The sequence below is a fragment of the Pseudomonas sp. PB120 genome (assembly GCF_009761815.1).
Taxonomy (GTDB): domain Bacteria; phylum Pseudomonadota; class Gammaproteobacteria; order Pseudomonadales; family Pseudomonadaceae; genus Aquipseudomonas.
Genome location: NZ_RWIN01000033.1, coordinates 1 through 57671 on the forward strand (window position 1 = coordinate 1; position 57671 = coordinate 57671).

Sequence of the window (57671 nt, forward strand, 5' to 3'; positions counted from 1 at the left end):
CTCGCTTTGCTTTTGATCGAGGCGCCACGTTGACCACGATGGCCGAACGCAGGCATTGCTCCGTGGGGAAACCGGCAGGACGCCGGTTTAGCCGCGCTGGGCCAGGGATGGCCCATCGCGGCGACCCACGGAGCAATGCCGGAGTGAGGGCATGCCGAGCCTAGGCGAGGTACCAAGTGGTGGGGCAAGAGCATTTGGTTACTTTGTGCCGGGCCGCGCAGGCTTTTCAAAGTGACGCGCTGTAAAAGCGAAACCATTACCCGCCATCACACAAAAAACGGATATGCCCCCAACTCAACCCAACCCAACCAAAAACAAAAAAGCCCGTCATCAAGACGGGCTTTAAACAAACTACCGAGCGCTTACAGAGGCTTACCCCGATTACCATGCTGGCTAACAAAAGCCTGCACCGCTTTCAGGTCATTCGGCAACACCGTGCAACGCTCATCGCGCTTAAACAGGTCAGCCAGGTGCACAGGCAATTCCAGCGCCTTGCCCACACCCGCCTTCTCCACCGCATCCGGGAATTTGACCGGATGGGCAGTCCCGAGGATCACCATCGGAATATCAAGGCTGCGACGGCATTCCCGCGCAGCCTTGACGCCAATGGCCGTGTGCGGGTCCAGCAACTCGCCGGTCTGCTCATAGACTTCAGCGATGGTCTCGCAGGTTTGCGCATCATCCACAGCCAACGAATCGAACAGCTTGCGAGCTTCCGTCCAACGCTCCTGTTCAACGCTGAAACCGCCGCCCTGCTTGAACGAGTCCATCAAACCGGCAATCGCCGCGCCATTGCGACCGTGCAGGTCGAACAGCAGGCGTTCGAAGTTGGACGAAACCATGATGTCCATCGACGGCGACAACGTCGCGTGCAGGGTTTCCTTGACGTACTGATTGCCGCTCATGAAGCGGTGCAGGATGTCGTTGCGGTTGGTGGCGACGATCAACTGGTTGATCGGCAGGCCCATGTTGCGTGCCAGGTAACCGGCGAAGATGTCGCCGAAGTTGCCGGTTGGCACCGAGAACGACACCGAACGCGCCGGACCGCCCAACTGCAGGGCTGCGTGGAAGTAGTAGACGATCTGGGCCATGATCCGCGCCCAGTTGATCGAGTTCACTGCGACCAGGCGAGTGCCCTTGAGGAAGCTCTGGTCGGCGAAGCTCGCCTTGACCATCTCCTGGCAGTCGTCGAAGTTGCCTTCGATGGCGATGTTGTGGATGTTCTCGCCGAAGATGGTGGTCATCTGGCGACGCTGCACTTCAGACACGCGGTTGTGCGGGTGCAGGATGAAGATGTCGACGTTTTCGCAGTGCTTGCAGCCTTCGATGGCGGCCGAACCGGTATCACCGGAGGTGGCACCGACAATGACAACGCGCTCACCGCGCTTTTCCAGCACGTAATCGAGCAGGCGACCGAGCAGTTGCAGGGCGAAGTCCTTGAACGCCAGAGTCGGGCCGTGAAACAGCTCCAGCACCCATTCGTTGCCATTGAGCTGACGCAACGGCGCAACGGCGTTGTGCGAGAACACGCCGTAGGTTTCTTCCAGGATCTTCTTGAAATCGGCATCAGGGATGCTGCCGGTCACGAACGGGCGCATCACCCGGAAGGCCAGCTCGTGATACGGCAGGCCGGCCCAGGAAGCGATTTCTTCCTGGGTGAAACGTGGCAGGTTTTCCGGGACGTACAGACCGCCGTCAGTGGCCAGACCGGCCAGCAGGACGTCTTCGAAATTCAGGGCCGGTGCCTGGCCGCGGGTACTGATATAACGCATGACTGGCTCCAATAGACAGTGTTCGCAAACCCGGGCCCGCTCGCGAGCCCGGTGAACGATAACGGCTTAGTTCAGGTGCTCGACGCGGATCCGTACAACCGGACCGACCACGCCAGCCAACGCTTCGAGGGCGGCGATCGCGTCGTTCATGTGCTGTTCCAGCACACGGTGGGTCAGCAGGATCATCGGTACCAGACCGTCATGCTCTTCGACTTCTTTCTGCATGATCGATTCGATGTTGATGCCGCGCTCCGACAGGATGCTCGCCACCTGGGCCAACACGCCCGGATGGTCCTTGGCCTGAATGCGCAGGTAGTAGGAGCTTTCGCAGGCTTCGATCGGCAGGATCGGGTGCGCCGACAGCGAATCCGGCTGGAAGGCCAGGTGCGGCACGCGGTTTTCCGGGTCCGAGGTCATGGCGCGAACCACGTCCACCAGGTCGGCGATCACCGACGAAGCGGTCGGCTCCATGCCGGCGCCAGCGCCGTAGAACAAGGTCGAACCGGCAGCGTCGCCATTGACCATCACCGCGTTCATCACGCCATTGACATTGGCGATCAAGCGATCGGCCGGGATCAGTGTCGGGTGCACGCGCAACTCGATACCGGCCGCCGTGCTGCGAGCCACGCCGAGGTGCTTGATGCGATAGCCCAGCGCTTCGGCGTAGTTCACGTCAGCGGTGGTCAGCTTGGTGATGCCTTCGGTGTAAGCCTTGTCGAACTGCAGCGGGATACCGAACGCGATGGACGCCAGGATGGTCAGCTTGTGGGCCGCGTCGATGCCTTCGACGTCGAAGGTCGGATCGGCTTCGGCGTAACCCAGGGCTTGCGCCTCGGCCAGCACGTCTTCGAAGGTGCGACCCTTCTCGCGCATTTCGGTCAGGATGAAGTTGCCGGTGCCGTTGATGATGCCGGCAACCCAGTTGATGCGGTTGGCGGACAGGCCTTCACGGATCGCCTTGATCACCGGAATGCCACCGGCCACGGCCGCTTCGAACGCCACGATCACGCCTTTCTCGCGAGCCTTGGCGAAAATTTCATTACCGTGAACGGCGATCAACGCCTTGTTCGCGGTTACCACATGTTTTCCGTTCTCGATCGCTTTGAGTACCAGCTCGCGGGCAACGGTGTAGCCGCCCACCAACTCTATGACGATGTCGATCTCAGGGTTCGTGGCCACTTCGAAGACATCGTTGGTAATCGCAATACCGGTCGTCTGGAACTGAGGCTTTGGCGTGCGCGTGGCAATTTGTGCCACTTCGATTCCACGCCCGGCACGACGAGCAATTTCCTCGGCGTTGCGCTGAAGTACGTTGAAGGTACCGCCACCGACGGTCCCTAACCCACAGATGCCTACTTTGACCGGTTTCACTGTGAACTCCCCATAAAACGGCCGACTCGAGGCCGGCCGTGAAAACAGCCGCATGCTCGCGGCTCTCTATTAATGACCCGGCCAATGTTGCCGCCGGACCATGATCGTCAAAGGCTGACCGTGACGATACGAATTTATTTCGCGCTCAGCGCCAGTTTGGCGACTTGTGGCGCAGGCTGGTAGCCCGGAATGACCTGACCGTCGGCCAAAACGATGGCCGGCGTGCCGTTCACGCCAATCGACTGACCCAGGGCGAACTGCTTGGAAACCGGGTTATCGCATTTGGCGGCCTTGATTTCCTTGCCGTCGACCATTTTGTCCATGGCCGCTTTCTTGTCCTTGGAGCACCAGACCGCCTGCAGCTGTTCGTCACCCGGCGAGCCCAGGCCCTGGCGCGGGAACGCGACGTAACGCACTTCAATGCCGCGCTTGTTCAGCTCAGGCACTTCGGCGTGCAGCTTGTGGCAATACGGGCAGGTGGTGTCGGTGAACACGGTGATGTGCGACTTGGTTTCGCCGATGGCCGGGTAAACCACGGTTTCCGCGACCGGAATGTCATTGATCAGTTTGGAAACGCCCAGGCGCTCGGTCTTCTCGGTCAGGTTGACCGGTTTACCATCCTTGAGCTGGAACAGGTAACCCTGAACGATGTACTGGCCATCGGCGCTGGCGTAGAGCACGCGGCTGCCTTTGAGTTTGACTTCGTACATGCCCGGCAGCGGGCTGGCACTGATGCTTTCGACCGGCACCTCGAGCTCGAGGTTTTCCAGGCTTTTACGAATGGCTTTGTCGGCCGCGTCATCGGCGATGGCAAAGGTGCTGGCCAACGCAATGGCAGCGGCGGCGAAAATCTGGATCAGACGCATGAGAACTCCTGAAGGCTGACAAATGGGACGCTCAGAACGCCCGTGCCGAAACACCGGGTCATAAACGCCCATCGTGCAAACCGGCAAAGCCTACCACATAAGGGCTGTGTGGCCGAATGCGCCAGACGCAAGACATTGGCGACAGGTTTTCTGTAGGAGCGAGCATGCTCGCGATGGTCGTTAACGATAACGCGGGGAATCTGATTCCCCCGCGGTGTTCCTGAGTCCATCGCGAGCATGCTCGCTCCTACAGAGGCTTGCGGTCAGCCGCGCGGGTGGTGTTTGGCGTGCAAGTCCTGCAACCGTGCTCGGGCGACATGGGTGTAAATCTGGGTGGTGGACAGATCGCTGTGACCGAGCAGCATTTGCACCACGCGCAGATCGGCGCCGTGGTTGAGCAAGTGCGTGGCAAAGGCGTGACGCAGGGTGTGCGGCGACAGCGACTTGCCGATGCCGGCGACCTTGGCCTGGTGCTTGATGCGATGCCAGAACGTCTGGCGGGTCATCTGCTCGCCACGCTGACTGGGAAACAGCACATCACTGGGGCGCCCGCCGAGCAGTTCGCCACGGGCGTCGCGCATGTAACGCTCGACCCAGACAATCGCCTCCTCCCCCATCGGCACCAGCCGTTCCTTGCTGCCCTTGCCCATCACCCGAAGCACGCCCTGGCGCAGGTTGACCTGCTCCAGCGTCAGGCTGATCAACTCCGTGACCCGCAGGCCACAGGCATAGAGCACTTCGAGCATGGCGCGGTCCCGCTGGCCGATGGCTTCGCTCAAGTCCGGCGCTTTCAGCAGCGCCTCCACGTCAGCTTCCGACAAGGACTTAGGCAATGGTCTACCGAGCTGAGGCATGTCGACGCGCAATGTCGGATCAACCGCGATCAGTTTTTCCCGCAGCAAATAGCGATAGAACCCACGCACGCCAGACAGAAATCGCGCAGTTGAACGGGGTTTGTAGTTTTGCTCCAGACGCCAGGCCAGGTGATCGAGGATCAATTCACGGCCGGCGCTGATCAGTTCCAGGCCCTTGTCCTGCAACCAGCCATTGAACAGGGCAAGGTCGCTGCGGTAGGCGTCGCGCGTGTTATCCGACAATCCTTTTTCCAGCCACAGGGCGTCGAGAAACTGGTCTATCAAGGGGTGATCAATGGCAGGCATGGGCACTCGAAACACGCTGACTTGAGACAGCGCGCGAAAAAAAGGTGAACGGTAAAAATGACCGCTAGTCTTTCATAGCGCGCAATTTCAAGGAACAGGGAGCTTCAATGAGCGAGCAGCAGATTCTGTTGGCGTTTGGCGGCATCGGTGCTGCGGCCTTGGGGTGTCAGTGGCTGGCCTGGCGCCTGAAGCTGCCGGCGATCCTGTTTCTGTTGCTGACCGGCATTCTGGTGGGCCCGGTGCTGGGCTGGCTCGACCCGCAGGAAATGTTCGGGCCGCTGCTGATGCCACTGGTTTCACTGGCCGTAGCGCTGATCCTGTTTGAAGGCAGCCTGACGCTGCACCTGTCGGAATGGCGCGAAATCGGCAGCGTCGTACATCGACTGGTGACGATTGGCGCGCTGTCGACCTGGGTTGTCATTGCCGTCGCCACCCATTGGCTGCTCGGTTTCGACTGGCTGCTCGCCGTCCTCTTCGGCAGCTTGACGCTGGTGACCGGCCCGACCGTTATCGTGCCGATGCTGCGCGTGGTGCGGCCGAAAGCCTCGATTGCCAACATCCTGCGCTGGGAAGGCATTGTCATTGACCCCATCGGCGCCCTGCTTGCGGTCGTGGTCTACAGCTTCATCATCGCCCGTTCTTCGGTTGACGGCTTGAGCCAGGGCCTGTTGACGTTCGGCGGCGTGATTGCATGTGGCTGCGCGTTCGGGATCGCCGGTGGCTGGGTCCTCGGGACCATCATCCGGCGCCAGTGGCTGCCGGAATACCTGCACAACCTGGCGGCGCTCGCGGCGGTACTGGGCATTTTTATCGCAGCCAATACGGTGATGCATGAATCCGGACTGCTGGCGGTCACGTTGATGGGCCTGTGGCTGGCGAATATGAAGGACGTGGATGTGCGGGACATCCTGCACTTCAAGGAAAACCTCAGCGTGCTGCTGATTTCCGGGTTGTTCATTTTGCTGGCGGCGCGGCTGGACTTGAACGCGTTGATCGGCCTCGGTCCGCTGGTGGTGATCTTGCTGCTGATCATTCAATTCATTGCCCGACCTTTGAACGTAATGCTCTGCACGGCAGGGTCGAGCTTGAGCTGGCGCGAGCGCGCACTGCTGTCGTGGATCGCACCTCGTGGAATCGTGGCTGCCGCAGTGTCGGCGATATTCGCCATTCGCCTGGATGAAGCCGGGCATGAGGGCGCGTTGCTGCTGGTGCCGTTGACGTTTGCGGTGATCATCGGCACCGTGGTGCTGCAAAGCGCCACGGCGCGGCCACTGGCCCGCCTGTTGAAAGTCGCCGAGCCGGCGCCCAGCGGCTTTCTGATCGTCGGCGCCAACACCCCGGCACGCACATTGGGCAAGGCCTTGCAGCAGTTGGGCAGTCGCGTGCTGCTGACCGATTCGAGCTGGGAGAATATCCGGGCGGCGCGCATGGACGGTTTGCCGACCTACTTCGGAAACCCCGCCTCCCAGCATGCCGACGCACACCTGGACCTGGTTGGCTTGGGGCATTTGCTGGCGCTGTCACCATCCGGCGAGCTCAACACCCTGGCGTCGATGCGCTTTCGCCACGACTTTGGCCATCAACGGCTGTTTGGCCTGGCCAGCGGTCAGGAAAGCCGCCGCACCGACAAACACCGCGCCAGTCTTCAACATCGCGGGCGGTTACTCGGTAACGAGGAATTGACCTACACCCGCTTGGCCAACCTGCTGCACCAGGGATCCGAGCTCTACAGCACGCATCTGACGGAGGGGTTTGACTGGGAAGACTACCAGGCGCTACACGGAGATCGCGCAACACTGCTGTTCGTTCGCGATGACAGCGGCTGGGTGCATGTGGTGACATCCGACAGTGCGCTGAAGCCGTCGGTGGGGTGGACGGTGCTGGCGTTGATTCAACCTGAGGCCAGCGGGGCCACATGACCGATTCGCAGGCAACAAAAAAGCAGCCCGTAGGCTGCTTTTTTCTGCATCGGAAGCTGGACTTAAGCCAGTTTTTCCTTGATGCGAGCTGCTTTACCGGACAGGTCACGCAGGTAGTACAGCTTGGCTTTACGTACGTCACCGCGACGTTTAACGGCCATGCTGTCGATTTGCGGGCTGTAGGTCTGGAAAGTACGCTCTACGCCAACACCGTTGGAGATTTTACGAACGGTGAAAGCACTGTTTACGCCGCGGTTACGCTTGGCGATAACAACACCTTCGAACGCTTGCAGACGCGAACGGTCGCCTTCCTTCACTTTCACCTGAACGACAATGGTGTCGCCCGGGGCAAAGGTAGGGATCTCTTTGGTCATCTGCTCTGCTTCGAGTGCAAGGATGATTTTGTTAGTCATGCTGTGCTCCTAAGGTAAATCAACGGACTTACCATCGATACGTTGTTAACTATCGTCCCGCTCGCGGATGTATTCCTCGAGCAGCTTCTTCTCTTCTCCAGAAAGCGAGCGGCTTTCCAGAAGATCGGCGCGTCGTTCAAAGGTCCTACCAAGGGACTGCTGTAAACGCCAACGCCGGATATGCGCGTGATTGCCACTTAGCAACACGTCGGGAACACGCTGATCCGCATACACCTCCGGTCGGGTGTAGTGCGGGCAATCCAGCAGACCGTCCGTAAAGGAATCTTCCTCGGCGGAGTCCGCATGCCCTAAAGCTCCAGGCAGCAGTCGTGTAACCGCATCAATCAGGACCATCGCCGGCAGCTCGCCGCCAGACAGTACATAGTCGCCAATCGACCACTCTTCATCGACATGAGCATCAATAAAACGCTCGTCAATGCCTTCGTAGCGGCCGGCAATCAGGATCAATGCATCCAGATTCGCCAACTCGCGTACCGCCGACTGAGTCAGTTGACGGCCTTGGGGGGACAGGTAAATTACCTTCGCCGCCTCCCCGGCTGCTGCCTTGGCCTGAACCAGAGCATCTTCCAGGGGTTTGATCTTCATCACCATGCCCGGACCACCGCCAAATGGGCGATCATCCACAGTGTGATGTCGATCCGTCGTGTAGTCTCGCGGATTCCAACAGGTGAGCTGCAAGAGCCCCTGTTTCACCGCCCGACTGGTGATGCCGTACTCGCTGATGGCGGAGAACATCTCGGGAAACAAACTGATCACTTCTACGCGCAAATTAGCCACGTTTAGAAGTCCGCGTCCCAATCCACCTTCATCTCGCCTGCTGCGAGGTCGACGGCCAACACGCATTGCTCCGTATAGGGCAACAGGCGTTCGCGATCATCCAGGCTGCCCGCGCAAGGCTTGACCACCATTACATCATTGGCGCCGGTTTCCAGAAGATGATCGATCTTCCCGAGCAGTTGCCCGAGTTGGTCAATGACCTTCAGACCTTCCAGCTGGTACCAGTAGTACTCGCCGTCGGTCAATTCAGGGAACAGGTTGCGCGGCACGCAGATCTCATAACCGGCCAGAAGACGAGCTTCTTCGCGATCATCAAGACCCTTGAGCTTTGCGACCAGGAACTTATCGCTCCCTCGTCCGCTGACCAGCTCAACCTGCTTCACATTGCCCTCGCGCTTGAGCGTCCAGGTTTTGTACTGCAACAGGTTTTCAGTCGGATCAGTAAAGGAATAAACCTTCACTTCGCCGCGAACGCCATGAACAGAATAAATTTTGCCGATAACGATCAAATCATCAGCAACAGTTGGCGTCGCGTTCATATTGCTCAGGCCGCAGCCTTAGCCGCGTCCTTCAACAACTGAGCAACACGCTCAGAAGGTTGTGCACCAACGCTCAGCCAGTAGGCTACGCGCTCTTGGTTCACGGACAGACGGACTTCTTGACCACGAGCAACTGGGTTGAAGAAACCAACCTGTTCCTTGTGCGAACCGTCGCGCGGGTTGCGGCTGTCGGTTACGGTCAAGTGGTAAAACGGGCGCTTTTTGGAGCCGCCAAGGGCAAGACGGATTGTTAGCATGTGAACATCGTTCCTGTAGTCGGTGCTGCAAATCTAAAGGCACAGCGGGCATAGGTGCCCGAAAGGCCGCATATTCTAAGGAATATCCGGACTTTTGCAAATGTCTTTTTCCGGCTGCCTATCGGCCGCCATCCAGATTTGCTATAGAGCCGTCGTTGAAAACGGCCAGTCAGCTCCCGCCAAGTGCGGGTTTGCTGGAGATCCCGCTTCCTTGCGGGTCTGCGCCGGTGCGATGACCGGCGCGGATTCTTTACATTCTCGGCATGCCGCCGCCGGGCAACATACCGCCCATGCCGCGCATCATTTTGGCCATTCCGCCTTTTGCGGAGAATTTCTTCATCATCTTCTGCATCTGCTTGTGCTGCTTGATCAAGCGACCGATGTCCTGCACCTGCGTGCCGGAGCCCATGGCGATGCGGCGTTTGCGCGAACCGCTGATCAGGTCAGGGTCACGGCGCTCGGCCGGGGTCATGGAGTTGATGATGGCTTCCATCTGCTTGAATTGCTTCTCTGCCGCGCCCTGGGCATTGCCCATTTGCGCCAGATTCACGCCGCCCATGTTCGGCAGCTTGTCCATGAGGCCGCCGAGGCCACCCATGTTCTTCATCTGTTGCAGCTGATCGCGGAAGTCTTCGAGGTCGAAGCCCTTGCCCTTTTTCAGCTTCTTGGCCAGTTTATCGGCCTTATCCTTGTCGAGCGTGGCTTCGGCCTGCTCGATCAGGCTGAGCACGTCGCCCATGCCGAGGATGCGCGAGGCAATACGTTCAGGGTGGAACGGATCGAGCGCTTCGCTCTTCTCGCCCATACCGATGAACTTGATCGGTTTGCCGGTGATGGCACGCACCGACAGCGCGGCACCGCCACGGGCATCGCCGTCGACCTTGGTCAGGATCACGCCGGTCAGCGGCAGCGCATCGCCAAAGGCCTTGGCCGTGTTGGCGGCATCCTGGCCAGTCATGGCGTCGACCACGAACAGCGTTTCGACCGGGTTGATCGCGGCGTGCAACGCCTTGATCTCACCCATCATCTCTTCGTCGATGTGCAAACGACCGGCGGTATCGACGATGACCACGTCGATGAATTTGAGTTTTGCTTCCTTAATAGCCGCTTGCGCAATCTCGACCGGCTTCTGGCTCAGGTCGGACGGGAAGAACGTAACGCCGACTTCACCGGCGAGCATTTCCAGCTGCTTGATCGCCGCCGGACGGTAAACGTCCGCGGACACGACCATGACCGACTTCTTCTTGCGCTCTTTAAGGAAGCGCGCGAGTTTGCCGGCGGTGGTGGTTTTACCCGCGCCCTGCAAACCGGCCATCAGAATGACTGCGGGCGGAACGGCGCTCAGGTTCAGGTCTTCGTTGGCCGCGCCCATCAGGCTTTCGAGTTCGGCCTGGACGATCTTCACGAAGGCCTGGCCCGGCGTCAGGCTGCGCGACACCTCGGTGCCGACGGCGCGTTCCTTGACCGAATTGACGAAGTCCTTCACCACCGGCAAGGCGACGTCAGCTTCGAGCAACGCCATGCGCACTTCACGCAGGGTGTCTTTGATGTTGTCTTCAGTCAGCTTGGCCTTGCCGGTGACATGGCGCAGCGTCTGCGAGAGACGGTCGGTTAAGTTTTCAAACATTGCGCGATCCTTTCAGGCCCTGTGTAGACCGGGATAATGGCGGCCCAGACCGTGATAAACATGTACTCGGCGAGCCTGCGGCGTGGGCAGGTCGCGGATTATAGCGAAGACTGCGTCTGGCGGACACCTCGCACTTTCGTGTGATGAGGGTTCTATGCCAAACTCAGCGCCTTTCGGGCTTGCCTAACAGGATTTATGCTCCCCTTGTCACCCAGTTTGCTTACCACCCTCGCCGCCGCCTGCTTATATGCCGCTGCGACTTTCTATCAGGGCACTCGCCTGGCCAACGGCGCCAAGGCGAACAAGCGCCTGCTGGTCACGCTCGGCGTGCTGGCCGTGCTGGCTCACAGCGCCAGCCTGTTCACCCACCTGCTGACCCCGATCGGCCTGGGCCTGGACTTTTTCAGCGCCGCCAGCCTGATTGCCGCCGCGGTCATTGCCCTGACCCTGCTGGCCTGCTCGCGAATCCCGGTAGAAAACCTGCTGGTATTGCTCTTCCCGCTCGGTGCCGCCACGGTGCTGCTCGCGCAATTCGCCCCCGCCGGCACGGTGCAGATCATCGACGAAGAGCCGGGCATTCTCGCCCATATCCTGTTGTCGATCCTCGCCTACGGCATGTTCACCATCGCGGTGTTCCAGGCATTGTTGCTGCTGGTCCAGGACCATCAGCTCAAGCACAAGCACCCGTCCGGGCTGATCAAGAACTTTCCGCCGCTGCAAACCATGGAAAGCCTGCTGTTCGGTTTCCTCTGGGCCGGCTGGACCCTGTTGTCGCTGTCGCTGATTTCCGGCTGGCTGTTCGTCGACAACCTGTTCGCCCAACACCTGGTGCACAAAACCCTGCTGGCATGCCTCGCCTGGATTGTCTTCAGCGTGCTGCTGTGGGGCCGCAATCGCCTCGGCTGGCGCGGACACAAGGCCATCCGCTGGACCCTCGCCGGTTTCTGCCTGCTGATGTTGGCGTATTTCGGCAGCAAACTGGTCCGCGAATACATCCTGCATATCTGACGGGCGGCATTAATGGACGACTTGCCCATAGGGCCGATGCTCGCTGTCATGGCCCTGCTGATTCTATGGTCGGGGCTGTTTACCGCGATCGAAGCCGCGCAGCAGCACTTGCTGGCCCAGCGCACGGCCACGCGCTCAAGCGACAAGCCGGTGGCGAAGCTCAGCTTTCCCCTCAACAGCCTGATTCTGTGCAATACCCTGTGCCGCGCATTGGTGGTAGTCCTCAGCACCTTGCTGGCGATTTTCACTTGGGCGGAAAACGGTCCATGGATCGCCTGCGCAGGGGCCAGCGCGGCGCTGCTGGTGTTCGCCGATTACCTGCCGCGCACCCTCGCCAGCCGTTATCCGGATGCGGTCCTGAACCTGGGCAACACCTTACTCCGCGCGCCGCTGAAAATCCTCTATCCCGCCGCCTGGCTGCTCAATGGCATCAGCCAGCTGCTGATGCGACCGTTCGCCCGTAAAGCAAACGTGGTGCAGCAAAGCGAAGACGAAGCACCGAGCGAACGACGCGACGATCACGATCATCCAGTCAGTCGCCCGCACCCACTGTCGGGCATCCATGCGCTGGACAACATCACGGTCAACGACATCCTGGTTCCGCGCAGTGATGTCGACGGCATCAATCTCGACGACTCGATCGAAGAAATCCTCGAACAGCTGCGCGCCAATCGACGCACGCGCCTGCCGGTGTTCCACAGCGATATAAACCAGGTCGAAGCGGTGCTCAATACCCGCCAGATCCGCCACCTGTTGCCCGATGGAAGCCTGACCCGGGAAGCCTTGCTGGCAGCCTGTCACGACCCGTACTTCGTGCCGGAAAGCACGCCGCTGCAGCTGCAGTTGCTGAACTTCCACAAGCAGCAGCGGCGTCTGGGCATGGTGGTCGACGAGTACGGCGAAGTGCTGGGCATCGTGACCCTGGAAGACATTCTCGAAGAAATCGTCGGCGAGTTCGAAAGCCAGCACAGCCTGGACAACCCGCATATCCACCCCCAGGCCGATGGCCGACTGGTGATCGATGGCGCGGCGTCGATTCGTGAATTGAACAAGAGCCTGGGCTGGCACTTGCCAAGCGACGGCCCGAAAACCCTTAACGGGTTGGTGACCGAGGCGCTGGAGACGATTCCGGACAGCGCGGTGTGCCTGAAGATCGGGCGTTATCGGCTGGAGATCCTGGAGACAGAAGACAATCGCGTCACTCGGGTGTTGATCTGGCATACCAGTTCAGTTCCGGTACCGATCTAAGAACTGACACCCTGCCTGTGGCGAGGGAGCTTGCTCCCGCTGGACTGCGAAGCAGGCCCGATTACAGCCAGTTTGCGGCCGCTGCGCGGCCGAGCGGGAGCAAGCTCCCTCGCCACAGAGTTTTCGACATTCCTTACCACTTGTTTGATCGTTAGCCGCCTTCCTATAATCGATGTCGCTTACCCAAGCCCCGCCACACCCTTGTGCTACCCGCACTTCGCGTTAAACCCACATCCCTGGGTGTTCGACCATAATAATTCGCTCCACCGGAGCATAAGACTGTCAGGGATCACCGCATGACGACGAGCACGACTTACAGCGAAACCACGCCTGCCCAACCGACGAACTCCGCCACCCGCGTGGCCACGGCGAGTTTCATTGGCACTGCCATCGAGTTTTACGACTTCTACGTCTACGCCACAGCGGCAGCGCTGGTGATCGGGCCGGTGTTCTTTCCGCAAACCTCCGGCACGGCGCAGATGCTCTCGGCGTTCCTTACGTTTGGTATCGCCTTCCTCGCACGACCGCTGGGTTCGGCGCTGTTCGGTCATTTCGGCGACCGCATCGGGCGCAAATCGACCCTGGTTGCCTCGTTGCTGCTCATGGGCGTGTGCACCACGCTCATCGGCGTGCTGCCGGGTTACGCCAGCATCGGAGCGTGGGCGCCGATCCTGTTGTGCGTACTGCGTTTCGGTCAGGGCTTGGGCTTGGGCGGCGAATGGGGCGGCGCGGCGTTGCTTGCCACCGAGAATGCGCCCAAAGGCAAACGCGCCTGGTTCGGCATGTTTCCGCAACTGGGGCCTTCGATTGGCTTTCTCGCCGCGAACGGCTTGTTCCTGACACTGGCGATGACGCTGAACGACGAACAATTCCGCTCGTGGGGCTGGCGGATTCCGTTCCTCCTCAGCGCCGTGCTGGTGATGGTGGGCCTGTACGTTCGCCTCAAACTCCACGAAACACCGGTGTTCGCCAACGCCATCGCTCGCCAGGAACGGGTCAAGATCCCGCTGGTCGAGCTGTTCAGCCAGTATTGGGCGCCGATGCTGCTGGGTGCCGGTTCGATGGTGGTGTGCTACGCGCTGTTCTACATCTCCACGGTGTTTTCGCTGAGCTATGGCGTGTCGACACTCGGCTATACCCGTGAAACCTTCCTCGGCCTGCTGTGCTTCGCCGTGCTGTTCATGGCCGCCGCAACGCCGTTGTCGGCCTGGGCCAGCGACCGTTACGGGCGCAAACCGGTGCTGATCATCGGCGGCGTGCTGGCGATTCTGTCCGGATTCCTGATGGAGCCGCTGCTGACCCAGGGTTCGACCTGGAGCGTGGCGCTGTTTTTGTGCATCGAGCTGTTTCTGATGGGTGTGACGTTTGCACCGATGGGGGCGCTGCTGCCGGAGCTCTTTCCAACGCGCGTGCGTTATACCGGCGCTTCAGCGGCGTACAACCTGGGCGGCATTGTCGGCGCCTCGGCGGCACCGTTCTTCGCGCAGAAACTGGTGGCGATGGGCGGTTTGAGTTATGTCGGGGGGTATGTGTCGGGGGCGGCGGTGTTGAGTTTGATTGCGGTGCTGTGCCTGAAAGAGACGCGCAATAATGACCTGAATCGGGTTGCCTGAATCAGAAGCATCGCCAGCAGGCTGGCTCCCACAAGATTGTTGGTTGGTCACAGATTTGTGTACAGCCAATTTCCATGTGGGAGCCAGCCTGCTGGCGATTGCCGCGCCTCGGTTTACAGCTCTACAACGACAGCCTGGGAAGCGCGGGTCGCCTTGGCACGAGCGGCCTCGATCGACTCATCCCGCGCCAGCGCCACACCCATCCGGCGCTGACCATTCACTTCTGGCTTGCCGAACAGACGCAACGCCGTATCCGGCTCGCTCAACGCAGCGCCCAGGTTGGCGAAAGCGGTCTGGGTCGACTGCCCTTCTACCAGGATCACCGCCGAAGCCGATGGCCCGAACTGACGGATCAACGGAATCGGCAGACCCAGAATCGCCCGGGCGTGCAGCGCGAACTGCGACAGGTCCTGGGAAATCAGGGTCACCAGGCCGGTGTCATGCGGACGCGGCGACACTTCGCTGAACCACACCTGATCACCCTTGATGAACAGCTCGACACCAAACAGACCGCGGCCACCCAGCGCCTCGGTCACGGCTTTGGCAACGCGCTCGGATTCTGCCAGGGCAACCGGGCTCATGGCTTGCGGCTGCCAGGATTCCTGGTAGTCGCCCTTCTCCTGACGGTGACCGACCGGTGCACAGAACGTAGTGCCACCGACGTGACGCACAGTCAGCAGGGTGATTTCGTAGTCGAAATCGATGAAGCCTTCGATGATCACGCGACCTTTGCCGGCGCGACCGCCTTCTTGCGCGTAATCCCACGCGGTTTTCACGTCATCGGCGCTGCGCAGCAGGCTCTGGCCCTTGCCCGACGAACTCATCACCGGCTTGACCACGCACGGGAAACCGAGGTCTTCAACGGCTTTGCTGTAAGCCTCGAAGGTGTCGGCGAAGTGGTACGGCGAGGTCGGCAGGTCCAGCTCTTCAGCGGCCAGGCGGCGGATGCCTTCACGGTTCATGGTCAGCTGCGTTGCGCGCGCGGTCGGGATCACGGTGAAGCCTTCGGCTTCCAGTTCGACCAGTGTCGCGGTGGCGATGGCTTCAATTTCCGGCACGATGAAATGCGGCTTCTCGGCTTCGATCACCGCACGCAGGGCGGCGCCATCGAGCATGTTGATCACGTGGCTGCGATGCGCGACTTGCATGGCCGGTGCATTGGCGTAGCGATCGACGGCAATCACTTCAACGCCCAGGCGTTGCAGCTCGATCACCACTTCCTTGCCCAACTCGCCACAGCCACACAGCATTACGCGAGTCGCGGTCGGCGACAATGGAGTTCCGATACGGGTCATCTCAGGTCCTCAAGAAGCGGATCATCGAGGGATGCGCCACGCGCGCTTCCCATGGGGAGAAAGCGCGGCATTTTACATGAACCGCAGGGTTTGGCTTCAGCCAGCGACAGCCTGTTTGCGCAAACGCCAGGCCATGATCAGCCACACGGCCGTTACGCCGGCGAACTTCGAACCCATGGCGGTAAGAATCACGGCCGGTGAGAGGGCGCCGATCATGCCGAAGAAGATGAAGGTATCGAGGGGAATGCTCAGCGCCGAACTTATCCACAGGCGATCATGCAAGGGGCGCTTGGTGATACTGAACACCAGCCAGTCGATGCATTCGGAGACTGCAAACGCCGTGGCGCTGGCCAGGGCGATGGACGGGTCTGACGTTACATAGGACAGCACCAGCGCCGCGAGCATCGCTGCAATCGCGCCATGGCCGAAGCGGATTTGCACCATGTCACGCAGCACAAACACCAAACCGCCCCAGGCTGACCAGATGATGTCCAGGTGTGGTGCGGTGGAAAAGGCGTAGTTGATCAGCACGACGCTGCTGATGTAGGCGATCAGGAAAAGCATGGGTAATTCACTGTAGGAGCGAGCTCGCTCGCGATGGTCGTTAACGATGATGCGTAAAAACGGATGTACGGCGGCGACCTCAGGTTTTTCGCGAGCAAGCTCGCTCCTACAGGGCGTGCGGTCAGTTGTTGGATTTGTTACCAATCATCCAGAGCAGGCCGCTGGACTTGGCCCGCTCATGGCACAACCCCAACACCTTGCGCCGCTCTTCGTTGTCCATCCGGCTCCAGCGGGTGATTTCCTCCACCGTGCGCTGGCACCCGGTGCAAATATCATCGTCGTCCAGCGCACAGATATTTACGCAGGGCGACAGCACCGGACGTTCGGGCGTGCTCATTCTTCCTGCTCGGCCAGGTCGCGGGCGTAGCGTTGCGAGTTATGCACATAGTGGGCGGCGCTGGCTTCCAGCATTTTCTTCTGCGGTTCGGTCAACTCGCGCACCACCTTGCCCGGCGAGCCCATCACCAGCGAACCGTCGGGAATTTCCTTGCCTTCGCCAATCAGCGAATTGGCGCCGATGATGCAGTTCTTGCCGATTTTCGCGCCGTTGAGAATCACCGCATTAATGCCGATCAGGCTGTAGTCGCCGACAGTGCAGCCGTGGAGCATGGCGTTGTGGCCAATGGTCACACCGGTGCCGATGGTCAGCGGGTAGCCCATGTCGGTGTGCATTACCGTGCCGTCCTGGACGTTGCTGTTCTTGCCAATCAGGATCAATTCGTTGTCGCCGCGCAGCACGGCGTTGAACCAGACGTTGGCACCCTCTTCCAGCTTGACCTTGCCCACCAGCACAGCATTGGGTGCGACCCAGCTTTGCGGATGGGTTTCGACGCGGGCGTCGCCCAGGCGGTATTTCATCTTGTTGTCCTCAGGGTTCAGGCAGCCGCGATTCACGCGCCATACGAGCGATGGCTTCAGGTGTTGATAAAACTCTTGGGAGGCTGGTGCAGGCTGATTTTGGCGTCATAGAGCAAGTTGATCAACTCGACGATCATGATCGCGGTCAGTCCCCAGATCTTGTATTCGCCATACCGATAACTCGGCACGTACCAACTTCGGCCCTGATAGTCGATGCGATGGGTATGTTCGCGCGGGTCCTCGCGGAAGAATTCCAACGGCACGCTGAACACCGCGGCGATCTCGGCATCGTTGGCCAGGTATTCGACAAAATCCGGAATCACCCCTACATAAGGCGTGACCTTGATGCCGTGCAGGGAAATCAGCGGGCTCAGCGGGCCGATCACTTCAACCAGCCCGGGCGGCAGGCCGATTTCTTCTTCGGCTTCGCGCAGGGCGGTGAAAATCAGGTCCGGATCTTCGGGGTCGCGCCGTCCGCCGGGGAAGGCGACTTCGCCGCCATGGGTCGAGAGCCCGCTGGCGCGCAGGGTCAGAACCAGTTCCGGTTCATCACTGCGGGTGATGGGCACCAGGACCGCGGCTTCAGGAAAACGCTTGTCGGTTTCCAGTGTGCGTGGGATGTGGTTGCTTACTCGATGCAGTAGCTCGTCCAGCATGAGTCTTCTCGATTTATTCGCTACCTCGCATCATGCACCAATCACACTGACCGCCCAACCCCCGAAACGCCGCTTGTCGCTAAACGACAACTTGCCGACAGACACCGCCGCACGCCAAGATAGGCGCAGCATTCAGGAACCCAAGCATGAAATTTTGCAGCCAGTGCGGCAACCCGGTGACACAGCGCATTCCCGAAGGCGATTCGCGCCTGCGCTTCGTCTGTGACAGCTGTCAGGCGATTCACTATCAGAACCCCAACATTGTCGCTGGCTGTGTGGCAACCTGGGGTTCCAAGGTGCTGCTGTGCCGTCGCGCCATTGAGCCCCGGCTCGGTTACTGGACCCTGCCCGCCGGTTTCATGGAGAACGGTGAAACCATCGAGCAGGCGGCGATTCGCGAGACGGCCGAAGAAGCCTGCGCCCGGGTGCGCAACCTGAGCATCTATACGTTGATCGATGTACCGCACATCAGCCAGGTGCACGTGTTTTTCCGTGCCGAACTGGCTGATCTCGACTTTTGCGCCGGTCCCGAGAGCCTGGAAGTGCAGCTTTTCGAGGAAGCGGACATCCCTTGGTCTGAGCTGGCTTTCCGCACGGTGGGCCGTACTTTAGAATGCTTCTTCGCTGACCGGCGGGCCGAGGTCTACCCCGTGCGGTCCGAATCGATCCCGCCGCTTGCTCAGCCTGCCATCACTTAGCTCTTAAAATTATCTATAACTAAAATAGTCGCGACACCTCTAGGGATATCGTTTCAATGCGCTGGTTGCTTGCCCTGTTTTGCTTGTCGTTCGTTGTTGTTTCCCAAGCGTCTACCGTGGTCACGCTGGATGGCAAACCCATCGATAAGGTGTTGGTGCTCAAGTCTGCCCATCAACTGCAATTGATCGCCGACGGCAAACCGTTGCGAACCTACCGCGTGTCCCTGGGCAAACAGCCCCGGGGCGCAAAACTGATGGAAGGTGATAAACGCACCCCCGAGGGTATCTACTGGGTGGACTGGCGCAAGGTCAGTGACCGCTTCAACCTGGCCATGCACATCAGTTACCCCAACGTCGCCGACTCCGCCCGTTCGCGCCGCGAGGGTGTCGATCCCGGTGGCATGATCATGATCCACGGCACGCCCGACACCTACGATTACCCGGAAAACCTGTTCCACACGCTGGACTGGACCGATGGCTGCATCGCCATGCGTAACATGGACATGCGCGAAGTCTGGGGTCTGGTGCCGGACGGCACGATGATCGAAATTCGCCCTTAAAACACCCCCGTTTCTCGAAAAGCCCGCTGCCCCTGACCAGTCCAGCGGGCTTTTTCATTTGCGCGCGTTGTGCCGATCCGGCACTGAGCGAGGCGCAGCTGTCCAGAACCTGAACACGCGTCACGAAATACCTCCAGCCATTGAAACCACCCCTCACCTGCCCCATCTAAGACCCATACCCCATTGCGCAGGTGCCCCATGAGCGACCAGCAAGAATTCCCCGAAGACCCGAGCGAGTACGCCGACCCAGAGAACGCCGAACACCACGCCACCGGCAAAGGCCTCGCCCTGCCCGGCCAGAACCTGCCGGACAAGGTCTACATTATCCCGATCCACAACCGCCCGTTCTTCCCGGCCCAAGTGCTGCCGGTGATCGTCAATGAAGAACCGTGGGCTGAAACGCTGGACCTGGTGAGCAAATCCGATCACCACTCCCTGGCCCTGTTCTACATGGACACGCCCCAGGAAGACCCGCGCCACTTCGACACCTCGGCCCTGCCGCTCTACGGCACGCTGGTCAAGGTGCACCACGCCAGCCGCGAAAACGGCAAACTGCAATTCGTCGCCCAGGGCCTGACCCGCGTGCGCATCCGCACCTGGCTCAAGCACCATCGCCCGCCGTACCTGGTGGAAGTCGAATACCCGCACCAGCCGACCGAGCCGACCGACGAGGTCAAGGCCTACGGCATGGCGCTGATCAACGCGATCAAGGAACTGTTGCCGCTCAACCCGTTGTACAGCGAAGAGCTGAAGAACTACCTCAACCGCTTCAGCCCCAACGACCCGTCGCCACTGACCGACTTCGCTGCCGCCCTGACCTCGGCCACCGGCAACGAGCTGCAAGAAGTGCTCGATTGCGTGCCGATGCTCAAGCGCATGGAAAAAGTCCTGCCGATGCTGCGCAAGGAAGTCGAAGTCGCGCGGCTGCAGAAAGAAATCTCCGCCGAAGTTAACCGCAAGATCGGCGAGCATCAGCGTGAGTTCTTCCTTAAAGAGCAGCTAAAAGTCATCCAGCAAGAGCTGGGGCTGACCAAGGACGACCGCAGCGCCGACATCGAGCAGTTCGAACAGCGTCTGGAAGGCAAGGTGTTGTCGACCCAGGCGCAGAAACGCATCGAAGAGGAAATGAACAAGCTGTCGATCCTCGAGACCGGTTCGCCGGAGTACGCGGTCACGCGCAACTACCTCGACTGGGCGACCTCGGTGCCGTGGGGCGTATACGGCGAGGACAAGCTTGACCTCAAGCACGCGCGCAAGGTGCTGGATAAACACCACGCCGGCCTCGACGACATCAAGGACCGCATTCTCGAATTCCTCGCGGTCGGTGCCTATAAAGGCGAGATCAGCGGCTCCATCGTGCTGCTGGTCGGCCCGCCGGGCGTGGGCAAAACCAGCGTCGGCAAGTCCATTGCCGAATCCCTGGGCCGGCCGTTCTACCGCTTCAGCCTCGGCGGCATGCGCGACGAAGCCGAGATCAAGGGCCACCGCCGCACTTACATCGGCGCGCAACCGGGCAAACTCGTGCAAGCGTTGAAAGACGTTGAAGTGATGAACCCGGTGATCATGCTCGACGAGATCGACAAGATGGGCCAGAGCTACCAGGGCGACCCGGCCTCGGCGCTGCTGGAAACCCTGGACCCGGAACAGAACGTCGAATTCCTCGATCACTACCTGGACCTGCGTCTGGACCTGTCGAAAGTGTTGTTCGTGTGCACCGCCAACACCCTGGACTCGATCCCCGGCCCGTTGCTGGACCGGATGGAAGTGATTCGCCTGTCGGGTTACATCACCGAAGAAAAAATCGCCATCGCCAAGCGCCACCTGTGGCCCAAGCAGCTGGAAAAAGCCGGCGTGTCCAAAGGCAGCCTGAGCATCAGCGACAGCGCATTGAAGGCATTGATCGACGGCTACGCTCGCGAAGCCGGTGTACGCCAGCTGGAAAAACAACTGGGCAAACTGGTGCGCAAAGCCGTGGTGAAGTTGATCGACGAACCGAAAGCGGTGATCAAGCTCGGTCCGAAAGACCTTGAAGCGTCGCTGGGGCACCCGGTGTTCCGCAACGAACAAGTGCTGTCCGGCACCGGCGTGATTACCGGCCTGGCCTGGACCAGCATGGGCGGCGCGACCTTGCCCATCGAAGCGACACGGATTCACACGCTGAACCGGGGCTTCAAGCTCACCGGACAACTGGGCGACGTGATGAAAGAGTCGGCAGAAATTGCCTACAGCTACGTCAGCTCGAACCTGAAGTCGTTTGGTGGCGATCCGAAATTCTTCGATGAGGCTTTCGTTCACCTGCACGTACCGGAAGGCGCGACGCCGAAAGACGGCCCAAGCGCCGGCGTGACCATGGCCAGTGCCTTGCTCTCACTGGCCCGCAATCAGCCACCGAAAAAAGGCGTGGCCATGACCGGGGAACTGACCCTGACCGGGCATGTACTGCCGATTGGCGGCGTGCGCGAGAAGGTGATTGCAGCGCGGCGACAGAAGATTTTCGAATTGATCTTGCCGGAGCCTAACCGTGGGAGCTTCGAGGAGTTGCCGGATTACCTGAAGGAAGGGATCACCGTGCATTTCGCCAAGCGTTTTGCGGATGTGGCGAAGGTGTTGTTCTGACAGTCCTGTAGCGCCTGCACGATTGCTATCGCGAGCAGGCTCGCTCCCACAGTGGTTGGTGGTGTTCACAAATCTCGTGTCCACTGCGAAACCTGGTGGGAGCGAGCCTGCTCGCGATGGCGTCAGCACTGACAACACTGGCTTCCGCAGCTGTCACACTTTGTCTCATCTCGGTTATGCTCGCCGTTCGTCGTGAATGCCGGAGCCGCTGACCTCATGTCCCCCACCCGCCTGTTTGTCCCCCTCGCCCTCTCTTTGCTGGCCGCGTGTGCCACGCAACCGAAACAGAACGTGACCGTGGAAAAACAAAGCGAGTGCCCGCTGAAACTCAGCAACGGGCAAAACCTGATCCTGACCCTGCCCAGCAACCCGACCACCGGTTACCGCTGGGCAATCCAGGATTCGGCCGGCGGCGTGCTGCGTGCGCTCAGCCCCGAGGTCTACAGCAACCCGGAAGACGCCGGAATAGTCGGCAGCGCGGGCATCTCGACCTGGCGCTTCCAGGCGTTCACGGCCGGCACAGGGCGCTTGCGCCTGACCTCGCAACAACCGTGGGCGCCGGAAGTGCTGCCGGTTGAAACCTTCGACTGCGCGATTTCGGTTAACTGATCGTGGGTTGGCTGATCCTGGCGTTGATGGGCGCGGTGACCTTTCTCTACGGCGTGAGTGTGCATGCGGCGCTGCTTTGCCTGCTGGTCAAACCGCTGCCCGTGCTGGCCTTGCTCGGTTGGCTGCACGACGCGCCACCCAGCGAGTATCGACGCTGGATCAGCCTTGGATTGATGTTTTCCCTACTCGGCGACGTGCTGCTGGCGTGGCCGGGGGATTTGTTCGTGTTCGGCCTCGGCGCCTTCCTGGTCGCCCACCTCGCCTACCTGAAAGCCTATTTGAGCGATTGCCGGCGACTGGCGCTGTTGCCGCTGGCGATTGCTTTGGGCGTGGGTGCGGTGTTGTTGGGGATATTGATTTCGAAGGGGCTGGGGCCGCTGCTGATCCCGGTGATTGTCTACGGCCTGGCCATCAGCGCCATGCTTTGGCGGGCGCTGGCTCGACTGGGCACTGATGTGCCGAAACGCTCGGCGCTACTGGCGGCGGCGGGTGCGGTGGCGTTTGTGTTTTCGGACAGTGTGATTGGCATCAGTCGATTTGTGGTTCCGTTCGATGCTGCACCTTACGTGATCATCCTGAGTTATTGGTTGGGGCAATGGGGCATCACTGCTTCGGCGTTCACTCAAAAACAACACTGATCCCCTGTGGCGAGGGAGCTTGCTCCCGCTCGGCTGCGAAGCAGTCGCAAGCCAGGCTAGCCCGGTACTTCAGTTAAAACTCATAGAATGGTTTTGGGGCTGCTTCGCAACCCAGCGGGAGCAAGCTCCCTCGCCACAACTGCGTATCTCCCAATCAGGCCTGGAAAGTCACCGCTTTATCAGACAACCCGCGCATCCACGCGCCAAGTTGGCTAAAATGCCGGCCTTTTCAACCGAAGCCGCCGGAACCGCCGTGAGCAAAGAACCCGATCGCCTTTTCGCCCAGCCTTTGGCCCAGGTGCCTGACTTCGCCTTCAATGAGGACGTGGTGCGGGTGTTTCCGGACATGATCAAGCGCTCGGTGCCAGGTTATCCGACCATCGTGGAAAACCTCGGCGTGCTCGCCGCGCAATTCGCCCGGCCCAACAGCGTGCTCTACGACCTCGGTTCGTCCTTGGGCGCCGTGACCCAGGCCTTGCGCCGTCACGTGCGCACCGACGGTTGCCGCGTCATCGCTGTGGATAACTCGGCGGCGATGGTCGAGCGCTGCCGCGAATACCTCAACGGTCAGGACTCGATGTTCCAGGAGTTGCTGCCGGTCGAAGTGATCGAAGGCGACATCCTCGCCCTCGATTTCCAGCCAGCCTCGGTGGTGGCGCTGAACTTCACCCTGCAATTCATCGCCCCCGAGCAGCGCACCGCGTTGCTGGGTCGCATCCGCCAGTCGCTGCTGCCCGGTGGTGCGCTGATTCTGTCGGAGAAACTGCGCTTCAACGACCCCGAAGAACACGCGCTGCTCACCGACCTGCACGTCGCGTTCAAACGCGCCAACGGCTACAGCGAACTGGAAATCGCCCAGAAGCGCAGCGCCATCGAAAACGTCATGAAGCCCGACAGCCTCGAAGAACACCGCGAGCGCCTGCTGGCTGCCGGGTTCTCGAAAGTCGTGCCGTGGTTCCAGTGTCTTAACTTTGCCTCGTTGATTGCCTTGCCATGATTGATCTGTCCCCCCTCGCCCGCCGCCTGGCCGGTACACCACTGGCCGACTGGGCCAAGACCCTGCAAGCGCAACTCGACAAGAAAATGGAAAAAGGCCATGGCGACCTGGAGCGCTGGCAGAGCGCGCTGGACGCCTTGCCGAAGATCCAGCCGAGCGAAGTCGACCTGCTGAATGGCCTGACCCTGGACACCGATTGCGACGCTGAGACTCGCGCGCAAATGCGCACGGCGCTGATGGGTTTATCCCCGTGGCGCAAAGGCCCGTTCGATCTGTTTGGTGTGCATGTCGACACCGAATGGCGTTCGGACTGGAAGTGGTCACGCGTCGCGCCGCACCTGGACCTGAAGGGCAAACGCATCCTCGATGTTGGCTGCGGCAATGGTTACTACATGTGGCGCATGCTCGGTGCCGGTGCGGACAGCGTGATCGGCGTCGATCCGAACTGGCTGTTCTTCTGCCAGTTCCAGGCCGTTCAGCGCTATCTGTCCGAGCCGAATGCCTGGCACCTGCCGTTCCCTTTCGAAGACCTGCCGCCGGAACTCGAAGGCTTCGATACCGTGTTTTCCATGGGCGTGTTTTACCACCGTCGTTCGCCGATCGAGCATCTGTTGGCGTTGAAGGATTGCCTGGTCAAAGGCGGAGAACTGGTACTGGAAACGCTGGTGATCGAAGGGGATCAGCAACAGGTGCTGGTGCCGGAAGATCGTTACGCGCAGATGCGTAACGTGTGGTTCCTGCCGTCGGTCCCGGCGCTGATGCTCTGGTTGCGGCGTGCCGGTTTCTCGGACGTGAAGTGCGTGGACGTCAGCGTCACGACCGTCGAGGAACAACGCGGGACTGAATGGATGAAGTATCAGTCGTTGAGCGACTTCCTAGATCCGGACGATCACAGCAAGACGATTGAAGGGCTGCCGGCGCCGATGCGGGCGGTGATCGTCGCCCGCAAATAAAACACCGGCCTCCGCACCAATGGAGATCAACATGTGGGAGCGAGCTTGCTCGCGATGAGGCCCTTTCAGTCAACAATGATGTTGAATGTCAGTCCGCTATCGCGAGCAGGCTCGCTCCCACATTGGTTCGGTGTTTATTCAGTGGGTTTCGCGCGCCGGGCCTTGAAGAATTCGCTGAGCACTGCCCCGCACTCCTCCGCCAACACCCCGCCTTCAAACAACACCCGATGATTCAGAAAGCCCTGGGTAAAAAACTGCCCCTGACTTTGCACAATCCCCGCCTTGGGCTCCAGCGCGCCATACACCACTCGCGCAATCCGCGAATGCACGATCAAGCCGGCGCACATGCTGCACGGCTCAAGCGTCACGTACAACGTGCTGCCCGGTAAACGGTAATTGCTGGCAGCCAACGCCGCCGCACGGATAGCGACCATCTCGGCATGCGCGCTCGGATCGTTGCCACTGATTGGGCAATTGAAGCCACGGCCGATGATCTCACCGTCCTGTACCAGCACCGCGCCCACCGGCACTTCACCCAGCGCCGCGCCTTGAGCGGCGAGGGCCAGGGCTTCGCGCATGAAGTCGCGGTCACGGCTGCGGTCGATGATCGCAGCGGGACGAATCTGGCGCATCACGCCACCTCGATGGCGGCCATCAGGCCGGTTTCCATGTGATCGATCACATGGCAATGGAACATCCACACCCCAGGGTTATCCGCCACCAGCGCCACTTGCGCACGCTCGTTCTTGCCCAACAAATAGGTGTCGGTGAAATACGGGATGACCTTGTGCCGGTTCGAGGCGATGACTTTGAAGCTCATGCCGTGCAAGTGAACCGGATGCTGATACTGCGTCATGTTCTTCAATTCGAAAATGTAGCTCTTGCCCTTCACGAGCTTGGCAATCGGACGGTCAGCGCAGGTCTTGTCAGTGATGTCCCAAGCCTTGCCGTTGATTTGCCACAAGCTCGGCGGCCGGCCGTTGTCGACGTTGACCGACACCGAGCCGACCCATTCGAAATTGAAGTTGAGTTTCTCGGCATTGGCCAGGTCCGGCTCGGCCACCGGATTGGCGGGCAGCGCCGGCGGCCACTCGGTCGGCGCATCGCTGTTAACTACCGAGCGCAAGGTGCCCAAACGAACCGGGCCGTTGCGCAGGGACAACTCTTCGCCCGCCGGCGGCGCCTTGATCGCCAGGCAAATGCGCATGCCCGGACCGAGCCAGTATTCCTTGCCCAACGGGCGCGGTTCCACGGGGTTGCCGTCCAGTGCATAGATCTGCGCCTCGACGCCGGGAATGTTGAGGCGATAGGTCAAGGTGTTATCGAGATTGAGCAGGCGCACCCGGGTGATCTGCCCGGCCGGCAAATCGATGACCGCTTGCGGCACACCGTTAATCGTCGCCAGACGCCCCGCCGTGCCGCCCCGGGCCGCTTCCCGGGGAATGCTGAATTCGACGAAATTGCCCACCTCGTCGACATGCCAGCTCTTGAGGCACAAGGTCTTTTCGTACTTGAAACCGGTCGGCTCGCGCTCTTCGACAATCAGCGGCCCCACCAGGCCACGACCGAGTTCTTCACTGCTGTTCACGTGCGGGTGATACCAATAGCTGCCGGCATCGGGCACGCGAAATTTGTAGTCGAAGTACTCGCCCGGCAGTACCGGAAGCTGTGACACGTAGGGCACGCCGTCCATTTCCAGCGGCAGGCGAATGCCGTGCCAGTGAATGGTGGTCGCCACCGGCAGGTGGTTGATGAAACGCACCCGCAGCCACTCACCTTGGCGCACCCGCAACTCGGTGCCCGGCGCCGACGGGCCGAACGCCCAGGCTTCTGTCTTGTGCCCGGCGACCAGCTCGACGTCCAGCGGCGCCGCAATCAGCTCATAGTCATGGCCCGCGTCAGCGTCGGCCATCTTGCCCAGCCAGTAACGCGACGCGCCGCCCGCGCCCACGCCAACGACAACAAGACCAGCCAGGCCACCGAGGATTTGGCGACGGGTAAAGGACATGAACTCAACTACCTCACGAATCAGCGACAGGCCCTGGGGCCCGCAAAAGGCGAATACGATACACCTGCGGTTGGGAAACAGTAAGGGTGGCGTGGCGACGGGTCACAGTCTGATCCGCACTGGCCGTCTATCAAGGCATATATATGTAGTGCACGGCCGGCATGGAAACGAGCAATCATCGCCGTCCATTTCTCAAGGAGCGAGAGCATGTCCACCGAACAAAACACCCCCGCATCAAGCAACGCCGCCGATCAGGCAACACTCAAACTGATAGCGCCTGTCGTTGTGACCGCCTGCCCCGGCTTGCAGGAGGAAGCCCATGCAGTCGCCAGTGAAATCCTGCACAAACACGGCATTACCGGCCTCGACCCGGATCAGGTCTGGTGGCACCGTTTCAACAATGTCTCGGCCAGCAGCACCAAGGCGTTTCTGGGTTGGGAGCACGCGCCCAAACCCAGCGAATCGTTAACCCTGACACAACTGGTGATCCATCGTTACCGCGTAACCGACCAGGACGACGCCCTCGAACTGGACAGCAATGGCGGTTTTTATACGGCCGATGCGAACGCCAGTATTTACAACGAAACCAATGAAGTGCGGATGTACCCCAGGCAGGTGCTTGCGGACCTGTGGGAAAAGAACCTCAGCCAACGCTACCTGAACAAGCTGAATGCGTTCTGGGCCAGTCATTTTGATGACTTCCGAACGCTGGCCAAATGTAACTACCTCAGCAAAGCCGTGGAGGCGCGGCAAAACGGGCAACTGGGGGAAGAGGATTTTCAGACCGTCATCAGGGCCGTGGTCGGTGACACGTCCTGGCCGATCACTCTGGCGACCCTGAAAGCACAAACATCCACACCTGCCGACCTGCGTGTCTGCGCGCTGGATGTCGCCGGGCATGTCGCGACCGATATCCTGCGCATCGTTGAGCCCAACGGTCGGCAGATCACTTACGTTCCCGGCGCCGCAGAGCCCTTCCACGTGCACCCGACCGTGACGGACATGCACTGGTGGATGTTGCTGCACATGAATGAGGAGCAACCCCGAACCGAATTCATGACCCATTTCCCGCTGTCGGCTCGCAAGGAGGTCCATGACAACATCACTCCGCTGATGAATCAACTGGTCGGCACCTGGGGCAAGTACGACCACCATTTGATCAATCAAAAAGACATCACCATCAGCGGCGACGTGTTCACCTGGCAGAGCCGGGGCGTCCAAAGCAAGATGCTGGAAGAGGCCGACCTGACGCTGGTGAGTAATGGACAGATGCGCAAACAGCTTTGGCTGGGTTATCTCACCGCTGCGCTACACGCTTTCGGCCCGTTGGCGGTACTGGGCTGGCCAATCGCATTACCGGTGATCGGGGCCAGCATCGCGGCGATGGGGTTGAACATCGACAAGGCGGTGAATGGCAAAACGGCGGCAGAGCGCAAGGCTGGCATCATCGGCGCCGTGCTTGATGGCATCAATGTGCTGTTCAATATTCCGTTGCTCAAGGAGGCCAGTGTTCTGGAGGAAGTCGGTGCTTCGGTGGATGCCGCCGAAGCCACCGAAATGGCTTCGCTGAGGGAGTCGGACGCCGCCGCTGAATCGACCGCAACGGAAGATCCGCGTGAGTCCGACAGCACAGAGTCGACTCGTCCTCAACCCGAAGGTGCACCGGTATCACCGAGAGAAACCGTTGTAGTTCCAGAACAATGGCAATGCCATGAGCCACTGGAAAGCGACATGCTGTCTACCCAGGGCGGTAAGTTTCAGGGGATCTACTCGCTCAACTCGAACCCATCCACTGCGATCAGGATGAACGAGGCGGCCTATTACGTGCGCTTCGAATCCGACGTCAACGGTGGCGGTACATGGGCGATTATTGACCCGGAAAACCCCAACGCTTTCACGGGTTCAATACCCGTGCGCCTGAACCCCGAAGGCCAATGGAAAATAACAACCCGGACAGAGCTCAAGGGCGGTCTGGAAGAGCCGTCCTCAAGTGGTAGCGGTGAGGCAAGTCAACCAGAGGTCGAGGCATGGGCTCGGGAACCCGGTACTTACGTTAAAACATTGCGGACACCCGGCATGAGGGAATGGGCCCTGGGCGGGCCGGACGAGATGTTCACCGTATTTGACGAAGAAGCAGGTGTGGAAGTGCGCACCAGTCGATTTGCGTGGCGCCAGCGCGAGGCTCGGGAAAACCTGATACTCGATGCCCAAACCTACTACGAAACTCATCCACCGTTGCCGCGCACACAGACGTCTTTGCCCCCCTCATTCAAAACGCCGGAAGAGCTTTTTCAAACGGCATCCGAGCAAAAGTCGGGGTTGGTTTTCGGTGAAACTCGCGGCAGCATTGGCAGCAAGAAGCTGCTGATCAAAAATATGCCGACACTGGCAAGATTGGGGTTCAAACGGCTTTATTTACAAGAGTTACTGACTAACGCCAATCAGGTGGACCTGGACACCTTCGCACGTACAGGTGCGATGCCGGAAGATCTCGAAACTTATCTGATAGAACTCGACATCAAGGCGGGTAACGATCCCGATGGCCAATATAACGTGTTGGCACTCGTTAAAGCGGCCAATGAGAACAAGATCAGGGTTCAAGCCCTGGACTGCGCTATTACTTACAACATAAACGGCCACGTCACCCTCGAGCCGGAAAAACAGATGGCGAGAAGTTTTTTCGCCAGTGAAGTGATTCAACTGAATGAACAGGCGCATGGCGCGCAGAACTGGGTAGCATTGCTCGACCGGGAAAACATGAGCACCTTCCGGGGTTATCGGGGTGTCAGTGAACAAGTGGGGGCGGTGAGTGTTCGCATCGATGAGGTCAATCCTGGAACGGCCCGCCCCATCGCCATCGATTCCGGGGCAGCTGTTGAGTATGAGAACTACCCGGACTCCCCTGTCCGCGATCTGGATGTCGCCTTCGATGACCTGAGCAACGTGCAATCACGCATCAAGGCTGATTGGCACCTTCAAGTTGAAACCCCTTGGACCCACAAATCATCCGACGAACTGGAAGCCCTGCTGCCGGATTCGGGCATGTACACTTTCCAGCGCTCTGATGACGGTGTCCTTCTGGTCTTTCGCAACGCCAACAAGCAGATTGAAAAAAACATTGTGAAAACGATGCCCGGCGGATACATCGAACTCGATTCCCCCATTTGGCCAGACTTCGTCTTCAAGCCCTTCAATAATCTTGAAGCACTGAAGAACGCACTAGCCGCCAAGGGCTTGAAACTCATGGGTTGGCGTGTTCAACCGTCCGCAACGGTGGATGTCATTGAACAAGGCACAACCCAGAGCATAACTTCCGACGCATTCGGGACAGGCCAGGCGCTCGAAAAACTCACTCCGGCACTGCCCGATATCGAGCCACAGACGGCGGTGCCGGAGCACTGGCAGAGTAATGAAATTCTGGAAAGCGAGGCCCCTCTGGCCACCAGCGGAAAATACCAGGGTATCTATTCGCTGAACTCAAACCCATCTACCGCAATTCTCATGAATGACCAGGCCTACTACGTACGCTACGAAGCCGACGTCAACGGTGGCGGTACGTGGGCAATCATCGATCCGCAAAACCCTCACGCATCTTCAGGATCCATGCCGGTACGCTTGAATGCCGAGGGTGAATGGGAGCTGGCGCCAAAAATCCGATTGGACGGCGGTGGCAAAGGCCTCAGCAAGCCGGTTCCCGGCCCCTCCCGACCCACTGCTCCAGTACAGCCCATTGCTCCAGTACAGCCCAAAGTAAATGCTCTCGCCCATTTGACACGATACGACGCCCCCAACGGTCGCTCGTTGAACTACCTGGCGTTGGGAGAACCGGAAACCCATATAAAAGTTGTTAACATGCCTGGCGGTGGCATCAGAGGGATCTCCCCCTACGAAGAGTTTGTCGTCGGACGCCACGCCGTACTCGTCAGGGATGCAAACGGATTCCAGATACCCAGGGATTTTTTTGCCTCACTGCCTCCTCGCCCGGTCCAGCCTGCTATCACGCCATCCACAACCGTTACCGAACTCATCGAGAAGATATTCGACACAGCGCCAGGGCTGGTGGTCGGTGAAAGTCAGGATCGCATTGCCAGCATGCGGTTCCTGATCGAAAACATGCCGACGCTGGCCAGGAAAGGCGTCAAGACGATCTACATGCATCGTCTGCTCAATGACTTCAGTCAAATCGACCTGAACAACTTCGCCGAAACCGGGCAGATGGATGGCATGCTGGAGAAGTACCTGAAAAAGCTTCCGGGCGACCCTGCGGAACAGTTCACGCCACTGGAAGTGATCAAAACGGCCCAACAGAACGGCATACGAATCCAGGCCACTGACTGTTTGGCAAGTTATCGCTATACAGAGGCGAGTATGACCACCTCAATCCGTCAATCCGTCAAAACCTACCTCACCCACACCATCATGGAGGCCACCCAAGCCCGCAATGGCGGTGGAAAATGGCTGGTGCTCACCGATCAGGAGAACACCAACACGTTCAGAGGACTGGCCGGCATCAGCGAAACAGAGGGCGGTATCGGTTTGCGCATCGAAGAAGTGCGACCCGATCAGAGCCTTCACCTGGACATCGATCACGGCCTCGAAGTCAGTCATGACATGGCAGGGGTTACGGGCCAGATGCGCGGCCATTCCGATATCCTGTATGCCGACATCAGCCTGCAGATGCCGACGCCGTTCATTCAACGAACGGCTGAGCAGGTCAATCAGCTGCTGTTCCGCCAAGGCATGTTCACCATTGAAAGCTCGGAAGAAACCCTCACGCTGATCCATCGCAGCCGCACTAACCAGATTGTGCGAACGACAATCGAGCGAACGATGGATAACGGCTTTCGGATCAACCGCCCCGCCTGGGCGGGCGTACATCAGGTCACCTATGCGAACCTGATGAGTCTTGCCCACGCACTTAACCGCATGGGCCTGACACTTGAGGGCCGTCTGCCCGCTGTCACTACTTGATACGCAAAAAGGCCCCGTGAATTCACATTCACGGGGCCTTTTACGGTGTTACAGGCGATCAGTCAGAGCGGGATCATTCCCACTCAATCGTCGCTGGCGGCTTGCTCGAGTCCAATAACGCCGCCACCCGTCAGGACTACGAACGAGCGACTTGTCATCAGCCTCCTATTCTTTCGGTGAAGCAGCTTGTTACCGTTGAGATGCGCAGCAACCTGACAAACGGGGAGAAGCTTCCGTAGAATGCCTCCGTGGCTATGGAACACCTTCCTTCTAAACCTCCTATGACCTAGGGGTTCCGCTCTCCACACCTCGCCTGCTTCTTGCAGGCGTTTTTACATCGACTGCGGACACGATGCTGCAGCTCACTCGAAACGGCGGACAAGGGAGAAAAATCAAGGATGAATCAGGAACTGTTCCTGCGTCGCCGTACCAAAGTTCACGTTCCGATGGGCACCGGCGGTGCCACGCGCGCTCAGGTTGCGTCGGCTGTCCGGGAAGCTGCGGCGTTCAGATGCGTACTATCAGAGCCACTGATTGAGCGAATCGGCATGCTGTCAGCGGCAGAACTCAAGAATTGGCTGCGCGAAGTTGTCCGAGTGCTTCGACGGCAGACCGGCGCTCACGTACACCACAAGCCGTTTTATCCTGACTTTCCAGATAAGGTTCTGACGGCTTCGGAGGGGGAGTTATACCTTAACGCCGTCATACACTACCTCACGCTGTGGCGTTTACCACTCAGCGAACACTCTCGACCTGCGTTGCTTGAAGGCAACTTCATATCCCGCGTTATCGAACCGGGAAGCGTCTCCGAGTTCGAGTCACTGCTGGAGCCGCTGGTTTCATCGCGTACTTCGCTCTCCGAAGAGGAAACGGCTGATATTGCCTGGTTTATCCGAGAGTACAAAAGCGATGTGTTTCGTCTACTGCCTGAGGCCATCCCGTTCCGGGAGATCCGTGCACAGGTTGGCGGCGCACTGATCCTGCATGTTGCTGGCGATGCACGGGTGGACGAATTCCTGGAGCGAAACGTCGAAACGGCGACTGACGTGCTACGACTCGCGGTCGCGCTGAATAAAGGAGACGTGTCACTGACGACAGCGTCGACACGTTTCAAAGCGATGAAGCGCTCACTGCGCCGTCTGCTGCTGCGCCTGCTCGATCGCATACCCAACGCTACAGAAGACGTGATGCGGCATGTCGAGCGATGGAAACGCCTGGCTGAAGTACTGCATCCGGGCGATTATGCCGATAAGTACCCGCGAGCTCTGGCCGCCATCACCGCAGCGCGTCGCAACGAATCGCCAGCTTCCTTTGGCTCACTTGTCGAAACAATGCTGGCTCAGCGTCACATCGCCACGCTTACCCCCCTGCTACAGAGCCGTCCTGGTGAGTTTGCACGACGACTGGACGCGACCCTGAGGCGCGCGATGGAACCGGAGTCGGTTCTCGACGCTTTCGAGGCTGTTGCATCGCAAGTGTCCTCACCTGTCCTGCTGCAGTTGCTGGCCCAGGTACGCGCTCCGCGCCCCCTCCCCCTGCGGGCCTTCACACCGAAAGGTTCATTCGCCAAAATCTATGGCATCAAGGATCGACGCGAACCTCTGACACCTGAAGTGTTAGCGCGTGCAGCCCGAATCTGCGAAGACGCTCTCGTAAAGCGTTTTTCGTCACTGCCGTCGCTGGGCACCTGTTTCGTCGATCCAGCATTACGCGATTACCGGGTACCGTTGGCGCAGCGTGCCTCATCGAAGTCGCTACGCACGCTGGTGCGAGGCAGCCAGTTGCCTATGCCCGACACACGTTTCATTCGTCTGTTCCTGTGGTGGAAGAATGGCAGTGCGCGCACAGACATCGACTTGTCTGCCGCATTTTTCGACGCCAACTTCGTGTTCATACAAACGGTCGCGTACTACAACCTGAAGGGTTTCGGCGGCTACCACAGCGGCGACATCGTCGACGCGCCCGACGGAGCTTCTGAGTTCATCGACCTCGACATCGATGTGCTCGTCGAGAAGGGTATCCGCTACGTCGTCACTTCTATCAACTCATTCACCGAGCAACCGTATTGCGACCTTCCAGAATGCTTTGCTGGCTGGATGGCCCGCGCCGACACGGCGTCGGGTGAGGTATTTGAGCCCCGATCCGTGTTTGATCGTATCGATATCGCATCCGACACACAGATCTGTCTGCCATTTGTAATGGACTTGCAGGAGCGGCGAGTGATATGGGCCGATCTGGGGCTGACTTCATCTCCCCGGTGGAACAATGTCGGGAACAACCTCAGTGGGATATCGTTGATGCTACGGGCTTTGGTACATACACCACGGCCTGATTTAGAGACGCTGTTCGATTTGCATGTAAAAGCACGAGGCGAACGAGTGGCTTCGCCGCAGCAGGCACGGTCTGTGTTTGCACCTGATCGAGGGATAACGCCGTTTGATACGGATTTGATTCGATCACAGTTTCTTTAACACTTACGCTTGCCGTTGCCATCCACCGAATGCGACGACTCTGGTTTCGGCGCTTTCCCCCAAAAAAAATGCCAGTCAGCATAACTGACTGGCATTTTCTAAAACCCCTCTTGCGCCTCTTCGAATCTAACGTTGAAATCTAGAGGGCGCGGCGCGGGATCATTCCCACTCAATCGTCGCTGGCGGCTTGCTCGACACGTCGTAAGTGACGCGGGAGATGCCTTCGATTTCATTGATGATGCGGCCGCTGACGGTTTCCAGCAGTTCGTAAGGCAGGTGAGCCCAACGCGCGGTCATGAAGTCGATGGTTTCCACGGCACGCAGGGCCACGACCCAGGCGTAACGACGGCCATCGCCGACCACACCAACCGATTTCACCGGCTGGAACACCACGAACGCCTGGCTGACTTTGTGGTACCAGTCGGCCTTGCGCAGTTCTTCGATGAAGATGTGGTCGGCACGACGCAGCAGGTCGGCGTATTCCTTCTTCACTTCACCGAGGATGCGCACGCCCAGGCCCGGGCCCGGGAACGGGTGGCGGTAGACCATGTCGTACGGCAGGCCGAGTTCCAGGCCCAGTCGACGGACTTCGTCCTTGAACAGCTCGCGCAGGGGTTCAACCAGCTTGAGGTTCATTTCTTCCGGCAGGCCACCCACGTTGTGGTGCGACTTGATCACGTGAGCCTTGCCGCTTTTCGCGCCAGCCGACTCGATCACGTCCGGGTAGATGGTGCCTTGGGCGAGGTACTTGATGTTGTCCAGTTTGTTGGACTGGGCATCGAAGACGTCGATGAAGGTACGACCGATGATCTTGCGCTTCTTCTCTGGATCGCTTTCGCCAGCCAGGTTGTTCAGGAACTGGTCTTCAGCGTTGGCGCGGATCACCTTGACGCCCATGTTCTCGGCGAACATGGCCATCACTTGCTCGCCTTCGTGCAGACGCAGCAGGCCGTTGTCGACGAAGACGCACGTCAGCTGGTCGCCGATGGCTTTGTGCAGCAGCGCGGCAACTACCGAGGAGTCAACGCCACCGGACAGGCCGAGCAATACGTTGTCGGTGCCGACCTGGGCGCGAACCTGGGCGATGGCATCTTCCGCAATCTTCGACGGCGTCCACAGGGCTTCGCAGCCGCAGATGTCGAGGATGAAGCGCGACAGGATGCGACCGCCCTGCTTGGTGTGGGTCACTTCCGGGTGGAACTGCACGCCGTAGTAACGCAGGTCATCGTTGAACATGCCGGCAATCGGGCAGCTCGGGGTGCTGGCCAGAATGTGGAAGTCTTTCGGCATTTTGGTGACCTTGTCACCGTGGCTCATCCACACGTCGAGGCCGAACAGACCGTCGGCGTCGATGTGGTCTTCGATGCCGTCCAGCAGCTGGCTCTTGCCGACCACGTCGACACGGGCGTAACCGAATTCACGCAATTCGGAACCTTCGACCTTGCCACCCAGCTGTTCAGCCATGGTCTGCATGCCGTAGCAGATGCCGAAGACCGGAACGCCCAGGTCAAACACCGCTTGCGGGCAGCGAGGGCTGTTGGCTTCGTGTACGGACTCGGGGCCGCCGGCGAGAATGACGCCTTTTGGAGCGAATTCGCGAATCGCTTCGTCGTCCATGTCGAACGGATGCAGTTCGCAGTACACGCCGATTTCACGCACGCGGCGGGCGATCAGCTGGGTGTACTGGGAGCCGAAGTCGAGGATCAGGATGCGGTGAGCGTGAATATCGAGGGCCATGATTCAGTCTCGTCTAAGTCATTCAGAAACAGTCGTAATTCAGAAACAACTCGGGGCTGAATAAAACAGCCCCGGTTGCTTAGCTTGTTGCTTGAAGGCTCAACCTACGCGGTAGTTCGGCGCTTCTTTGGTGATCTGCACGTCGTGAACGTGGGACTCGGCCATGCCAGCGCCGGTGATCCGCACGAACTCAGGCTTGGTGCGCATTTCTTCGATGTCGGCACTGCCGGTGTAGCCCATCGAGGAGCGCAGGCCGCCCATCAGTTGATGGATGATGGCGCTCAGGGTGCCCTTGTACGGAACACGTCCTTCGATGCCTTCCGGTACAAGCTTCTCGGCGCCGGCCGAGGAATCCTGGAAGTAACGATCGGAGGAACCTTGAGCCTGGGACATGGCGCCCAGCGAACCCATGCCACGGTAAGCCTTGTACGAACGACCCTGGAACAGTTCGATCTCGCCTGGCGCTTCTTCAGTACCGGCGAACATCGAGCCCATCATCACGCAGGAAGCACCGGCTACGATGGCCTTGGACAGGTCACCGGAGAAACGGATGCCGCCGTCGGCGATCAACGGAACGCCGGTGCCTTCAAGGGCAGCGGCAACGTTGGCGATGGCACTGATTTGCGGGACGCCGACACCGGCAACAATGCGCGTGGTGCAGATCGAGCCAGGGCCGATACCGACCTTGACAGCATCAGCGCCGGCTTCGGCCAGGGCCTTGGCAGCAGCGCCGGTGGCGATGTTGCCACCGATGACCTGCACTTCAGGGAAGTTCTGTTTAACCCAGCGAACGCGGTCGATCACGCCTTTGGAGTGACCGTGAGCGGTGTCGACCACCACCACGTCAACGCCGGCATTCACCAGCGCGGCAACACGATCGGCGGTGTCTTTACCGGTACCGACGGCAGCGCCAACGCGCAGACGACCTTGATCGTCCTTGCTGGCCAGCGGGTAAGCCTTGGCTTTTTCGATGTCTTTGACGGTCATCATGCCTTTGAGGGCAAACTTGTCGTCGACGATCAGGACTTTTTCCAGGCGGTGCTTGTGCAGCAACTCGCGGACTTCGTTCTTGTTGGCGCCTTCGCGTACGGTGACCAGACGCTCTTTAGGCGTCATCACTTCACGTACGGTGGCTTCCAGACGAGTTTCGAAGCGCACGTCACGGGAAGTGACGATGCCGACCAGGTCGCCATCGTGCAGGACCGGAACGCCGGAGATATTGTGCATGCGGGTCAGTTCGAACAAATCGCGGACCGTGGCGTCAGCCTCGATAGTGATCGGATCCTTGACGACGCCGGCTTCGAACTTCTTGACCTTGCGGACTTCGGCAGCTTGCTGCTCGATGGTCATGTTCTTGTGGATAATGCCGATGCCACCTTCCTGAGCCATGGCAATTGCCAGACGGGCTTCAGTGACGGTGTCCATGGCGGCAGAAACCAGAGGAATATTCAGTTCGATGCCACGGGTAAGGCGGGTCTTGAGACTGACTTCGTTAGGAAGCACCTCGGAATAACCGGGCACTAGGAGAATGTCGTCGAATGTCAGAGCTTCTTGGCTGATACGCAGCATCGCGGGGGCTCCCGAGCGGGAAAATGGAAGCGCGCCATTATAGTCAGACACCCCCTCGGGTTCAATGTAAAACTCTGTCTATTATCGACGCAGTGATCGACGGGACTTTTGCTCCGCAAATCCTTTTGTAGGAGCGAGCTTGCTCGCGATGGTCGCGAACGATTACTCGGGATGCCTGACACCCCGTGTTGATCTCGGGTTTTTCGCGAGCAAGCTCGCTCCTACAAGGTAGTCAGAGTTCGACTTTCACCCAACTTACGGGCTGGTCGAGCCAGTCGGCGAACTCGTCGATAAAGCTCTGCTTGAACCCGGCTTCGGCCCAGTTGTTGAAGATAAACCCCAGGTTGGAAAACCCGCACTCCTGCAGGAAGAGAAACCCGTTGATGTCGTCCTCATGCCCGCATTCCGGGCAGGTGAAGTTATCGGTGCGCCCCGGCATCCAGTCTTCCAGGCTCTCAAACAGCGCCTCGCCGACTTCCTTGCGGCATTCGGCGCAGCCTGCTTCTTCAAGAAACCCCTTGGCCGGCGTATAGATGCACCGCTTGGTAATGATTTCCAGGCCATTGACCGGCTCGCCGAACGGCAGGGCTTCCGGGTGCAGAACCACGGCCCGGGCGCCGTCAGCGATCGCGTGGCCCATGCGGTTACCAGTCCGCCCGCACGTGGTCAGCTCTTCCTTGATGATGTTCTTGCGCACCAGCCAACGCACGACCGCCCTTGCCCGGGGTTCGTGCACCGGCAGTGTGGAGATTTTAGGGACGATGATGCTTTGGGAATTCATGGTGCAAACCTACACATGCGAAATGATCACCCCTGTGGGAGCGAGCCTGCTCGCAAAGGTGTGTCAGTCAACACCAATGCAGCTGACACGCCATCGCGAGCAAGCTCGCTCCTACATGGGATTTGCGGCCGGCAGCTTAATCGCTGACGAAATCCGGTCAAGTACTCAAATACCGCCCGATCAAGGCAATCCCGCTGGCCAGCACCAGCCACGTCACCAACCGCACAAAGGCCTCGCGGGACAGTTTCCGGGTCAACCGACGGCCGATCCACAACCCCAGCGCCATCGCCGGCACCAAACACAGGGCCAATACCAACAAGGGTAGCTCGGCATACACCCCCGCGACAGCAAACAGGCCGAGGCGCACGACGGTGCTGCAACTGATCAGCGCACTTTGCGTCGCCCGGGCCGCCTCCTTGGGCAACCGGCTGTTCAAATAGATCGCGTATAGAAAGCCGCCACTGCCAAACAATGCCCCGAACATCCCGCCCACGGTGCCCATCGGCAACGCCCAGACTGCGGATAACTGCGTAGGCCGGGTTTTGACCCACAGGCTGTAAACCGCATAAGCGCTGATAAACAGCCCCATCAACAGCAGCAACAGGTCGGATTTCAGGTTCAGTAGAAAGATGACCCCCAGCGTGCACCCCACCGCCATGCACGGCAGCAACCGCACCAGCTCGGGTTTCGCCACGTCACGCCGCGAGGGCAACAGGTTGCCGAACGCCGCGACGAAATCCAGCAACACCAGCAGCGGCACGATCTTCGACAGCGGCATGAACAGAATCAGAATCGGCCCCGCGACCAGCGCCGTGCCGAAGCCGGCGATGCCGAATACGATGTAGGCCAGGGCGATGCCCAGGCCGATCACCAGCCAATCCGTTGTGCCGAAGGCCCATTGGTTCATCAGTTCAAACACATTAATTCCCCAGTCATCCATGAATCGCGAAGCAGACTCTACCCCTGTAGGAGCGAGCCTGCTCGCGATGGACGTTAACGATAACGCGTTGTATCTGGATAAACGCGTCGCTCTCAGGTTTTTCGCGAGCAAGCTCGCTCCTACAGGGGATCGTGCATTCGGTTGGAGAATGCCTTTAAACTGCGCCCCATGATTAAAGATCCCTTTGCAAGACTCGGCCTGGACCGTGAAGTCCTGACTGTCAGCCAGCTCAACGGCCGCGCGCGGGTGTTGCTCGAAGACGTGTTCAGCAACATCTGGGTCGAAGGCGAAATCTCCAACCTCGCCCGCCCGGCGTCCGGCCATGTGTATTTCACCCTCAAGGACAGCGGCGCCCAGGTCCGTTGCGCACTGTTTCGGCAGAACGCCGCGCGGGTTCGTCAGGCGCTGAAGGATGGCCTGGCGGTCAAGGTGCGCGGCAAGGTCTCGCTGTTCGAGGGCCGTGGCGACTACCAGTTGATCCTCGACACCGTGGAGCCCGCCGGTGACGGCGCGCTGCGCCTGGCGTTCGATGCCCTGAAAGAAAAACTCAGCGCAGAAGGCCTGTTCAGTGCCGAGCGCAAAGTGCCGCTGCCGGCGCATCCGCAACGCATCGGGATCATCAGCTCGCCCACGGGCGCGGTGATCCGCGACATCATCAGCGTGTTCCGTCGCCGCGCACCGCAAGTGCAGCTGACGCTGATCCCCACCGCCGTGCAGGGTCGCGAGGCCACCGCGCAGATTGTCCGTGCGCTGAAACTGGCAGACGCCCGTGGTTTCGACGCGCTGATCCTGGCCCGTGGCGGCGGCTCGCTCGAAGACCTCTGGTGTTTCAACGAAGAAGCCGTGGCCCGTGCCGTGGATGCCTGCGTGACGCCGATTGTCAGCGCCGTCGGCCATGAAACCGACGTATCGATCAGCGACTTCGTGGCCGACGTTCGCGCCCCGACACCGTCCGCCGCGGCCGAACTGCTCGCGCCGGATTCGAGCGACCTGGTTCGCCGGGTCGAGAGCCTGCATCGACGGCTGGTGATGCGGATCCGCGACCGATTGATGCGGGATCGCTTGCGCCTGGAAGGTATCTCTCGTCGCCTGCGCCATCCCGGTGAACGACTGCGCCAGCAAGCGCAGCGTCTGGATGACCTGGACATGCGCATGCGCCGCGCCTTCGAACGCAGCCTCAATACCCGGCGTGAACGGCTGATTCGTCTGGAAACGCGCCTCGCCGGGCAGCATCCGGGACGACAACTGGCCCTGCTGCGCCAGCGCCTCGACAGCCTCGCCGAACGCCTGCCCCGAGCCATGCGCGAAGGCCTGAAATCCCGTCGCCTGCAATTGCAAAGCCAGGTGCAGACGCTGCAAGTGGTCAGCCCGTTGGCGACTCTTGGCCGTGGCTACAGCATTCTGCTGGATGAACGCGGCAACGCGATCCGCAGTGCAGAGCAAACCCACACGGGCCAACGCCTGAAAGCCAAGCTGGGTGAAGGCGAACTGCACGTTCGGGTCGAAGACAATCACCTGACGCCCGTCACCCTATCTTTACTGGATTGATTCATGCCGCGTTTTCTAGCTCCGCTTTTGTTGCTGTGCCTGACCTTCAACGCCCACGCCGACAGCTACATCACCCGCCTGTTGAACAAACCGGTGCCCGGTGGCGTGGCGGTCGTGGACCTGGGCACTTCCGCTCAGGCGCCAAAAGCCAGTTATCAGGGCAAACCGGTGCTGGTGGTCAAGGAACAGAGCAACTGGCTGGCGATTGTCGGCGTGCCCTTGACGGTTAAACCGGGGGCCCAGTCCATCAGCAGCGGCGGCCGTAACCTGAGTTTCACGGTTGGCAACAAAAAGTATCCGGAACAGCGCATCACCTTGAAAAACACGCAACAGGTCAATCCAGACCCGGAGAATCTCAAGCGCATCGAGCGCGAACTGGCCGAGCAGATTGCCGCCTATCGCACGTTCAGCCCGAATACACCGAGCAACCTGCTGCTGGACAAACCGGTCAACGGGCCGTTGTCGAGCAAGTTCGGCGTGCGCCGATTCTTCAATGGTGAAGAGCGCAATCCCCACTCAGGCCTGGATTTCGCCGTGGGCGCCGGGACGCCGATCAAGACCCCGGCGGCGGGTAAGGTAATTTTGATCGGCAACTACTTCTTCAATGGCAACACGGTGTTTGTCGACCATGGGCAGGGCTTTATCAGCATGTTTTGCCACATGTCGAAGATTGACGTGAAGGTGGGGCAGCAACTGGCCCGTGGCGGAGTTGTCGGCAAGGTGGGCTCGACTGGTCGTGCGACCGGGCCGCATATGCACTGGAATATCAGCCTGAATGATGCGCGGGTGGATCCGGCGATTTTTATCGGGGCGTTTCAGCCTTAACCTTTTGTGGGGCTTATGGCGCCCCATCGCGAGCAGGCTCACTCCCATATTAGATCTTCGTCAAACATTAATTTTGTTTACGACAACAATCCACTGTGGGAGTGAGCCTGCTCGCGATGGCGGCATAACTGACACCGCCTATTCCGCCTCCAGATCCTCAATCCCATGGACTTCGCGATCCGCTAAACAGTGCCTGACCCACTCCTGCGTTTCCGCCGAAAACCCGCTCAACTCCTCTGCCGTGATCAATTCCCGCGCACACAGCCCGAGCAAGTGCGAGCCAGCCTCATGCCGTGAAAACCTGAACACACCAAACGCCCAATACAGCTCCTTTTGCCCCGCCTTGAGCAGCTCTTCACTGGCTTCTATCCGGTCATAAGGCTCCAGGGTTTTATCCAGTACCGTTCGTTCGACTTTTTCCATGATCTGGACACACATCCGCTCATGGGCCACGGGGCGCAACGCGCTGTAGCGCTTCCAGTCCGACTCGTTCATCGCCGACTCCTGCCTGACGGCCGTCTTGTCTAGGCTTTAAGAATAGCTCTGCTGATGGAACCAACAATTCAAAGTCTTGAATTGCGCACGGTTCAAACCTCGCGCAAACATAAAAACGATCGCTATCGAAAAGAGCAATAAAATCTCGATTAAATGGGCTATACGGGTATTCCTCTCAATTTTTTTCGACTGCTTGCCATCCTTTCCCCCCAAGGTTAGGGTTGAAGGCATGAAAACCTCTCACACCCTCATTCAGCTTCGCCAGCACCGCAGCCTGTGCCTCGTCAGCGCACGACTGCCGGGCTGAATTGCGATGCCTCGCCCCACGCTTTTCCCCAAGAACATTTGATCCACCGGCAGGCCGCCTTTTTTCGGCCCACACAATAAGGATTTCCCGATGAGCATGCTCAAAGACCCGTCTTCGAAATACCGCGCATTCCCGACCATTGATATCCCGGATCGCACCTGGCCATCGAAGACCATCACTGCAGCGCCAATCTGGTGCAGCTCCGACCTTCGTGACGGCAACCAGTCGCTGATCGAGCCGATGGATGCGGTCAAGAAACTGCGCTTCTGGAAAACCCTGGTGCAGGTCGGCGTGAAAGAAATCGAAGCGTCTTTCCCGGCCGCCTCGCAAACCGACTTTGACTTCGTGCGCACCTTGATCGAAGGCAACCACATCCCGGACGACACCACCATTCAGGTGCTGACCCAGGGCCGTGAAGACCTGATCGCGCGTACCTTCGAATCCCTGCGTGGGGCGAAGAAAGCCATCGTTCACCTGTACAACGCCACCTCCCCTTCCTTCCGTCGCATTGTCTTCAACCAGGACAAGGACGGGATCAAGGAAATCGCCGTGAGCGCGGCCAAGCTGTTCGTCAAATACGCCGCCCAGCAGCCGGAAACCCAGTGGACCTTCGAGTACTCGCCGGAAACCTTCAGCGCCACCGAACTGGAGTTCGCCAAGGAAGTCTGCGACGCGGTGATCGAAGTCTGGAACCCGACGCCTGAGCACAAGATGATCCTCAATTTGCCAGCGACCGTCGAATGCGCCACCCCGAACATCTACGCCGACCAGATCGAATGGTTCGGCCGTCACATCAACCGTCGTGACAGCGTGATCATTAGCCTGCACACCCACAACGACCGTGGTACTGGCGTTGCCGCCACCGAGTTGGGTCTGATGGCCGGCGCTGACCGTGTCGAAGGCTGCCTGTTCGGTAACGGCGAGCGCACCGGTAACGTCGACCTCGTGACCGTGGCACTGAACCTCTACACCCAGGGCGTTCACCCAGAGCTGGACTTCTCCGACATCGACGGCGTGCGCAAAGTCGTCGAGGAATGCAACCAGATCCAGGTGCATCCACGTCACCCGTATGTCGGCGACCTGGTTCACACCGCGTTCTCCGGCTCCCACCAGGACGCCATCCGCAAGGGCTTCGCCCAGCAGAAACCGGATGCGTTGTGGGAAGTGCCGTACTTGCCGATCGACCCGGCCGACATCGGTCGCAGCTACGAGGCAGTGATCCGCGTCAACAGCCAGTCGGGCAAAGGCGGCATCGCTTACCTGCTGGAACAGGAATACGGCATCAACTTGCCGCGTCGCATGCAGATCGAGTTCAGCCAGGTCGTGCAGCGTGAAACCGATCGCCTGGGGCTGGAAATGACCGCCCAGCAGATCCACGCGCTGCTTCACAGCGAGTACCTGCAGGCCAACACTCCGTATGCGCTGGTCAGCCATCGCCTGCAGGAAGAAAACGGTCACAGTGCCGTGGAAGTGGAAGTGTCCGGCCAAGGCCAGGGCGAAACCAACCTGCACTGGCGCGGCAAGGGCAACGGTGCCCTGGAAGCCCTGGTGGCCGGTTTGCCAGTCCCGGTGGAAATCATGGACTACAACGAACACGCCATCGGCGCAGGCACCAATGCCAAGGCGGCGGCCTACATTGAGCTGCGCGTGAACGGTGAGCGTGCGGTGCACGGCGTTGGCATCGATGAAAACATCACCACCGCCAGCTTCAAGGCCCTGTTCAGCGCGCTGAACCGCTCCCTGAGCCAGCCGGAAGCGAAAGCGGCGTAAGCGTTCGCTGAAATGCAAAAGGCCCCTTGGTGAGAACCTTGGGGCCTTTTTGTTTGCCTGCTGTTTTTGCGGTGTTCTTGAAAGCCGCATCGCGAGCAGGCTCACTCCCACAGTGGATCTTCGTCGAACACGAATTTTGTTTACGACAACAATCCACTGTGGGAGCGAGCCTGCTCGCGATGCGGCCTTGTCAGGCGGCAAAAATCTCAGGTGAACTCGAAAGTATCCGCATCCAGATTCGCTGGAAACCGCGTGCGATACGCCGCCAGTTCCGCCGCATCCAGCACCACCTGAAACACCCCGTCCGCCTCACCCGCGCTGAGCAACGTCTCACCCTGGAAGTCCAGCACCTGGCTGTCACCGGTGTAGGCAAAGCCTTTGCCATCGGTGCCAATACGGTTCACCGCGACCACATAGCACAGGTTCTCGATCGCCCGCGCCGGCAGCAAACGGTTCCAGTGCTGACGCCGTGCGCCCGGCCAGTTGGCGGTGTAGAGAAGCAGGTCAGTGTCCTGGGCATCACGACTCCACACCGGGAAACGCAGGTCGTAGCAAATCAGCGGCCGTACCCGCCAGCCCTTGAGTTCGAACTGCACCTGCCGCTCGCCCGGGGTGTAGTGGTTGTGTTCGCCGGCCATGCGGAACAGATGGCGCTTGTCGTAATGCATGACTTCGCCGTCCGGTCGCGCCCACAACAGGCGATTGCGATGGCTGCCATCAGCGGCCTGGATGATTACGCTGCCGGTAATGACTGCATTGAGCTTCGCAGCCTGAACCCGCAGCCACTTGCTCGTCGGGCCGTTTTCCGGCTCGGCGAGCGTCTCGGACTCCATGGAGAAACCGGTGGTGAACATCTCCGGCAGGATGATCAGGTCAGCGCCACGGGCCTGTTCCAGCAATTGCTCGAAATGCTCGAGGTTGGCCTGACGGTCGTGCCACGCCAGCGTGGTCTGGATCAGTGCGACGTTCAGGTTGGGCAGTGCACTCAGATCACGCATAGTTTTTCCGCTGCTTCACGCAGGGTCTCCTCGCGTTTGGCGAAGCACAGTCGCACCAGGCGCTGGCCTTCGGGGGGTGTCTGGTAGAAAACGGAAATGGGAATGCTGGCCACGCCGTGTTCGCGGGTCATCCACAGGGCCATGTCGACGTCGTTGAGGTCAGGGCGGATCTGCGAGTAATCGACCAACTGGAAATAGGTCCCGGTCACGCGGGTAAAACTGAAACGCGAGGGCGCCAGCAAATCGCAGAACAGGTCACGCTTGGTCTGATAGAACGCTGGCAGCTCTTCCACATGCTCCGGGTGCGCGGCCATGAAATCGGCCAGCGCATATTGCAACGGCGTCACGCCGCAGAAACTGACGTATTGGTGGACCTTGCGCAGTTCTGCCGTCAGGGCAGGCGGTGCGACCACATACCCGGTTTTCCAGCCGGTAACGTGGTAAGTCTTGCCGAACGAACTGACCACAAACGCACGCTGATACAGCTCTTCATGATTCAGTACACTGACGTGAGGTACGCCGTCGAATACCAGGTGTTCATAGACTTCGTCGCTGACCAGATAGATGTCGCGGTCGCGAATCAAGTCCGCCAGCTGATCCAGTTCGGCGCGGCTGATCAGCGCCCCACTGGGGTTGTGCGGCGAGTTGATGACGATCATCCGCGTGCGTGGCGTGATGGCGTCTGCCAGTTTCTGGAAATCGATCGAGAAATCATCCAGCCCGAGCTGCACATGCACGCAGCGACCGCCTGCCAGTTCCACCGACGGTTCATAGCTGTCATAGCACGGGTCAAAAACAATCACTTCGTCGCCGCTGTGGATAACGGCCTGGATCGCACAGAAGATCGCCTGGGTCGCGCCCGGCGTGATGGTCACTTCGTGGTCAGCGTCGACATGCACACCATAGCTGCGGGCGATCTTCGCCGACACTTGCTGACGCAGCGCCGGCAGGCCGGTCATCGGCGAATATTGATTATGGCCGTTGGCAACGTGACGACCGACCGCGTCACACAAGGCTTGCGGGGCATCGAAATCAGGGAAGCCCTGCGACAGATTGAGCGCGCCGGTTTGCGCCGCGAGCTGCGACATCTGAGTGAAGATGGTAATGCCGACATTCGGCAGCTTACTGGTGATCATCAATGAATCCCTGCTCTGCACCCGGCTCTAACGGCGGCGCGGGAGAGCCCGAGAATAGCCCATACGGCGCCCATAAAAAAAGGGCGCCAATGGGCGCCCTTCTCTTAAACCATTCACTGCATAACCTGTGGCGAGGGAGCTTGCTCCCGCTGGACCGCGAAGCGGTCCCATTATTAACCGAGATCGTTCGGGTAGAACGGGGCGGCTGGGTTTGCGACTGCTGCGCAGTCGAGCGGGAGCAAGCTCCCTCGCCACAGAAGCCCACATAAAAAAGTGGGCAGCTGCGAATCAACGCTTGTCGCGGCGCTTCTTGTCGGCTTTCTTGTGGTGCGACATCAAGCGACGCTTCTTGTTGACCTGACGGTCGGTGAGCGAGTTCTTGTTGCCTTCATACGGGTTCTCGCCGCCCTTGAACTCAATGCGGATCGGCGTACCAACCAGCTTGAGCACACGACGGTAAGTGTTTTCCAGGTAACGCACGTAAGACTTCGGCACCTTCTCGATCTGGTTACCGTGAATCACGATAATCGGCGGGTTCGCGCCACCCAAGTGCGCATAACGCAGCTTGATCCGACGGTTGTTGACCATCGGCGGTGCGTGCTCGCCAACCGCATCTTCCAGGATCTGGGTCAGGCGGTTCGTCGGCCAGCGGGTGACCGCGGACTTGAACGAATTCTGTACGGAAGCGTAGAGGTTACCCACGCCAGTGCCGTGCAGCGCCGAGATGAAGTGGATGTCGGCGTAGTCAACGAAGAACAGGCGACGTTGCAGCTCGACCTTCACGAAGTCACGCTCGCTCGGCGTCATGCCGTCCCACTTGTTGATCGCGATGACCAGTGCACGACCCGACTCAATGGCAAAGCCCAGCAGGTTGAGGTCGTGGTCCACCACGCCTTCGCGGGCGTCCATCACAAAGATCACCACGTTGGCGTCTTTGATCGCTTGCAGGGTTTTGACCACGGAGAACTTTTCAACTTCCTCGTGGATCTTGCCGCGCTTGCGCACACCGGCGGTGTCGATCAGCGTGTACTTCTCGTCGTTACGCTCGAACGGGATGTAGATACTGTCGCGGGTAGTGCCGGGTTGGTCATACACGATCACCCGGTCTTCGCCGAGCATGCGGTTGACCAGGGTCGACTTGCCCACGTTCGGACGACCGATGATGGCGATCTTGATCCCGTCTTTTTCGCTTGGGCCAGGAATGCGCTTGGCTTCCTCACCTTCGGCAACGATCTCTTCTTCGCCGTCTTCCGGCTCTTCTTCGTCTTTCGGGAAGTCGCTCAGGGCGATTTCCAGCATCTGGGTGATGCCACGGCCGTGAGCACCGGCGATCGGGATCGCGTGGCCCATGCCCAACGGGGCGAATTCAGCGCGGGCCATTTCCGGGTCGATGTTGTCGACCTTGTTGGCCACTACGTAAGAACGCTTGTTACGTTTGCGCAAATGCTCGGCGATCATCTGGTCGGCGGCGGTGAAACCGGCCTTGGCATCTACCAGGAACAGAACGACATCGGCTTCTTCAATGGCCAGCAGCGACTGCTCGGCCATTTTTTCGTCCATACCGTGCTCGTCACCGGAGATACCGCCGGTGTCGACCAGAATGTAGGAACGCCCTTGCCACTTGGCCTCACCGTATTGGCGATCACGGGTCAGACCGGACAAGTCGCCGACGATAGCGTCGCGAGTCCTGGTCAGGCGGTTGAACAAGGTGGACTTGCCGACGTTCGGTCGACCCACCAGGGCGATTACGGGAACCATGCGGCTCTCCACTTCGTTATTTCAGAAAATACAAAAGCCGCTGCGAGGCAGCGGCTGGTGCTCGGGACCATCCCAGGGCACGTACCTGTAGGAGCGAGCCCGGCTCGCGAAAAACGCATGGACACCGCGTTTATCCAGGAAGCCACCGTTTTCGTTGGCGACCATCGCGAGCATGCTCGCTCCTACAGTTAAAACCCAAGCATAGTCGTTACTTAATGGTCAGGGCTTCCAGTTTGCCGCTGTTGCCATAGACATAAATCGTGTCACCCACCACCAGCGGACGGGCACGAAGGCCGTCGCTGTCGATGCGCTCACGGCCGACGAAACGGCCGTCCACCTGACTCAGCAGGTGCAGGTAACCTTCCAGGTCACCGACTGCAACGTAACTCGAAAACACTTCCGGAGCCGACAGTTGACGGCGGGCCAGCGAATCGTTGCTCCACAAGGCTGTGGTGGAACGCTCGTCGACGCCTTCAACGGTGCCCGAAGACAGGCTCACGTATACGTTGCCGAAACCCTGGGCGACGCCGGCATAGCTGGAAGCATCACGCTGCCAGAGCTGACGACCGCTTTGCAGGTCCAGTGCCGCAACGCGACCCTGATAGCTGGCGACGTACAGTGTCTCGCCGGACAGCAGCAAGCCACCGTCGATATCGACAACACGCTCCAGCTCCGAGCGACCTTGTGGAATCGCTACACGCTGCTCCCACACCGGCACGCCGTTGGAAATATCCAGAGCAACCACTTTACCGGTCGACAGGCCAGCCACCGCAAGGCGGTTGGTCACGATCGGCGCACTGGTGCCGCGCAGGGTCAGGACTGCCGGAGTGCTGTCGTACAACCAGCGCTGGTTGCCGGTGGCGGCATCCAGGCCGATCAGACGGTCATCCTGAGTCTGAACCACAACCACGTCACCGTTGTTGGCCGGTGGTGCGAGTACTTCACTGGACACGCGAGCGCGCCATTTCTCTTCACCGTTGATGGCGTCCAGCGCAACGATTTCGCCCTTCAGCGTACCGATCGTGAGCAGACCGTAACCCACGCCTACGGCGCCGGAAACAGGCAGTTCGAGATCTTTCTTCCACTTGACGTCGCCATTGCTGCGGTCCATCGCCATCACCACACCGGTGACGTCGGCGGCATAGATGGTATCGCCATCGATTGCCGGAACCAGCATGTTGTAGCTTTCGCCCTGACCATCACCGATAGAACGGCTCCACTGCTTGTGCAGAACCACTTCTTCCTTGAAGTCGACCAGCTCGGCCGGTGGCAATTCTTTTTTGCTGTTGCTGCTGCAACCCGCGGCCAAAACGGCCAGAGCCAGCAATGCTGCATGTTTCCAACGGATCACGTCACGCATCCCCTTTAGCCAGATCGTCCAGCTTGATTTGTAGGCCGCCGACCGCCGCTTCATCCGACAGTGCCGCCTTGGCTTTTTGATACGCTGCGTTGGCTTCGTCGGTACGACCCAGCTGCACCAGCAGGTCGCCCTTGAGTTCTTCGCGAGTGGCCAGGAAGGCTTTGTCTGCGTCGCCGTCGAGCAGTTTCAAAGCTTCGTCAGCCTTGTTCTGCGCGGCCAGTACCTGCGCCAGACGCTGACGGGCAATCTCGCCCAGCGCCGGGTTCGCCGGTTTGGCAACAATGGCATTCAGCTCGGTGGCTGCATCATCCAGCTTGCCGGCGTCGACCGCGACTTTCGCCACGAACAGGCTGCCGTACTGCGCGTAAGCCGTGCCGCCGAACTCGCTGTTGAGCTTGGCTGCCAGGTCCGAAACGCGCGCTGCATCGGGTTTGCCGTCAGGGGTCAGCGTGGTTTCGAGCAATTGCTGATAGAGCATCGAAGCGCCTTGCGCCTGATTGTTCTGATACTTGTGAAAGGCCTGCCAGCCGAACACGATGACCAGCGCCAACAGGCCACCAGTAACCAGGGGCTTGCCGTTGCGTGACCACCAGTCCTTCAAATCCGCCAGCTGTTCGTCTTCGGTACTCGACACCCCAATACTCCTTAATCGCTAAATCGGCTGTTTGACAGCTTCAACCCTGCACGACGCAGGTGGCCAGGTGTGCAGCAAGCGCATCCCAGGCAATGCTTTGTTGTTCGCCCTGGCCACGCAGGGGTTTGAAACCTACCACTTGCTGGGCCATTTCGTCGTCACCGAGGATCAGCGCATATAGCGCACCGCTCTTGTCGGCTTTCTTGAACTGGCTTTTGAAGCTTCCGGCGCCGGCATTGATCTGCAGGCGCAGGTTTGGCAATTGATCGCGAACCTTCTCGCTCAACGTCAGGGCCGCCAGCTCGGCAGCCTCGCCGAATGCGCAGAGATAGACGTCGACCTGACGGGAGATCTCTTCCGGGATCTGCGCCAGGGTTTCCAGCAGCAGCACCAGACGCTCGATGCCCATGGCGAAACCAACGCCCGGGGTCGGCTTGCCGCCCATCTGCTCCACCAGACCGTCGTAACGACCACCGGCACACACAGTGCCCTGGGCGCCCAGCTTGTCGGTGACCCATTCGAAAACGGTCTTGCTGTAGTAATCGAGCCCGCGAACCAGCTTCGGGTTGATCACATAAGGAATGCCGGCGGCGTCGAGACGAGCCTTGAGGCCCTCGAAGTGCACGCGGGATTCATCGTCGAGGTAGTCGGCCATTTTCGGCGCGTCGACCAGGATCGCTTGAGTGTCGGCGTTCTTGGTGTCCAGCACCCGCAAAGGGTTCGTCTTCAGACGGCGCTGGCTGTCTTCGTCCAGTTTGTCCAGGTGCGCCGAAAGGAACTCGACCAGCGCTTCGCGATAACGACCGCGGGATTCGCTGGTGCCCAGGCTGTTGAGCTCGAGCTTGACCGCATCGCGGATACCCAGCTCGCCCCACAGGCGCCAGGTCAGAACGATCAGCTCGGCATCGATGTCCGGACCATCGAGGTTGAACACCTCGACACCGATCTGGTGGAACTGGCGATAACGGCCTTTCTGCGGACGTTCGTGACGAAACATCGGGCCGATGTACCAGAGTTTCTGCACCTGGCCACCGCCGGTGATGCCGTGCTCGAGCACCGCACGCACACAGGCCGCCGTGCCTTCAGGGCGCAGGGTCAGGGAATCGCCGTTACGGTCGTCGAAGGTGTACATCTCTTTTTCGACGATATCGGTCACTTCACCGATGGAGCGCTTGAACAGCTCGGTGAACTCGACGATCGGCATGCGGATCTGCTTGTAACCGTAGTTATCCAGCAGACGCGAAACGGTGCCCTCGAAATGACGCCACAGGGGAGTCTGTTCGGGCAGGATGTCGTTCATGCCACGAATGGCTTGCAGAGACTTGCTCACTTTAAATCCTTAAATTCGTTCGGCGCTTCAGTCCGGCTTAGCCGCGAGCGATTACCGCTGCATCAGCCTCGACCTTCTCGGCCGCTTTCTGGCGGATCAAGCGTTCAAGCTCATCCACCAGATTGTCATTCGTCAGTTTCTGCGACGGCTTGCCGTCGATGTAAATCAGGTTCGGCGTGCCGCCGGTCAAGCCGATATGGGCTTCCTTGGCTTCACCCGGCCCGTTGACCACACAACCGATGACCGCCACATCCAGCGGCACCAGCAGGTCTTCGAGGCGCCCTTCCAGTTCGTTCATGGTTTTGACCACATCGAAGTTCTGCCGCGAGCAGCTCGGGCAGGCGATGAAGTTGATGCCACGGGAACGCAGGTGCAGGGACTTGAGAATGTCGTAGCCGACTTTCACTTCCTCGACCGGGTCAGCCGCCAACGAGATGCGGATAGTATCGCCAATCCCTTCGGCGAGCAGCATACCGAGGCCCACGGCGGATTTCACTGTGCCTGAACGCAAGCCACCCGCTTCGGTGATGCCCAGGTGCAGCGGCTGGACGATTTCCTTGGCCAGCAGGCGGTAAGCTTCGACGGCCATGAACACGTCGGAGGCCTTCACGCTGACCTTGAAGTCCTGGAAATTCAGGCGTTCAAGGTGCTCGACGTGACGCAAGGCGGACTCGACCAGCGCAGCCGGGGTCGGCTCGCCGTATTTCTTTTGCAGGTCTTTTTCCAGGGAACCGGCGTTGACGCCGATGCGGATCGGAATCCCGCGATCACGGGCGGCATCGACCACCGCACGCACGCGGTCTTCGCGACCGATATTGCCCGGGTTGATCCGCAGGCAATCAACGCCCAGCTCGGCTACCCGCAACGCGATCTTGTAGTCGAAATGGATGTCGGCCACCAACGGCACTTTGACCAGTTGCTTGATCTTGCCGAAAGCTTCGGCGGCGTCCATGTCCGGCACGGAAATGCGCACGATATCGACGCCAGCTGCTTCCAGCCGGTTGATCTGGGCGACCGTGGCCGCCACATCATTGGTATCGCTGTTGGTCATGCTCTGCACAGCGATAGGCGCATCGCCGCCAACCGGGACGTTACCGACCCAGATCTTGCGGGATTCGCGACGTTTGATTGGAGATTCGCCGTGCATGACTTATTGACCCAACTTCAGGCGAGCAGTCTCGCCACTGGTGAACGGAGCGACATCAACCACCTGCCCGTTGTAGCTGACCTGCGCGCCACGAGCGAAGCCCAGGCGCACGGCAAATGGCGGCTTGCCGCTGACGGAAACGCTTTCACCCTTACGCTTGAGGCCGCTCAACAGCACCTTGCCGGTGCCATCGGTCACTTGCGTCCAGCAATCGGCGGTGAATTGCAGTTGAACCTGGCCCTGGCCGGCAACTGGAGCAGCGGCTGGAGCGGGGATGGTCGGCGTCACGGAAGCGGTTGCAGGCGGAGCCGAAACAACAGGAGCCGCCAGCGTTGGGGCCGCAGGCGCCGCGACAGCCGGAGCAGTGCTGTGAACCGGAGCCGCCGGTGCCGGAGCGGCCGGTGCTGCAACGGGTGCGGTCGGCGTGATCGGTGCCGCTTCGGCCGGTGCCTCAGCCGAGGTTTCGGCTTGCGGCAACGCGAGCGCAGTGGTGCTGCCTTCGGCCTGACCTTCCGCGACGGCCTGGTCTTCCGGCTCGTCCAGCGGATGGATCTGGGTGGTACCGTCGGCGCCTTCGACTTCAACGTGCTCCGGGCTCAGGCTGACCTGGTCCTTGGTGCGCGATGACGTTTGATCCTGCCACCAGATAAAACCACCGCCAATCACTGCGATCAGCAACAGCAGGCTGACAATGCGCAAAATGGTATGGGAAACCCGGACCGGCTCTTCGATGCGACCCAGGCTGTGAACGCTGCTACCCTGGGAATCGGTGCCGGTGGATTGGTCGAATTGCTGAACCAGCACGGTTTGATCCATGCCCAGCAACTTGGCATACGCGCGGATGTAACCGCGAGCAAAGGTATGCCCAGGCAGCTTGTCGAAAGCGCCGGCTTCCAGATTGCTCAGGGAATTGACGGTGAGGTTGAGCTTGAGGGCCACTTCGGCCAGCGACCAGCCATTGCTTTCGCGGGCCTGGCGCAAAGTCTCACCGGGGTTAACGCGATTCGCTGCTACAACTTCGGGATGCGCCGCTTTCATCATTGCTCCGACAGGTATTGCTGATATTCCGGCGTACCGGGATAGAGTCGTTTTAATTGCAGGCCAAAACTGGCGGCCTTGTCGCGATCTTCAAACACTTTTGCCAGCCGAACGCCGAGCAATAGACTACGTGCATTTTGTTCGGTCAGCAGGCTAAAACGGTCGTAATAGTCACGCGCGGGCACATAATGCCTGTCTTCGAACGACAACTCAGCCATTTCCAGCAATGCCCGTGGCTGTTGGCGATTCAAACGCAGGGCTTTTTCCAGTTGCTGCTGGGCCAGTTCACGCTGGCCAAGCTTCGAAGCGGTCATCCCAAGGCTCTCGAACACCCGAGAACGCTCAGGATACAAGGTATCGGCGGCCGCTTGTTCGAAGCGCTCGTAGGCCTCTTTGTAACGCTTTTCTTCGTAAAGAAAACTACCGTAATTGTTCAGGATTCGTGCACCGGTGGGACGAGAGGACAGCGCCTTGCGAAAATGCTGGTCCGCCAGTTCCGGTTCCATCTCGGCCTGGAACACCAACCCAAGCGCCGCGTTGGCATCCGGGTCGGATTCATCCAGCTCCAGCGCTTTCTTCAGCGGAACCTTGGCGCGCTCGGTCATGCCTTGCTGCAAGTACCCCAGGCCCAGCTGCACGTAAGCGGCACGCGCTTCATCACGGCCCTTGCTGGTCTTCATCGGGTTGAAGTCGCCCGACAGGACACAACCAGCACACAGGCTGGCCCACAGCAACAGCAGCGCGAAGCGCAGGGACATAGAGATCCTCTCTTAATTATTGTTCGCAGCGTTCTGTGCGATATCGTTTTCGGCGCTCAACTCGCGCACGGCGATATAACGCTCGCTACGACGGGTGCGATCCAGCACCTGCCCTACCAATTGACCGCATGCGGCATCGATGTCTTCACCACGGGTGGTGCGGACGGTAACGTTGAAGCCAGCATGGTGAAGCTGATCCTGGAAACGACGAATCGCGTTGTTGCTCGGACGCTCGTAACCGGAATGCGGGAACGGGTTGAACGGAATCAAGTTGATCTTGCACGGGATGTTCTTGAGCAACTCGATCATCTCAACGGCATGTTCAACCTTGTCGTTGATGTCCTTGAGCAAGGTGTACTCGATGGTCAGCACGCGTTTTTCGCCCAGGGACGACATGTAGCGCTGGCACGACTCGAGCAGCATCTTAAGCGGATATTTCTTGTTGATCGGCACCAATTGGTTACGCAATGCGTCGTTTGGTGCGTGCAGCGACAACGCCAGGGAGACGTCGATGTGCTTGGACAGCTCATCGATCATCGGCACCACGCCCGAAGTGGACAGGGTCACGCGGCGCTTGGAAATCCCGTAGCCCAGGTCATCCATCATCAGATGCATGGCGGCCACGACGTTGTCGAAGTTCAGCAGCGGCTCACCCATGCCCATCATCACCACGTTGGTGATGGCACGGTCGGCGGTCGCCGGGATGCTGCCGAACGATTTGTTGGCAATCCACACCTGGCCGATGACTTCGGCGGCGGTGAGGTTGCTGTTGAAACCTTGCTTGCCGGTGGAGCAGAAACTGCAATCCAGGGCACAGCCTGCCTGGGACGAAACGCACAAAGTGCCGCGTTTGCCCTGGGGAATGTACACGGTCTCGACGCAGCTGCCGGACGCCACGCGCACCACCCATTTGCGGGTGCCGTCGGTGGAGATGTCCTCGCTGACAACTTCGGGACCGCGAACTTCGGCAATAGCCTTGAGCTTGTCGCGCAAGGCCTTGCTGACGTTCGTCATGGCGTCGAAATCATCGACGCCAAGGTGGTGAATCCATTTCATTACCTGACCGGCACGGAAACGCTTCTCCCCGATTGAGTCGAAGAATTTTTCCATTTCCTGTTGAGTCAGACCCAGCAGGTTGGTTTTTACAGTCGATGTAGTCATGGATTCACCTTCACTCTTAAGCCAATGCTTAGCGAGTGGTTACTTCAGTAGCTGCGAAGAAGTACGAGATTTCGCGAGCAGCAGCGGCTTCGGAGTCCGAACCGTGTACAGCGTTGGCGTCGATGGAGTCAGCGAAGTCAGCACGGATGGTGCCAGCTGCAGCTTCTTTAGGGTTGGTAGCGCCCATCAGCTCACGGTTCAGAGCGATAGCGTTTTCGCCTTCCAGAACCTGAACAACAACAGGACCGGAGATCATGAAAGCAACCAGGTCGCCGAAGAAACCACGAGCGCTGTGCTCAGCGTAGAAGCCTTCAGCTTCAGCTTTGGACAGTTGCTTCAGTTTCGAAGCTACAACGCGCAGGCCTGCTTTTTCGAAACGAGTGGTGATCTCGCCGATGACGTTTTTTGCAACAGCGTCAGGCTTGATGATGGAGAAAGTACGTTGAACTGCCATGGTGTAACTCCAGAAACGGTAATTTGTGAAAAATTAAACCCGCGAATTATACGCGGGTTCTTGGGTATTGCCTAACCTGCAGCGTGGCTCAGTCGCGTTCTTCGATCCAGTGGGCCTGAATGGCCTCCAGGATCTTTTCGCCACAATGCTCAGGCTTGTCGTCGAATTCGGGCAATTCCATCACCCACTTACGCAGATCGACGAAGTTGACCGCCATAGGGTCAACATCAGGCTTGCTTTCAGCGAGCTGGATCGCGATTTCCAGCACATCAGTCCACTTGAGACTCATGACAATTCCTTGAATCAGTGCGGCGCTTCGGCTGCGTGATTGAGCGAGTATTTCGGAATTTCGACGGTCAGGTCTTCATTCCCGACGATTGCCTGGCAACCGAGACGCGATTGCGCTTCCAGACCCCAGGCCCGATCAAGAAAGTCTTCTTCCAGCTCGTCCGCTTCTTCCAGCGAGTCAAAACCTTCGCGGATGATGCAGTGGCAGGTAGTGCAGGCACAGACACCGCCACAGGCACTTTCCATCTCAATGTGGTGTTCATGCGCCAAATCGAGAATCGATGTACCGGGCTCAGCCTCCACAACCATGCCTTCAGGGCAAAACTTATCGTGTGGCAGAAAAATGACCTGCGGCATCGTTATTCCTCAATCTCGTTCAGGTTGCGCCCCGCCAGCGCGGCTTTCACCGTCGAGTCCAGGCGGCGGGCAGCAAAGGCATCGGTCACTTGCGACAGACGCTTGGTCTGCTGCTCGATGGCAAAACCATCGGTACCTTTCATCAGTTCGGTCAATTCCTGCATCTGCAGCTCGATGACCATACGCTCTTCGGCGTCGAGCAAACGCTCGCCGTCGGCATCGAGGGCGGCTTGCACCGCTTCGATCAGGCGCTGGGCATCGACCTGCTGCTCACGCAGTACGCGGGCGACCTTGTCATCGTTGGCGTGCTGGAACGAATCCTTGAGCATCTTGGCGATTTCACCGTCCGTCAGGCCGTAGGACGGCTTGACCTGAATGCTCGCCTCGACGCCCGAGCCCAGTTCACGGGCCGAAACACTCAGCAGACCATCGGCATCGACCTGGAAGGTCACGCGAATCTTCGCCGCACCCGCCACCATCGACGGGATACCACGCAATTCAAAGCGCGCCAGGGAACGGCAATCGCTGATCAGCTCGCGCTCACCCTGCAACACATGGATCGCCATGGCCGACTGGCCATCTTTGTACGTCGTGAAGTCCTGGGCGCGGGCAACCGGGATGGTGGTGTTGCGCGGAATCACCTTCTCCATCAGGCCGCCCATGGTTTCCAGCCCCAGGGACAATGGAATCACGTCAAGCAGCAGCAGTTCTTCGCCGTCACGCTTGTTGCCAGCCAGGGTATCGGCCTGGATCGCGGCACCGATGGCCACCACTTGATCCGGGTCGATTTCAGTC

At 59.5% G+C, this 57671-nt stretch carries 51 protein-coding genes (1 of these 51 running past the window's edge); 16 read left to right on the forward strand and 35 right to left on the reverse strand.

What is annotated here, in order from left to right; genetic code table 11:
- Window positions 1-362: 362 nt before the first annotated feature.
- From thrC to xerD, 4 genes are all read right to left on the reverse strand, one after another.
- Window positions 363-1772, reverse strand: a complete 1410-nt coding sequence (gene thrC, locus EJA72_RS05055) for a threonine synthase (protein WP_157710424.1) — start codon at window positions 1770-1772, stop codon at window positions 363-365.
- Between the two features lie 66 nt (window positions 1773-1838).
- On the reverse strand, window positions 1839-3143 hold the full coding sequence (locus EJA72_RS05060) for a homoserine dehydrogenase (RefSeq protein WP_033056454.1): 1305 nt from the start codon (window positions 3141-3143) through the stop codon (window positions 1839-1841).
- Window positions 3144-3277: 134 nt separating this feature from the next.
- Window positions 3278-4009, reverse strand: a complete 732-nt coding sequence (gene dsbC / locus EJA72_RS05065) for a bifunctional protein-disulfide isomerase/oxidoreductase DsbC (protein ID WP_157710426.1) — start codon at window positions 4007-4009, stop codon at window positions 3278-3280.
- Between the two features lie 263 nt (window positions 4010-4272).
- Window positions 4273-5169 carry a site-specific tyrosine recombinase XerD gene (gene xerD, locus EJA72_RS05070; protein WP_157710427.1) on the reverse strand — a complete coding sequence of 299 codons (897 nt, stop codon included), beginning with the start codon at window positions 5167-5169 and terminating at the stop codon, window positions 4273-4275.
- Window positions 5170-5276: 107 nt separating this feature from the next.
- Here xerD and EJA72_RS05075 point away from each other — a divergent pair, with 107 nt between their 5' ends.
- Window positions 5277-7088, forward strand: a complete 1812-nt coding sequence (locus EJA72_RS05075) for a sodium:proton antiporter (RefSeq protein WP_157710428.1) — start codon at window positions 5277-5279, stop codon at window positions 7086-7088.
- Between the two features lie 62 nt (window positions 7089-7150).
- On the opposite strand, the gene rplS is transcribed toward EJA72_RS05075, so the two are convergent.
- From rplS to ffh, 5 genes are all read right to left on the reverse strand, one after another.
- On the reverse strand, window positions 7151-7501 hold the full coding sequence (gene rplS, locus EJA72_RS05080) for a 50S ribosomal protein L19 (protein WP_003175895.1): 351 nt from the start codon (window positions 7499-7501) through the stop codon (window positions 7151-7153).
- Between the two features lie 45 nt (window positions 7502-7546).
- Window positions 7547-8299, reverse strand: coding sequence for a tRNA (guanosine(37)-N1)-methyltransferase TrmD (gene trmD, locus EJA72_RS05085; protein WP_007897583.1), 753 nt, complete (start codon window positions 8297-8299; stop codon window positions 7547-7549).
- A 2-nt stretch (window positions 8300-8301) separates the two neighbouring features.
- Window positions 8302-8838, reverse strand: a complete 537-nt coding sequence (rimM, locus tag EJA72_RS05090) for a ribosome maturation factor RimM (RefSeq protein WP_157710430.1) — start codon at window positions 8836-8838, stop codon at window positions 8302-8304.
- A gap of 5 nt (window positions 8839-8843) precedes the next feature.
- Window positions 8844-9095, reverse strand: a complete 252-nt coding sequence (rpsP, locus tag EJA72_RS05095; protein WP_007944872.1) for a 30S ribosomal protein S16 — start codon at window positions 9093-9095, stop codon at window positions 8844-8846.
- Window positions 9096-9345: 250 nt separating this feature from the next.
- Window positions 9346-10722 (reverse strand): signal recognition particle protein, encoded by a 1377-nt coding sequence (gene ffh / locus EJA72_RS05100; RefSeq protein ID WP_157710431.1) that lies wholly within the window; start codon window positions 10720-10722, stop codon window positions 9346-9348.
- 195 nt (window positions 10723-10917) lie between these two features.
- On the opposite strand from ffh, the gene EJA72_RS05105 reads away from it, so the two are divergent.
- From EJA72_RS05105 to EJA72_RS05115, 3 genes are all read left to right on the forward strand, one after another.
- Window positions 10918-11730 (forward strand): inner membrane protein YpjD, encoded by an 813-nt coding sequence (locus tag EJA72_RS05105; RefSeq protein WP_157710432.1) that lies wholly within the window; start codon window positions 10918-10920, stop codon window positions 11728-11730.
- Between the two features lie 12 nt (window positions 11731-11742).
- Entirely contained in the window at window positions 11743-12978 is a 1236-nt protein-coding gene (locus tag EJA72_RS05110) for an HlyC/CorC family transporter (protein WP_157710433.1), read from the forward strand.
- A 296-nt stretch (window positions 12979-13274) separates the two neighbouring features.
- Window positions 13275-14591 (forward strand): MFS transporter, encoded by a 1317-nt coding sequence (locus EJA72_RS05115; RefSeq protein ID WP_157710434.1) that lies wholly within the window; start codon window positions 13275-13277, stop codon window positions 14589-14591.
- Window positions 14592-14704: 113 nt separating this feature from the next.
- On the opposite strand, the gene purT is transcribed toward EJA72_RS05115, so the two are convergent.
- From purT to EJA72_RS05140, 5 genes are all read right to left on the reverse strand, one after another.
- Window positions 14705-15886 carry a formate-dependent phosphoribosylglycinamide formyltransferase gene (purT, locus tag EJA72_RS05120; RefSeq protein WP_157710435.1) on the reverse strand — a complete coding sequence of 394 codons (1182 nt, stop codon included), beginning with the start codon at window positions 15884-15886 and terminating at the stop codon, window positions 14705-14707.
- A gap of 96 nt (window positions 15887-15982) precedes the next feature.
- Entirely contained in the window at window positions 15983-16450 is a 468-nt protein-coding gene (locus tag EJA72_RS05125; protein WP_157710436.1) for a VUT family protein, read from the reverse strand.
- Window positions 16451-16571: 121 nt separating this feature from the next.
- Window positions 16572-16787, reverse strand: coding sequence for a DUF1289 domain-containing protein (locus tag EJA72_RS05130; protein ID WP_157710437.1), 216 nt, complete (start codon window positions 16785-16787; stop codon window positions 16572-16574).
- Complete coding sequence (locus EJA72_RS05135; RefSeq protein ID WP_027924900.1) at window positions 16784-17308, reverse strand: gamma carbonic anhydrase family protein; 525 nt, start codon at window positions 17306-17308, stop codon at window positions 16784-16786. Before EJA72_RS05135 ends, EJA72_RS05130 begins: the two co-directional genes overlap by 4 nt.
- Window positions 17309-17364: 56 nt before the next feature.
- The gene (locus EJA72_RS05140) at window positions 17365-17964 is read right to left on the reverse strand and encodes a CoA pyrophosphatase (RefSeq protein WP_157710438.1); all 600 of its coding nucleotides are present in this window, start codon (window positions 17962-17964) and stop codon (window positions 17365-17367) included.
- A 146-nt stretch (window positions 17965-18110) separates the two neighbouring features.
- Here EJA72_RS05140 and EJA72_RS05145 point away from each other — a divergent pair, with 146 nt between their 5' ends.
- The 7 genes from EJA72_RS05145 to cmoB all read left to right on the forward strand — a co-directional run bounded on the left by EJA72_RS05145 (window position 18111) and on the right by cmoB (window position 25035).
- Window positions 18111-18662 carry an NUDIX hydrolase gene (locus EJA72_RS05145; RefSeq protein ID WP_157710439.1) on the forward strand — a complete coding sequence of 184 codons (552 nt, stop codon included), beginning with the start codon at window positions 18111-18113 and terminating at the stop codon, window positions 18660-18662.
- 56 nt (window positions 18663-18718) lie between these two features.
- Entirely contained in the window at window positions 18719-19222 is a 504-nt protein-coding gene (locus EJA72_RS05150; protein ID WP_157710440.1) for a murein L,D-transpeptidase family protein, read from the forward strand.
- 198 nt (window positions 19223-19420) lie between these two features.
- Complete coding sequence (gene lon / locus EJA72_RS05155) at window positions 19421-21838, forward strand: endopeptidase La (protein ID WP_157710441.1); 2418 nt, start codon at window positions 19421-19423, stop codon at window positions 21836-21838.
- Between the two features lie 216 nt (window positions 21839-22054).
- Window positions 22055-22447 carry a protease inhibitor I42 family protein gene (locus tag EJA72_RS05160; protein WP_157710442.1) on the forward strand — a complete coding sequence of 131 codons (393 nt, stop codon included), beginning with the start codon at window positions 22055-22057 and terminating at the stop codon, window positions 22445-22447.
- A 2-nt stretch (window positions 22448-22449) separates the two neighbouring features.
- Window positions 22450-23085, forward strand: coding sequence for a lysoplasmalogenase (locus tag EJA72_RS05165; protein ID WP_178129060.1), 636 nt, complete (start codon window positions 22450-22452; stop codon window positions 23083-23085).
- Window positions 23086-23302: 217 nt separating this feature from the next.
- The gene (gene cmoA / locus EJA72_RS05170; RefSeq protein WP_157710443.1) at window positions 23303-24082 is read left to right on the forward strand and encodes a carboxy-S-adenosyl-L-methionine synthase CmoA; all 780 of its coding nucleotides are present in this window, start codon (window positions 23303-23305) and stop codon (window positions 24080-24082) included.
- A complete protein-coding gene (gene cmoB / locus EJA72_RS05175; RefSeq protein WP_157710444.1) occupies window positions 24079-25035 on the forward strand; it encodes a tRNA 5-methoxyuridine(34)/uridine 5-oxyacetic acid(34) synthase CmoB in 957 nt (318 codons plus the stop codon). Before cmoA ends, cmoB begins: the two co-directional genes overlap by 4 nt.
- Window positions 25036-25169: 134 nt before the next feature.
- Here the strand turns inward: cmoB and tadA are convergent, their stop codons facing one another.
- Together tadA and EJA72_RS05185 are read right to left on the reverse strand one after the other, a co-directional pair.
- On the reverse strand, window positions 25170-25667 hold the full coding sequence (tadA, locus tag EJA72_RS05180; RefSeq protein ID WP_157710445.1) for a tRNA adenosine(34) deaminase TadA: 498 nt from the start codon (window positions 25665-25667) through the stop codon (window positions 25170-25172).
- Window positions 25667-27043, reverse strand: coding sequence for a multicopper oxidase family protein (locus EJA72_RS05185; protein WP_157710446.1), 1377 nt, complete (start codon window positions 27041-27043; stop codon window positions 25667-25669). Before EJA72_RS05185 ends, tadA begins: the two co-directional genes overlap by 1 nt.
- A gap of 207 nt (window positions 27044-27250) precedes the next feature.
- Here EJA72_RS05185 and EJA72_RS05190 point away from each other — a divergent pair, with 207 nt between their 5' ends.
- Complete coding sequence (locus tag EJA72_RS05190; RefSeq protein ID WP_157710447.1) at window positions 27251-32014, forward strand: membrane-targeted effector domain-containing toxin; 4764 nt, start codon at window positions 27251-27253, stop codon at window positions 32012-32014.
- 398 nt (window positions 32015-32412) lie between these two features.
- Window positions 32413-34485 carry a TerD family protein gene (locus EJA72_RS05195; RefSeq protein WP_157710448.1) on the forward strand — a complete coding sequence of 691 codons (2073 nt, stop codon included), beginning with the start codon at window positions 32413-32415 and terminating at the stop codon, window positions 34483-34485.
- A gap of 159 nt (window positions 34486-34644) precedes the next feature.
- Here EJA72_RS05195 and guaA read toward each other — a convergent pair whose 3' ends face one another.
- The 4 genes from guaA to EJA72_RS05215 form a co-directional block, all read right to left on the reverse strand.
- Window positions 34645-36222, reverse strand: coding sequence for a glutamine-hydrolyzing GMP synthase (gene guaA / locus EJA72_RS05200; protein ID WP_157710449.1), 1578 nt, complete (start codon window positions 36220-36222; stop codon window positions 34645-34647).
- Window positions 36223-36321: 99 nt separating this feature from the next.
- Complete coding sequence (guaB, locus tag EJA72_RS05205) at window positions 36322-37791, reverse strand: IMP dehydrogenase (protein WP_157710450.1); 1470 nt, start codon at window positions 37789-37791, stop codon at window positions 36322-36324.
- Window positions 37792-38023: 232 nt separating this feature from the next.
- A complete protein-coding gene (locus EJA72_RS05210; protein ID WP_157710451.1) occupies window positions 38024-38572 on the reverse strand; it encodes a sugar ABC transporter ATPase in 549 nt (182 codons plus the stop codon).
- Window positions 38573-38729: 157 nt separating this feature from the next.
- Window positions 38730-39497 (reverse strand): sulfite exporter TauE/SafE family protein, encoded by a 768-nt coding sequence (locus tag EJA72_RS05215; protein WP_178129081.1) that lies wholly within the window; start codon window positions 39495-39497, stop codon window positions 38730-38732.
- A gap of 183 nt (window positions 39498-39680) precedes the next feature.
- Between EJA72_RS05215 and xseA the strand changes: the two genes are divergently transcribed.
- Window positions 39681-41060: an exodeoxyribonuclease VII large subunit gene (xseA, locus tag EJA72_RS05220; RefSeq protein WP_157710453.1), complete on the forward strand. Its 1380-nt coding sequence runs from the start codon at window positions 39681-39683 to the stop codon at window positions 41058-41060.
- Window positions 41061-41063: 3 nt separating this feature from the next.
- Window positions 41064-41885 (forward strand): M23 family metallopeptidase, encoded by an 822-nt coding sequence (locus tag EJA72_RS05225; RefSeq protein ID WP_157710454.1) that lies wholly within the window; start codon window positions 41064-41066, stop codon window positions 41883-41885.
- Window positions 41886-42023: 138 nt separating this feature from the next.
- On the opposite strand, the gene EJA72_RS05230 is transcribed toward EJA72_RS05225, so the two are convergent.
- Window positions 42024-42380 carry a hypothetical protein gene (locus EJA72_RS05230; RefSeq protein ID WP_157710455.1) on the reverse strand — a complete coding sequence of 119 codons (357 nt, stop codon included), beginning with the start codon at window positions 42378-42380 and terminating at the stop codon, window positions 42024-42026.
- A gap of 397 nt (window positions 42381-42777) precedes the next feature.
- Between EJA72_RS05230 and leuA the strand changes: the two genes are divergently transcribed.
- On the forward strand, window positions 42778-44457 hold the full coding sequence (gene leuA / locus EJA72_RS05235; RefSeq protein ID WP_157710456.1) for a 2-isopropylmalate synthase: 1680 nt from the start codon (window positions 42778-42780) through the stop codon (window positions 44455-44457).
- Window positions 44458-44663: 206 nt separating this feature from the next.
- Here leuA and EJA72_RS05240 read toward each other — a convergent pair whose 3' ends face one another.
- From EJA72_RS05240 to hscA, 14 genes are all read right to left on the reverse strand, one after another.
- The gene (locus EJA72_RS05240) at window positions 44664-45455 is read right to left on the reverse strand and encodes an amidohydrolase (RefSeq protein ID WP_157710457.1); all 792 of its coding nucleotides are present in this window, start codon (window positions 45453-45455) and stop codon (window positions 44664-44666) included.
- A complete protein-coding gene (locus EJA72_RS05245) occupies window positions 45443-46591 on the reverse strand; it encodes a pyridoxal phosphate-dependent aminotransferase (protein WP_157710458.1) in 1149 nt (382 codons plus the stop codon). The genes EJA72_RS05240 and EJA72_RS05245 overlap by 13 nt, the downstream gene beginning before the upstream one ends.
- A gap of 288 nt (window positions 46592-46879) precedes the next feature.
- Window positions 46880-48349: a ribosome biogenesis GTPase Der gene (der, locus tag EJA72_RS05250; protein ID WP_017340309.1), complete on the reverse strand. Its 1470-nt coding sequence runs from the start codon at window positions 48347-48349 to the stop codon at window positions 46880-46882.
- A 208-nt stretch (window positions 48350-48557) separates the two neighbouring features.
- Complete coding sequence (gene bamB / locus EJA72_RS05255) at window positions 48558-49709, reverse strand: outer membrane protein assembly factor BamB (RefSeq protein WP_157710459.1); 1152 nt, start codon at window positions 49707-49709, stop codon at window positions 48558-48560.
- Window positions 49702-50343, reverse strand: coding sequence for a tetratricopeptide repeat protein (locus EJA72_RS05260; RefSeq protein WP_178129061.1), 642 nt, complete (start codon window positions 50341-50343; stop codon window positions 49702-49704). The genes bamB and EJA72_RS05260 overlap by 8 nt, the downstream gene beginning before the upstream one ends.
- Window positions 50344-50383: 40 nt before the next feature.
- Window positions 50384-51673, reverse strand: a complete 1290-nt coding sequence (hisS, locus tag EJA72_RS05265; protein ID WP_178129063.1) for a histidine--tRNA ligase — start codon at window positions 51671-51673, stop codon at window positions 50384-50386.
- Window positions 51674-51710: 37 nt separating this feature from the next.
- Window positions 51711-52820 (reverse strand): flavodoxin-dependent (E)-4-hydroxy-3-methylbut-2-enyl-diphosphate synthase, encoded by a 1110-nt coding sequence (gene ispG / locus EJA72_RS05270; RefSeq protein WP_045057725.1) that lies wholly within the window; start codon window positions 52818-52820, stop codon window positions 51711-51713.
- A 3-nt stretch (window positions 52821-52823) separates the two neighbouring features.
- Complete coding sequence (locus tag EJA72_RS05275; RefSeq protein WP_157710460.1) at window positions 52824-53858, reverse strand: RodZ family helix-turn-helix domain-containing protein; 1035 nt, start codon at window positions 53856-53858, stop codon at window positions 52824-52826.
- Window positions 53858-54616, reverse strand: a complete 759-nt coding sequence (pilW, locus tag EJA72_RS05280) for a type IV pilus biogenesis/stability protein PilW (RefSeq protein ID WP_157710461.1) — start codon at window positions 54614-54616, stop codon at window positions 53858-53860. The genes EJA72_RS05275 and pilW overlap by 1 nt, the downstream gene beginning before the upstream one ends.
- Before the next feature lie 12 nt (window positions 54617-54628).
- On the reverse strand, window positions 54629-55777 hold the full coding sequence (rlmN, locus tag EJA72_RS05285; RefSeq protein WP_074873948.1) for a 23S rRNA (adenine(2503)-C(2))-methyltransferase RlmN: 1149 nt from the start codon (window positions 55775-55777) through the stop codon (window positions 54629-54631).
- Window positions 55778-55805: 28 nt separating this feature from the next.
- Complete coding sequence (gene ndk / locus EJA72_RS05290; protein WP_007916882.1) at window positions 55806-56231, reverse strand: nucleoside-diphosphate kinase; 426 nt, start codon at window positions 56229-56231, stop codon at window positions 55806-55808.
- A gap of 88 nt (window positions 56232-56319) precedes the next feature.
- Window positions 56320-56520: a Fe-S cluster assembly protein IscX gene (iscX, locus tag EJA72_RS05295; RefSeq protein ID WP_157710462.1), complete on the reverse strand. Its 201-nt coding sequence runs from the start codon at window positions 56518-56520 to the stop codon at window positions 56320-56322.
- A gap of 14 nt (window positions 56521-56534) precedes the next feature.
- Window positions 56535-56876 (reverse strand): ISC system 2Fe-2S type ferredoxin, encoded by a 342-nt coding sequence (gene fdx, locus EJA72_RS05300; protein WP_157710463.1) that lies wholly within the window; start codon window positions 56874-56876, stop codon window positions 56535-56537.
- A gap of 2 nt (window positions 56877-56878) precedes the next feature.
- Window positions 56879-57671: the end of a Fe-S protein assembly chaperone HscA gene (gene hscA / locus EJA72_RS05305; protein WP_157710464.1), read on the reverse strand. 1070 nt of this gene lie beyond the right edge of the window; the window shows 793 of its 1863 coding nt (coding positions 1071-1863); its start codon lies off the right edge, out of view — the gene reads right to left on this strand; it ends in the stop codon at window positions 56879-56881.

What these genes read in the sequence shown, in the direction of transcription:
- thrC (WP_157710424.1), bottom strand. Translation starts at nt 1,772, where the DNA reads ATGCGTTATATCAGTACCCGCGGCCAGGCACCGGCCCTGAATTTCGAA.
- dsbC (WP_157710426.1), bottom strand. Translation starts at nt 4,009, where the DNA reads ATGCGTCTGATCCAGATTTTCGCCGCCGCTGCCATTGCGTTGGCCAGC.
- xerD (WP_157710427.1), bottom strand. Translation starts at nt 5,169, where the DNA reads ATGCCTGCCATTGATCACCCCTTGATAGACCAGTTTCTCGACGCCCTG.
- EJA72_RS05075 (WP_157710428.1), top strand. Translation starts at nt 5,277, where the DNA reads ATGAGCGAGCAGCAGATTCTGTTGGCGTTTGGCGGCATCGGTGCTGCG.
- rplS (WP_003175895.1), bottom strand. Translation starts at nt 7,501, where the DNA reads ATGACTAACAAAATCATCCTTGCACTCGAAGCAGAGCAGATGACCAAA.
- rimM (WP_157710430.1), bottom strand. Translation starts at nt 8,838, where the DNA reads ATGAACGCGACGCCAACTGTTGCTGATGATTTGATCGTTATCGGCAAA.
- rpsP (WP_007944872.1), bottom strand. Translation starts at nt 9,095, where the DNA reads ATGCTAACAATCCGTCTTGCCCTTGGCGGCTCCAAAAAGCGCCCGTTT.
- ffh (WP_157710431.1), bottom strand. Translation starts at nt 10,722, where the DNA reads ATGTTTGAAAACTTAACCGACCGTCTCTCGCAGACGCTGCGCCATGTC.
- EJA72_RS05105 (WP_157710432.1), top strand. Translation starts at nt 10,918, where the DNA reads ATGCTCCCCTTGTCACCCAGTTTGCTTACCACCCTCGCCGCCGCCTGC.
- EJA72_RS05110 (WP_157710433.1), top strand. Translation starts at nt 11,743, where the DNA reads ATGGACGACTTGCCCATAGGGCCGATGCTCGCTGTCATGGCCCTGCTG.
- EJA72_RS05115 (WP_157710434.1), top strand. Translation starts at nt 13,275, where the DNA reads ATGACGACGAGCACGACTTACAGCGAAACCACGCCTGCCCAACCGACG.
- purT (WP_157710435.1), bottom strand. Translation starts at nt 15,886, where the DNA reads ATGACCCGTATCGGAACTCCATTGTCGCCGACCGCGACTCGCGTAATG.
- EJA72_RS05125 (WP_157710436.1), bottom strand. Translation starts at nt 16,450, where the DNA reads ATGCTTTTCCTGATCGCCTACATCAGCAGCGTCGTGCTGATCAACTAC.
- EJA72_RS05130 (WP_157710437.1), bottom strand. Translation starts at nt 16,787, where the DNA reads ATGAGCACGCCCGAACGTCCGGTGCTGTCGCCCTGCGTAAATATCTGT.
- EJA72_RS05135 (WP_027924900.1), bottom strand. Translation starts at nt 17,308, where the DNA reads ATGAAATACCGCCTGGGCGACGCCCGCGTCGAAACCCATCCGCAAAGC.
- EJA72_RS05140 (WP_157710438.1), bottom strand. Translation starts at nt 17,964, where the DNA reads ATGCTGGACGAGCTACTGCATCGAGTAAGCAACCACATCCCACGCACA.
- EJA72_RS05145 (WP_157710439.1), top strand. Translation starts at nt 18,111, where the DNA reads ATGAAATTTTGCAGCCAGTGCGGCAACCCGGTGACACAGCGCATTCCC.
- EJA72_RS05150 (WP_157710440.1), top strand. Translation starts at nt 18,719, where the DNA reads ATGCGCTGGTTGCTTGCCCTGTTTTGCTTGTCGTTCGTTGTTGTTTCC.
- lon (WP_157710441.1), top strand. Translation starts at nt 19,421, where the DNA reads ATGAGCGACCAGCAAGAATTCCCCGAAGACCCGAGCGAGTACGCCGAC.
- EJA72_RS05160 (WP_157710442.1), top strand. Translation starts at nt 22,055, where the DNA reads ATGTCCCCCACCCGCCTGTTTGTCCCCCTCGCCCTCTCTTTGCTGGCC.
- cmoA (WP_157710443.1), top strand. Translation starts at nt 23,303, where the DNA reads ATGCCGGCCTTTTCAACCGAAGCCGCCGGAACCGCCGTGAGCAAAGAA.
- cmoB (WP_157710444.1), top strand. Translation starts at nt 24,079, where the DNA reads ATGATTGATCTGTCCCCCCTCGCCCGCCGCCTGGCCGGTACACCACTG.
- tadA (WP_157710445.1), bottom strand. Translation starts at nt 25,667, where the DNA reads ATGCGCCAGATTCGTCCCGCTGCGATCATCGACCGCAGCCGTGACCGC.
- EJA72_RS05185 (WP_157710446.1), bottom strand. Translation starts at nt 27,043, where the DNA reads ATGTCCTTTACCCGTCGCCAAATCCTCGGTGGCCTGGCTGGTCTTGTT.
- EJA72_RS05190 (WP_157710447.1), top strand. Translation starts at nt 27,251, where the DNA reads ATGTCCACCGAACAAAACACCCCCGCATCAAGCAACGCCGCCGATCAG.
- EJA72_RS05195 (WP_157710448.1), top strand. Translation starts at nt 32,413, where the DNA reads ATGAATCAGGAACTGTTCCTGCGTCGCCGTACCAAAGTTCACGTTCCG.
- guaA (WP_157710449.1), bottom strand. Translation starts at nt 36,222, where the DNA reads ATGGCCCTCGATATTCACGCTCACCGCATCCTGATCCTCGACTTCGGC.
- guaB (WP_157710450.1), bottom strand. Translation starts at nt 37,791, where the DNA reads ATGCTGCGTATCAGCCAAGAAGCTCTGACATTCGACGACATTCTCCTA.
- EJA72_RS05210 (WP_157710451.1), bottom strand. Translation starts at nt 38,572, where the DNA reads ATGAATTCCCAAAGCATCATCGTCCCTAAAATCTCCACACTGCCGGTG.
- xseA (WP_157710453.1), top strand. Translation starts at nt 39,681, where the DNA reads ATGATTAAAGATCCCTTTGCAAGACTCGGCCTGGACCGTGAAGTCCTG.
- EJA72_RS05225 (WP_157710454.1), top strand. Translation starts at nt 41,064, where the DNA reads ATGCCGCGTTTTCTAGCTCCGCTTTTGTTGCTGTGCCTGACCTTCAAC.
- EJA72_RS05230 (WP_157710455.1), bottom strand. Translation starts at nt 42,380, where the DNA reads ATGAACGAGTCGGACTGGAAGCGCTACAGCGCGTTGCGCCCCGTGGCC.
- leuA (WP_157710456.1), top strand. Translation starts at nt 42,778, where the DNA reads ATGAGCATGCTCAAAGACCCGTCTTCGAAATACCGCGCATTCCCGACC.
- EJA72_RS05240 (WP_157710457.1), bottom strand. Translation starts at nt 45,455, where the DNA reads ATGCGTGATCTGAGTGCACTGCCCAACCTGAACGTCGCACTGATCCAG.
- EJA72_RS05245 (WP_157710458.1), bottom strand. Translation starts at nt 46,591, where the DNA reads ATGATCACCAGTAAGCTGCCGAATGTCGGCATTACCATCTTCACTCAG.
- der (WP_017340309.1), bottom strand. Translation starts at nt 48,349, where the DNA reads ATGGTTCCCGTAATCGCCCTGGTGGGTCGACCGAACGTCGGCAAGTCC.
- bamB (WP_157710459.1), bottom strand. Translation starts at nt 49,709, where the DNA reads ATGCGTGACGTGATCCGTTGGAAACATGCAGCATTGCTGGCTCTGGCC.
- ispG (WP_045057725.1), bottom strand. Translation starts at nt 52,820, where the DNA reads ATGCACGGCGAATCTCCAATCAAACGTCGCGAATCCCGCAAGATCTGG.
- EJA72_RS05275 (WP_157710460.1), bottom strand. Translation starts at nt 53,858, where the DNA reads ATGAAAGCGGCGCATCCCGAAGTTGTAGCAGCGAATCGCGTTAACCCC.
- pilW (WP_157710461.1), bottom strand. Translation starts at nt 54,616, where the DNA reads ATGTCCCTGCGCTTCGCGCTGCTGTTGCTGTGGGCCAGCCTGTGTGCT.
- rlmN (WP_074873948.1), bottom strand. Translation starts at nt 55,777, where the DNA reads ATGACTACATCGACTGTAAAAACCAACCTGCTGGGTCTGACTCAACAG.
- ndk (WP_007916882.1), bottom strand. Translation starts at nt 56,231, where the DNA reads ATGGCAGTTCAACGTACTTTCTCCATCATCAAGCCTGACGCTGTTGCA.
- iscX (WP_157710462.1), bottom strand. Translation starts at nt 56,520, where the DNA reads ATGAGTCTCAAGTGGACTGATGTGCTGGAAATCGCGATCCAGCTCGCT.
- fdx (WP_157710463.1), bottom strand. Translation starts at nt 56,876, where the DNA reads ATGCCGCAGGTCATTTTTCTGCCACACGATAAGTTTTGCCCTGAAGGC.